The organism is Mycobacterium paragordonae, assembly GCF_003614435.1.
Taxonomy (GTDB): domain Bacteria; phylum Actinomycetota; class Actinomycetes; order Mycobacteriales; family Mycobacteriaceae; genus Mycobacterium; species Mycobacterium paragordonae.
In genome coordinates this window covers 4,645,774-4,703,444 of record NZ_CP025546.1, presented here as the reverse complement: position 1 = coordinate 4,703,444, position 57,671 = coordinate 4,645,774, and the positions used below count along the sequence as shown (strand labels likewise).

General features: G+C 66.8%; 49 protein-coding genes and 2 tRNA genes (2 of these 51 only partly in view). 42 read left to right on the top strand and 9 right to left on the bottom strand.

Annotated elements, in window-relative coordinates; translation table 11 throughout:
- The 4 genes from ettA to C0J29_RS21165 form a co-directional block, all read left to right on the top strand.
- Positions 1-253: the final stretch of an energy-dependent translational throttle protein EttA gene (gene ettA / locus C0J29_RS21180; RefSeq protein WP_065045113.1), read on the top strand. It extends 1,424 nt beyond the left edge of the window; only the last 253 of its 1,677 coding nucleotides appear in the window; the start codon falls outside the window, past its left edge; the stop codon is at positions 251-253.
- A 128-nt stretch (positions 254-381) separates the two neighbouring features.
- Positions 382-5,202 (top strand): NAD-glutamate dehydrogenase, encoded by a 4,821-nt coding sequence (locus C0J29_RS21175; protein WP_120793465.1) that lies wholly within the window; start codon positions 382-384, stop codon positions 5,200-5,202.
- Entirely contained in the window at positions 5,199-5,612 is a 414-nt protein-coding gene (locus C0J29_RS21170) for an acyl-CoA thioesterase (protein WP_120793464.1), read from the top strand. Before C0J29_RS21175 ends, C0J29_RS21170 begins: the two co-directional genes overlap by 4 nt.
- Positions 5,600-6,262 carry a DUF8010 domain-containing protein gene (locus C0J29_RS21165; protein ID WP_120793463.1) on the top strand — a complete coding sequence of 221 codons (663 nt, stop codon included), beginning with the start codon at positions 5,600-5,602 and terminating at the stop codon, positions 6,260-6,262. Before C0J29_RS21170 ends, C0J29_RS21165 begins: the two co-directional genes overlap by 13 nt.
- A gap of 32 nt (positions 6,263-6,294) precedes the next feature.
- On the opposite strand, the gene C0J29_RS21160 is transcribed toward C0J29_RS21165, so the two are convergent.
- The 3 genes from C0J29_RS21160 to C0J29_RS21150 form a co-directional block, all read right to left on the bottom strand.
- A complete protein-coding gene (locus C0J29_RS21160; RefSeq protein ID WP_065163764.1) occupies positions 6,295-7,311 on the bottom strand; it encodes an FAD/NAD(P)-binding protein in 1,017 nt (338 codons plus the stop codon).
- A gap of 65 nt (positions 7,312-7,376) precedes the next feature.
- Positions 7,377-8,948 carry a glycoside hydrolase family 13 protein gene (locus C0J29_RS21155; RefSeq protein WP_120793462.1) on the bottom strand — a complete coding sequence of 524 codons (1,572 nt, stop codon included), beginning with the start codon at positions 8,946-8,948 and terminating at the stop codon, positions 7,377-7,379.
- Positions 8,948-9,343 (bottom strand): globin, encoded by a 396-nt coding sequence (locus tag C0J29_RS21150; protein ID WP_065163735.1) that lies wholly within the window; start codon positions 9,341-9,343, stop codon positions 8,948-8,950. The genes C0J29_RS21155 and C0J29_RS21150 overlap by 1 nt, the downstream gene beginning before the upstream one ends.
- Positions 9,344-9,473: 130 nt before the next feature.
- On the opposite strand from C0J29_RS21150, the gene C0J29_RS21145 reads away from it, so the two are divergent.
- From C0J29_RS21145 to C0J29_RS21130, 4 genes are all read left to right on the top strand, one after another.
- Positions 9,474-10,121 carry an HNH endonuclease gene (locus tag C0J29_RS21145; protein ID WP_065045119.1) on the top strand — a complete coding sequence of 216 codons (648 nt, stop codon included), beginning with the start codon at positions 9,474-9,476 and terminating at the stop codon, positions 10,119-10,121.
- Positions 10,122-10,184: 63 nt separating this feature from the next.
- The gene (gene ctaJ, locus C0J29_RS21140; protein ID WP_065045120.1) at positions 10,185-10,409 is read left to right on the top strand and encodes an aa3-type cytochrome oxidase subunit CtaJ; all 225 of its coding nucleotides are present in this window, start codon (positions 10,185-10,187) and stop codon (positions 10,407-10,409) included.
- Complete coding sequence (locus tag C0J29_RS21135; RefSeq protein WP_065045121.1) at positions 10,396-10,863, top strand: DUF5130 domain-containing protein; 468 nt, start codon at positions 10,396-10,398, stop codon at positions 10,861-10,863. Before ctaJ ends, C0J29_RS21135 begins: the two co-directional genes overlap by 14 nt.
- Before the next feature lie 90 nt (positions 10,864-10,953).
- Positions 10,954-11,709 (top strand): hypothetical protein, encoded by a 756-nt coding sequence (locus C0J29_RS21130; RefSeq protein WP_242460504.1) that lies wholly within the window; start codon positions 10,954-10,956, stop codon positions 11,707-11,709.
- Between the two features lies 1 nt (position 11,710).
- Here the strand turns inward: C0J29_RS21130 and pepN are convergent, their stop codons facing one another.
- Positions 11,711-14,293: an aminopeptidase N gene (gene pepN, locus C0J29_RS21125; protein ID WP_120794872.1), complete on the bottom strand. Its 2,583-nt coding sequence runs from the start codon at positions 14,291-14,293 to the stop codon at positions 11,711-11,713.
- A 110-nt stretch (positions 14,294-14,403) separates the two neighbouring features.
- Between pepN and C0J29_RS21120 the strand changes: the two genes are divergently transcribed.
- From C0J29_RS21120 to C0J29_RS21110, 3 genes are all read left to right on the top strand, one after another.
- On the top strand, positions 14,404-15,027 hold the full coding sequence (locus C0J29_RS21120; RefSeq protein ID WP_120793460.1) for an Rv2466c family mycothiol-dependent reductase: 624 nt from the start codon (positions 14,404-14,406) through the stop codon (positions 15,025-15,027).
- Positions 15,028-15,190: 163 nt separating this feature from the next.
- Positions 15,191-15,670 carry a ribose-5-phosphate isomerase gene (locus C0J29_RS21115; protein WP_197748220.1) on the top strand — a complete coding sequence of 160 codons (480 nt, stop codon included), beginning with the start codon at positions 15,191-15,193 and terminating at the stop codon, positions 15,668-15,670.
- 6 nt (positions 15,671-15,676) lie between these two features.
- Positions 15,677-16,480, top strand: a complete 804-nt coding sequence (locus C0J29_RS21110; RefSeq protein ID WP_065048979.1) for an Fpg/Nei family DNA glycosylase — start codon at positions 15,677-15,679, stop codon at positions 16,478-16,480.
- Between the two features lie 79 nt (positions 16,481-16,559).
- Here the strand turns inward: C0J29_RS21110 and C0J29_RS21105 are convergent, their stop codons facing one another.
- Positions 16,560-17,753, bottom strand: a complete 1,194-nt coding sequence (locus C0J29_RS21105) for a serine hydrolase domain-containing protein (RefSeq protein ID WP_065163738.1) — start codon at positions 17,751-17,753, stop codon at positions 16,560-16,562.
- Between the two features lie 34 nt (positions 17,754-17,787).
- Positions 17,788-17,858: transfer RNA gene (locus C0J29_RS21100), tRNA-Gly, on the bottom strand.
- Between the two features lie 142 nt (positions 17,859-18,000).
- Here C0J29_RS21100 and C0J29_RS21095 point away from each other — a divergent pair.
- The 22 genes from C0J29_RS21095 (at position 18,001) to proB (ending at position 43,682) form a co-directional block, all read left to right on the top strand.
- Positions 18,001-18,077, top strand: a tRNA-Pro gene (locus C0J29_RS21095).
- Between the two features lie 51 nt (positions 18,078-18,128).
- Positions 18,129-19,727 carry a trigger factor gene (gene tig / locus C0J29_RS21090; RefSeq protein ID WP_120793458.1) on the top strand — a complete coding sequence of 533 codons (1,599 nt, stop codon included), beginning with the start codon at positions 18,129-18,131 and terminating at the stop codon, positions 19,725-19,727.
- A 107-nt stretch (positions 19,728-19,834) separates the two neighbouring features.
- Positions 19,835-20,425: an ATP-dependent Clp protease proteolytic subunit gene (locus C0J29_RS21085; RefSeq protein ID WP_065048975.1), complete on the top strand. Its 591-nt coding sequence runs from the start codon at positions 19,835-19,837 to the stop codon at positions 20,423-20,425.
- Positions 20,422-21,066 carry an ATP-dependent CLP protease proteolytic subunit ClpP2 gene (gene clpP2, locus C0J29_RS21080; RefSeq protein WP_120793457.1) on the top strand — a complete coding sequence of 215 codons (645 nt, stop codon included), beginning with the start codon at positions 20,422-20,424 and terminating at the stop codon, positions 21,064-21,066. The genes C0J29_RS21085 and clpP2 overlap by 4 nt, the downstream gene beginning before the upstream one ends.
- Before the next feature lie 363 nt (positions 21,067-21,429).
- Positions 21,430-22,710 (top strand): ATP-dependent Clp protease ATP-binding subunit ClpX, encoded by a 1,281-nt coding sequence (clpX, locus tag C0J29_RS21075; protein ID WP_120793456.1) that lies wholly within the window; start codon positions 21,430-21,432, stop codon positions 22,708-22,710.
- A gap of 56 nt (positions 22,711-22,766) precedes the next feature.
- The gene (locus C0J29_RS21070; protein ID WP_120793455.1) at positions 22,767-24,050 is read left to right on the top strand and encodes an MFS transporter; all 1,284 of its coding nucleotides are present in this window, start codon (positions 22,767-22,769) and stop codon (positions 24,048-24,050) included.
- Positions 24,051-24,278: 228 nt separating this feature from the next.
- Positions 24,279-26,225: a 2-oxoacid:acceptor oxidoreductase subunit alpha gene (locus tag C0J29_RS21065; RefSeq protein WP_120793454.1), complete on the top strand. Its 1,947-nt coding sequence runs from the start codon at positions 24,279-24,281 to the stop codon at positions 26,223-26,225.
- Positions 26,226-26,258: 33 nt separating this feature from the next.
- On the top strand, positions 26,259-27,347 hold the full coding sequence (locus C0J29_RS21060; RefSeq protein ID WP_065048967.1) for a 2-oxoacid:ferredoxin oxidoreductase subunit beta: 1,089 nt from the start codon (positions 26,259-26,261) through the stop codon (positions 27,345-27,347).
- A gap of 8 nt (positions 27,348-27,355) precedes the next feature.
- Positions 27,356-27,949: a molybdenum cofactor guanylyltransferase gene (gene mobA / locus C0J29_RS21055; RefSeq protein WP_371872424.1), complete on the top strand. Its 594-nt coding sequence runs from the start codon at positions 27,356-27,358 to the stop codon at positions 27,947-27,949.
- 691 nt (positions 27,950-28,640) lie between these two features.
- Positions 28,641-29,189, top strand: coding sequence for a transglycosylase family protein (locus tag C0J29_RS21045; protein ID WP_065163742.1), 549 nt, complete (start codon positions 28,641-28,643; stop codon positions 29,187-29,189).
- A 121-nt stretch (positions 29,190-29,310) separates the two neighbouring features.
- A complete protein-coding gene (locus C0J29_RS21040; protein WP_120793452.1) occupies positions 29,311-30,567 on the top strand; it encodes a saccharopine dehydrogenase family protein in 1,257 nt (418 codons plus the stop codon).
- Between the two features lie 103 nt (positions 30,568-30,670).
- Positions 30,671-31,258 carry a DUF937 domain-containing protein gene (locus C0J29_RS21035; RefSeq protein ID WP_065045609.1) on the top strand — a complete coding sequence of 196 codons (588 nt, stop codon included), beginning with the start codon at positions 30,671-30,673 and terminating at the stop codon, positions 31,256-31,258.
- A gap of 100 nt (positions 31,259-31,358) precedes the next feature.
- Complete coding sequence (locus C0J29_RS21030) at positions 31,359-32,006, top strand: LysM peptidoglycan-binding domain-containing protein (protein WP_065163744.1); 648 nt, start codon at positions 31,359-31,361, stop codon at positions 32,004-32,006.
- Positions 32,007-32,070: 64 nt separating this feature from the next.
- Positions 32,071-34,713 (top strand): valine--tRNA ligase, encoded by a 2,643-nt coding sequence (locus C0J29_RS21025; RefSeq protein ID WP_120793451.1) that lies wholly within the window; start codon positions 32,071-32,073, stop codon positions 34,711-34,713.
- Positions 34,713-36,146, top strand: coding sequence for a bifunctional tetrahydrofolate synthase/dihydrofolate synthase (gene folC, locus C0J29_RS21020; RefSeq protein ID WP_120793450.1), 1,434 nt, complete (start codon positions 34,713-34,715; stop codon positions 36,144-36,146). The genes C0J29_RS21025 and folC overlap by 1 nt, the downstream gene beginning before the upstream one ends.
- 50 nt (positions 36,147-36,196) lie before the next feature.
- Complete coding sequence (locus C0J29_RS21015; protein ID WP_120794871.1) at positions 36,197-36,523, top strand: DUF4233 domain-containing protein; 327 nt, start codon at positions 36,197-36,199, stop codon at positions 36,521-36,523.
- A gap of 47 nt (positions 36,524-36,570) precedes the next feature.
- On the top strand, positions 36,571-36,981 hold the full coding sequence (ndk, locus tag C0J29_RS21010) for a nucleoside-diphosphate kinase (protein WP_055577884.1): 411 nt from the start codon (positions 36,571-36,573) through the stop codon (positions 36,979-36,981).
- Positions 36,982-37,276: 295 nt separating this feature from the next.
- On the top strand, positions 37,277-40,285 hold the full coding sequence (gene rne / locus C0J29_RS21005) for a ribonuclease E (RefSeq protein ID WP_120793449.1): 3,009 nt from the start codon (positions 37,277-37,279) through the stop codon (positions 40,283-40,285).
- A 214-nt stretch (positions 40,286-40,499) separates the two neighbouring features.
- On the top strand, positions 40,500-40,811 hold the full coding sequence (gene rplU / locus C0J29_RS21000) for a 50S ribosomal protein L21 (RefSeq protein ID WP_055577886.1): 312 nt from the start codon (positions 40,500-40,502) through the stop codon (positions 40,809-40,811).
- A 15-nt stretch (positions 40,812-40,826) separates the two neighbouring features.
- Positions 40,827-41,093 (top strand): 50S ribosomal protein L27, encoded by a 267-nt coding sequence (rpmA, locus tag C0J29_RS20995; RefSeq protein ID WP_065045604.1) that lies wholly within the window; start codon positions 40,827-40,829, stop codon positions 41,091-41,093.
- A 52-nt stretch (positions 41,094-41,145) separates the two neighbouring features.
- A complete protein-coding gene (gene obgE, locus C0J29_RS20990; protein ID WP_120793448.1) occupies positions 41,146-42,582 on the top strand; it encodes a GTPase ObgE in 1,437 nt (478 codons plus the stop codon).
- Positions 42,582-43,682: a glutamate 5-kinase gene (gene proB / locus C0J29_RS20985; protein ID WP_120793447.1), complete on the top strand. Its 1,101-nt coding sequence runs from the start codon at positions 42,582-42,584 to the stop codon at positions 43,680-43,682. The genes obgE and proB overlap by 1 nt, the downstream gene beginning before the upstream one ends.
- 1 nt (position 43,683) lies before the next feature.
- Here proB and C0J29_RS20980 read toward each other — a convergent pair whose 3' ends face one another.
- A complete protein-coding gene (locus C0J29_RS20980) occupies positions 43,684-44,322 on the bottom strand; it encodes a TetR/AcrR family transcriptional regulator (protein WP_065045601.1) in 639 nt (212 codons plus the stop codon).
- Between the two features lie 94 nt (positions 44,323-44,416).
- On the opposite strand from C0J29_RS20980, the gene C0J29_RS20975 reads away from it, so the two are divergent.
- On the top strand, positions 44,417-45,676 hold the full coding sequence (locus C0J29_RS20975) for a cytochrome P450 (protein WP_120793446.1): 1,260 nt from the start codon (positions 44,417-44,419) through the stop codon (positions 45,674-45,676).
- Positions 45,677-45,853: 177 nt separating this feature from the next.
- Positions 45,854-46,018, top strand: coding sequence for a hypothetical protein (locus tag C0J29_RS32930; RefSeq protein ID WP_156297420.1), 165 nt, complete (start codon positions 45,854-45,856; stop codon positions 46,016-46,018).
- On the opposite strand, the gene C0J29_RS20970 is transcribed toward C0J29_RS32930, so the two are convergent.
- Positions 46,002-46,835, bottom strand: a complete 834-nt coding sequence (locus C0J29_RS20970) for an NAD-dependent protein deacetylase (protein WP_120793445.1) — start codon at positions 46,833-46,835, stop codon at positions 46,002-46,004. The genes C0J29_RS32930 and C0J29_RS20970 overlap by 17 nt on opposite strands.
- Positions 46,836-46,919: 84 nt before the next feature.
- Here C0J29_RS20970 and C0J29_RS20965 point away from each other — a divergent pair, with 84 nt between their 5' ends.
- Together C0J29_RS20965 and C0J29_RS20960 are read left to right on the top strand one after the other, a co-directional pair.
- Complete coding sequence (locus tag C0J29_RS20965; protein ID WP_065045598.1) at positions 46,920-48,962, top strand: NAD(+) synthase; 2,043 nt, start codon at positions 46,920-46,922, stop codon at positions 48,960-48,962.
- Between the two features lie 81 nt (positions 48,963-49,043).
- A complete protein-coding gene (locus C0J29_RS20960; RefSeq protein ID WP_065045597.1) occupies positions 49,044-50,252 on the top strand; it encodes a Fic family protein in 1,209 nt (402 codons plus the stop codon).
- A gap of 55 nt (positions 50,253-50,307) precedes the next feature.
- Here C0J29_RS20960 and C0J29_RS20955 read toward each other — a convergent pair whose 3' ends face one another.
- Entirely contained in the window at positions 50,308-51,183 is an 876-nt protein-coding gene (locus C0J29_RS20955; RefSeq protein WP_120793444.1) for a ribokinase, read from the bottom strand.
- A 69-nt stretch (positions 51,184-51,252) separates the two neighbouring features.
- Between C0J29_RS20955 and C0J29_RS20950 the strand changes: the two genes are divergently transcribed.
- From C0J29_RS20950 to C0J29_RS20930, 5 genes are all read left to right on the top strand, one after another.
- The gene (locus C0J29_RS20950) at positions 51,253-52,005 is read left to right on the top strand and encodes a hypothetical protein (RefSeq protein WP_120793443.1); all 753 of its coding nucleotides are present in this window, start codon (positions 51,253-51,255) and stop codon (positions 52,003-52,005) included.
- A 141-nt stretch (positions 52,006-52,146) separates the two neighbouring features.
- Positions 52,147-54,327: an adenylate/guanylate cyclase domain-containing protein gene (locus C0J29_RS20945; protein WP_120793442.1), complete on the top strand. Its 2,181-nt coding sequence runs from the start codon at positions 52,147-52,149 to the stop codon at positions 54,325-54,327.
- Positions 54,327-55,775, top strand: coding sequence for a mechanosensitive ion channel domain-containing protein (locus C0J29_RS20940; protein ID WP_065045594.1), 1,449 nt, complete (start codon positions 54,327-54,329; stop codon positions 55,773-55,775). The genes C0J29_RS20945 and C0J29_RS20940 overlap by 1 nt, the downstream gene beginning before the upstream one ends.
- On the top strand, positions 55,775-57,034 hold the full coding sequence (locus C0J29_RS20935) for a glutamate-5-semialdehyde dehydrogenase (protein ID WP_120793441.1): 1,260 nt from the start codon (positions 55,775-55,777) through the stop codon (positions 57,032-57,034). Before C0J29_RS20940 ends, C0J29_RS20935 begins: the two co-directional genes overlap by 1 nt.
- A 22-nt stretch (positions 57,035-57,056) precedes the next feature.
- On the top strand, positions 57,057-57,671 hold the 5' portion of the coding sequence (locus tag C0J29_RS20930; protein ID WP_065163752.1) for an AAA family ATPase. The gene runs 261 nt beyond the window's last position; 615 of the gene's 876 nt are visible here — the first part of the coding sequence; it begins with the start codon at positions 57,057-57,059; its stop codon lies off the right edge, out of view.

Sequence of the window (57,671 nt, the reverse complement as noted above, 5' to 3'; positions counted from 1 at the left end):
CGAGACCCTCAGTTCCCTGGAGAACGCACTGGTCAATTTCCCCGGCTGTGCGGTGGTGATCTCCCACGACCGGTGGTTCCTGGACCGGACCTGCACGCACATCCTGTCGTGGGAGGGCGACACCGACAACGAGGCCAAATGGTTCTGGTTCGAGGGCAACTTCGGCGCCTACGAGGAAAACAAAGTGGAACGACTCGGTGCCGACGCCGCGCGTCCGCACAGGGTGACCCACCGCAGGCTCACACGGGACTAGTGTCAGTCTCGCCACGGCCGTGCAGGAGTGGGCAGTCGGGCAGCACCCGCGACGATGCGGCCGGTAGAAACCGCTGAGGAGTGGGGCATCAACCGAGCGGTATCCGTCGCGAGTGGGGAGCAATCGGAATGACGATCGATCCCGGGGCCAGACAAGACGTCGCGGCGTGGACCACGTTCACGCACGGCGCCGAGATCCCTGACTGGGTTTCCCAGGCCTACCGAGACAGCTATCGGGGACCGCGCGACGACGGACCCCACCACTCGAGTGAGTCAGGCTCGGTCATGGCCGCCAGCGTGGTGGATGCCCACTGCCGGCTCGCTCAGCACCGCCCGGCCGGCGAAAGCGCGGTCGCCGTCTATCTGGCCGACGACGAGGCGGGCTTCGGACCCGCGCTGCAGGTGGTGACCGACCAGGGCAGCATGCTGATGGACTCGGTGACAGTGCTGTTGCACCGGCTCGGTCTGGCCTACACGGCGATCATGACGCCAGTGTTCGAGGTACGCCGCGACCCGTCCGGGGAGTTGCAGCGTGTCGAACCGAAAGCCGACGACGCGTCGCCCTATGTGGGAGAAGCCTGGATCCACGTCCAGCTGTCCGCCTCGGTCGACCGCAAAGCCCTCGCCGAGGTCGAGCGGTTGCTGCCCAAGGTTCTCGCCGATGTGCAACGCGTCGCCACCGACGCCGCCGCGATGATCGACACGCTGAGCGAGGTCGCCGCGGCCGTCGACGACGACCCCGAAGGCCGCTACGAAGCACCCGACCGCCAGGAGGTGGCGGCGCTGCTGCGCTGGCTGAACAGGGGGAATTTCCTGCTGCTGGGCTACCAGCGCACCCGGGTGCAGGACGGTCTGGTCGCCGGTGACGGCTCCAGCGGCCTCGGCGTGCTGCGGGCCCGGTCGGGCACCCGGCCGCGGCTCACCGACGAGTCCAAGCTGCTGGTGCTGGCGCAGGCCGCCGTCGGCAGCTACCTGCGCTACGGCGCCTACCCCTATGCCATCGCCATCCGCGAGTACGCCGGGGGCGGTGAGGTCTACGAGCACCGGTTCGTCGGACTGTTCACCGTCGCGGCCATGAACGCCGACGTGCTGGAGATCCCGACGATCTCGCACCGCGTCCGCGACGCGCTCACCCTGGCGGGCAGCGACCCGAGCCACCCGGGACAGCTGTTGCTCGACGTCATCCAGACCGTGCCGCGGCCGGAGTTGTTCACCCTCAGCGCCGAGCAGCTGCTGTCCATGGCGAAAGCCGTCGTGGACATGGGTTCGCAACGGCGGGCGCTGCTGTTCCTGCGCGCCGACCGGCTGCAGTTCTTCGTCTCCTGCCTGGTGTATCTGCCCCGCGACCGCTACACCACCCCGGTGCGCCTGCAGATCGAGGACATCCTGGTCCGCGAGTTCGGCGGCACCCGGCTGGAGTTCACCGCGCGGGTCAGTGAATCGCCTTGGGCGCTGATGCATTTCATGGTGCGGCTGCCGGAGGATTCGCAATCGGGCTCCGTCGACGTCTCCGAAGCCAACCGCAACCGCATCCAGGCGCTACTCAGCGAAGCCGCCCGGACGTGGGCCGACCGGCTCACCGCCGCGGCCCCTACTGCCGCGGTCAGCTACGCCGACGCCGAGCACTACGCGGCGGCCTTCTCCGAGGCCTACAAGCAGGCCGTCGCACCTGCCGAGGCGATCAACGACATCGCCGTCATCAAGGAACTCAGCGACGACTCGGTCAAGCTGGTCTTCTCCCAGGGCGACGAGCACGGGCTCGCCCAGCTCACCTGGTTCCTGGGCGGTCGCACCGCGTCACTGAGCCAGTTGCTGCCCATGCTGCAGAGCATGGGCGTCGTCGTTCTCGAAGAGCGACCGTTCACCGTCACCCGGCCCGACGGATTGCCGGTATGGATCTACCAGTTCAAGATCCAGCCGCACCCGACCATCCCGCTGGCGGCAACCGAGGAGGAACGCGAAGCGGGTGCTCAGCGCTTCGCCGATGCCGTCACCGCGATCTGGCAGGGCCGCGTCGAGGTCGACCGCTTCAACGAGTTGGTGATGCGCGCCGGACTGACCTGGCAGCAGGTGGTGCTGCTGCGCGCCTACGCAAAGTACTTGCGGCAGGCCAACTTCCCCTACAGCCAGTCCTACATCGAGTCGGTGCTCAATGAGCATCCCTCCACGGCGCGCTCGCTGGTCGCGTTGTTCGAAGCGCTGTTCCACCCGAAATCCGCGGGCAGCGGCCGCGATGCGCAGACGGCCGCCGCCGCCGTGGCCGCCGACATCGACGCGCTGGTGAGCCTGGATACCGACCGCATCCTGCGCGCCTTCGCCTCGTTGGTGCAGGCCACGCTGCGCACCAATTACTTTGTGACACGCGAAGGTTCGGCCCGCAGCCGGGATGTGCTGTCGGTCAAGCTCAATGCGCAGCTGCTCGACGAACTCCCATTGCCACGTCCCAAGTTCGAGATCTTCATCTACTCGCCCCGCGTGGAAGGTGTACACCTGCGCTTCGGCCCGGTGGCCCGCGGCGGCCTGCGCTGGTCCGACCGCCGCGACGATTTCCGCACCGAGATCCTGGGCCTGGTCAAGGCGCAGGCGGTGAAGAACGCCGTGATCGTCCCGGTCGGGGCGAAGGGTGGCTTCGTCGTCAAGCGACCACCGCTGCCCACCGGTGAAGCCGCCGCCGACCGCGACGCCGCCCGCGCCGAAGGCGTCGCCTGCTACCAGCTGTTCATCTCGGGACTGCTCGACGTCACCGACAACGTCGACCACGCCACCAAAGCCGTCCACCCGCCACCGCAGGTGGTCCGCCGGGACGGCGACGACGCCTACCTGGTGGTGGCGGCCGACAAAGGCACCGCGACGTTCTCCGACATCGCCAACGACGTCGCCAAGTCCTACGGCTTCTGGCTCGGGGACGCGTTCGCCTCCGGCGGCTCGGTGGGCTACGACCACAAGGCCATGGGCATCACTGCCAAGGGGGCCTGGGAGGCGGTCAAGCGGCACTTCCGGGAGATCGGCGTCGACACTCAGACCGAGGACTTCACCGTCGTCGGCGTCGGCGATATGAGCGGCGACGTCTTCGGCAACGGCATGTTGCTCAGCAAACACATCAGGCTGATCGCCGCCTTCGATCACCGGCACATCTTCCTGGACCCCAACCCCGACTCGGCGACGTCCTGGGTGGAACGGCAGCGGATGTTCGACCTGCCCCGCTCCAGCTGGGACGACTACGACAAGTCGCTGATCAGCGACGGCGGCGGCGTCTACAGCCGCGACCAGAAGGCGATCCCGGTCAGCGCGCAGGTGCGCGACGCCCTCGGCATCGACGGTGACGTCACCGAGATGGCACCGCCCAACCTGATGCGCGCGATCCTGCAGGCGCCGGTGGACCTGCTGTTCAACGGCGGCATCGGCACCTATATCAAGTCCGAGTCCGAGTCCGACGCCGACGTCGGTGACCGCGCCAACGACCCGGTCCGGGTCAACGGGCACCAGGTGCGGGCCAAGGTGATCGGCGAGGGCGGCAACCTGGGCGTGACGGCCCGGGGCCGGGTGGAATTCGACCTGTCGGGCGGCCGGATCAACACCGACGCGATGGACAACTCCGCCGGCGTCGACTGCTCTGACCACGAGGTCAACATCAAGATCCTGATCGACTCGCTGGTCACCGCCGGCAAAGTCCAGCCGGAGGAACGCACGGCGCTGCTCGAGTCCATGACCGACGAGGTCGGCACGCTGGTGCTGCACGACAACGAGGACCAGAACGACCTGATGGGCACCAGCCGCGCCAACGCGGCCAGTCTGCTGCCGGTGCACGCCGACCAGATCAAGTACCTGGTGGCCGAACGCGGGGTCAATCGCGAACTGGAGGCGCTGCCCTCGGAGAAGGAGATCGTCCGGCGCACCGAGGCGGGTCTCGGCCTCACCTCGCCCGAGCTGGCGACGCTGATGGCGCACGTCAAGCTGGCCCTCAAAGAGGACCTGCTGAACACCGAGCTGCCCGACCAGGACGTGTTCGCGTCCAGGCTGCCGGCCTACTTCCCCAAACCGCTGCGGGAACGGTTCACCCCGGAGATCCGGACGCACCAGCTGCGCCGCGAGATCGTCACCACCACGTTGATCAACGACATGGTCGACACGGCCGGCATCAGCTACGCCTTCCGGCTCGCCGAAGACGTCGGTGTCCCGCAGATCCACGCGGTGCGCACCTTTGCCGCCACCGACGCCATCTTCGGCATCGACCACATCTGGCACCGCATTCGCGCCGCCAACCTGCCCGTCGCACTCTCCGACCGGCTGACCCTGGACACCCGTCGGCTCATCGACCGGGCCGGGCGGTGGCTGCTCAACTACCGTCCGCAACCGCTGGCCGTCGGCGCCGAGATCAACCGGTTCGCCGCCAAGGTCAAGGCGCTGACGCCGCGGATGTCGGAGTGGCTGCGCGGGGACGACAAAGCCATCGTCGAGAAGGAGGCCGCGGAGTTCACCGCTCAGGGCGCGCCGCCGGATCTCGCCTACCGGGTCGCGGCCGGGCTGTACCGCTACAGCCTGCTCGACATCATCGATATCGCCGACATCACCGAAGTCGAGACGGCCGAGGTGGCCGACACCTACTTCGCGTTGATGGACCGCCTGGGCACCGACTCGCTGTTGACCGCGGTGTCGGAGCTGCCGCGCACCGACCGCTGGCATTCGTTGGCGCGGTTGGCTATTCGTGACGACATCTACGCGTCGGTGCGGTCGTTGTGTTTCGACGTACTGGCGGCGGGGGAGCCCGACGAAAGTGGTGAGCAGAAGATTGCCGAGTGGGAACACATCAGCGCGTCCCGGGTGGAGCGGGCCCGTCGCACGCTCAACGAGATCCGGGAAAGCGGCGCAACCGATCTCGCGACGCTGTCGGTGGCGGCGCGGCAGATCCGCCGCATGACACGCACCAGCGGACGGGCGTCCTCAGGGTGAGCGTCGGATACGTCGCGGCCGTTCCGGTGCGCTGGTCGGACATCGACATGTACCAGCACGTCAACCACGCCACCATGGTCACGATCCTGGAAGAGTCGCGGGTCCCGTTCCTGAAGGAACCGTTCGGCGCCGACATCACCACCATCGGCCTGCTGATCGCCGACGTCCGGGTCACCTACAAAGACCAACTGCGCCTGATGGATTCGCCGCTGCAGGTGACGATCTGGACCAAACGGCTGCGGGCGGTCGACTTCACGCTGGGCTACGAGGTGCGCTCGGTCAACGCCGACCCGGATTCCAAGCCGGCCGTCATCGCCGAGTCACAGCTGGCGGCTGTGCACATCGAGGAGCAGCGCCTGGTGCGCTTGTCGCCTCATCATCGGGAGTATCTGCAACGGTGGATTCGGTAGCCGAGCGCGGACTGTGGCTGGCCGACCCGGCGCACCGCGCGGACCTGGCCGCATTCGTCGACCACGCGCTGCGTCTCGACGAGGCCGCGGTCATCCGGATCCGAGCCCGGTCTCCGGGCCTGCTGACCGCTTGGGTGGCAACGGGTTTCGACGTGCTTGCCTCTCGCGTGGTGGTCGGCAGGGTGAAGCCCGACGACATGTCGGTGGCCGCCGACGCGTTGGCGCGCGGGCTGCTGGCGCCCTCCGGCGCGGGGTACGTCGACCCGGGTTTTGCGATGGATTCGGCGTGGCGGGGTGGCCTGCCGCCGGAATCCGGCTTCACCCACCTCGATGACATCCCCGCGAAGTTGCTGCTGGACCTGTCCCAACAGGGCGCGGAACTGGCCAAGGAGCACGGCGGAGCACACGGGCCGCCGGTGTCGTTGCTGGACCAGGAGGTTCTCGAGGTCAGCTCCGGCGACGCGCTGGTGGGCGTGCCGATGCGGTGCGTATTCGCTTTGACCGCAATGGGTTTCCTGCCGCAATCTGCTGAGGCCAGCAGCGACGACGAGGTGGTCCGGGTGCGCATCTCGCCCGCCTGGTTGCGTATCGATGCGCGGTTCGGGTCGGTGTACCGGCGGCGCACCCATGCGGCGCTGATGGTGCACTGATCTTCTGAAGACTTTTGGAATCAGGCCGAGTATTACGTGCTGTAAACCATCCACAACGGCAGTACGGAGTTCAGGTAATCCATGAACTTCTTCAGCCCGACGCGGTGCTGGCCGTAGCCGTACGGGTCTTCGGCGTATTCCGGGAATGCGATGCCCAGCCCGAACAGTCCGGGGGCGATGATCCCGTTCTGCGGGTTGTAGTGCAGCGGGCCCCATTGCGGCGTCGCGGGCAGCGTTCTGGGCTCGAAGCCGACCGTGTAGATGGCGCGGTCGCACTCCTGTAGCTTTGCTTCGAATTCGGGGCCTGAAACCCAGTACCGCTCCAGCCGGTCGGGGTACACGCCGTCGATGTTCTCCCGGGCCCACTCCGCCGCCCGGCCTTTGAGTCCGGTGTCGTCGAACAATATCCAATCATCCAGATACACCGCATATTTGAGAGGACTGCGGTAAAAGTTGAGCACCCTCGCGACGGGGAGCCGCAGGAGATGCGGCAACGCGATCATCGTCGAGTGCGAGGAGCCGAAGACCGCGACGGTGGCCCCTTCCAACTGTTGATCGGCGAGCCGTTCCGGGTCCAGCGCCACGTCGACCGGTATCTCCCTCAGGTGCGGATACGACAGGCTCTTCGGCACCGCGCCGACCGCGAGGACGACGTTCTGCGATTCCACCTCACCGAGTTCGGTCTCGATGCGCCAACGCCGTTGCGTCAACGTCAGCGTGGTCGCGGTGGACTGGACGACCTGGACCCGTTCCCGCAGATGCCCGGTGACCCACTGCAGCGGATCGGCTACCAGGGCCAGGGCGCACGTCTCCTCGGGATCGACCTCCTTGAGCGGCGACGGCGGCGCCTCGGCGAACCGAAATGCTTTGGAGCCGTTCAGATATTCCAGAAATGTTCCGGCAATGGTGTTGCTCGACACCGCCCGCCACTTAGCGCCCAGATCGCCCGCGGCGAAAGCTGGGTCAATCCAGGCGATCTTGTCCTCTGGGATTCCGTGGTCGAGCAGTCGTCCGACGGCCGCGATGCCCGCCGGTCCCGCTCCGATCACTGTCCATGCGTAGGGCGCCATGCATCACATATAGAGCAGCGAGTGCCGAAACGCGAAACGCCCGGCTACACCAGCCAGGCCGCGCTGTCGGCCGGCAACTCGCCACTCACCAACGGCGCGCTGGTCAAGATCACCTCTCCCGGCGGCAGTGCGACCGGCTCCTCGCCGGCGTTGAGGACGCACAGCAGTCCGCCGCTGCGCCGGAACACCACCGCCTGGTCGGCCGACGGCAGCCACTCGATCTCCGCGCCGCCGAATTCTGCACGGGATCTGCGTAATTCGAGCGCAGTCCGGAAGAACGACAACGTCGAACCCGGATCGGCGCGCTGCTTCGCCACCGTCAGCCGCGCCCAGTCCGCCGGCATCGGCAACCAGGTGTCGGGATTGCTGGAGAAGCCGAACGGAGGGGTCTCACCGGACCAGGGCAGTGGAACCCGGCACCGGTCGCGGCCGCGCTCGGTATGCCCCGAGCGTTCCCACGTCGGATCCTGGAGTACCTCGTCGGGCAGGTCCACGTCGGGCAGACCCAGCTCCTCACCGTTGTAGAGGAACACCGCGCCGGGTAGGGCGAGCATCAGCATCAGCATGGCCTTGGCCCGTCGCAACCCGACCTCGCCGCCGCCGTAGCGGGTGACCTCACGGCCGACATCGTGGTTGGCCAGGGTCCAGGTCGGGGTGGCGTCTTCCAGCGCCGCCGCTTCCAGCGAGTTCTGGACGGCCTCGCGGATCTCGGTGGCATCGAACTCGGTGCGGGTGAGCCGGAAGTTGAAGCCGAGGTGCAATTCGTCGTGGCGCACGTACTCGGCCCACTGCGCGTTGTCGTGCACCCACACCTCGCCGACGGTGACCGCGGCAGGGTAGTCATCCATGACCGCCCGGATGTCGCGGTGGATCGCGTGCACGTGCGGCCTGTTGAACCGCGGGTCGTCATCGGTGTGGCGCAGGATCTCGACACCCGCCTCCGGCGCGTCCGGTAGCCCCGGCGGCTTGGCCATGCCGTGTGCGACGTCGATGCGGAATCCGTCCACGCCGCGTTCCAGCCAGAACCGCAGCGTCTTCTCGAAGTCGTCGAAGATCTCCGGGTTGTCCCAGTTGAGGTCCGGCTGTTCGGTGTCGAACAGGTGCAGGTACCACTGGCCGGGTTTGCCGTCCGGCTCGGTCACCCGGGTCCACGCCGGCCCGCCGAACACCGATTCCCAGTTGTTGGGCGGCAGCTTGCCGCCCGGCCCGCGCCCGTCGCGGAAGTAGTAGCGATCGCGCTCAGCGCTGCCCGGCCCGGCGGCCAGCGCGTCCTGGAACCAGGGATGTTGCGAGCTGGAGTGGTTGGGCACCACGTCCATGGTGACCTTGATGCCCCGCGCGTGCGCCGCGGTGATCAGCCGCTCGAAAGCGGCGGTTCCGCCGAACAACGGGTCGATGTCGCGCGGGTCGGCGACGTCATAGCCGTGGTCGGCCATCGGGGAGACGGTGACCGGGTTGAGCCAGATCCCGTCCACACCAAGCTGCTCCAAATGGTCCAGCCGGTCGGCCAGGCCGTCGAGATCGCCGACGCCGTCGCCGTCGCTGTCGGCGAACGAGCGCGGATACACCTGGTAGAACACCGCGGACTGCCACCAGAGATCGTCCGGGTCGGCCATCAGAACGCCGAGTTGACCAGGGAGTGGGCGGCCATTTCCAGATACTGAAGCAACTGGCGACGGTGGTCTTCGTCGAGCGTCTGCGAGTCGACCGAGGCGACCGCGGTGTGCATGCACCGCAACCACGCGTCGCGCTCGATCGGGGTGATCCGGAAGGGCACGTGCCGCATCCGCAGCCGGGGATGTCCGCGCTGATCCGAGTAGGTTCGCGGGCCGCCCCAGTACTGCTCGAGGAACATCCGCAGCCGCTCCTCGGCGCCGGAGAGGTCCTCTTCGGGATACAGCGGCCGCAGTATCTCGTCCTCGGCGACCTGCTCATAGAACCGGGCAACGATCGCCTCGAAGGTCTTGGCGCCGCCGACGGCGTCGTAGAACGATTCAGGTGTTTGTTCCATCGCGCTCCATTGTGGGCCACCGCTGTCCGGGCCGCGATTGCTCCCGGTGTTCACCGGATCGACACGGCGCGGCTGACGCAATTGGCGTGCGATTGGCAGCAAATCGTGGTGGACTGTCGGCGGAGGATTTATGGCGCAGCGCAACAAACGCCGCAGCCACCGCAGTTCCGGTGCCGCGGCAAACGGACCCGGCCCTGCGACCGCTTCGTGCCTGCACAGCATTGACACCCATCCCCCTACCCGCTCCGAGACCGCATCAATCTGGAGTCGCCGGCGGGTCCTGCTGCTCAACTCCACCTACGAACCGCTCACCGCATTGCCGATGCGGCGCGCCATCGTGATGGTGATCTGCGGCAAGGCGGACGTGGTGCACGACGATCCGAGCGCGGCCGTCATCCACTCCGCGACCCGCTCGATCGTGGTGCCGTCAGTGATCCAGCTGCGCTCCTACGTTCGGGTGCCCTACCGGGCGCGGGTCCCGATGACGCGGGCCGCGCTCATGCACCGCGACCGCTTCTGCTGCGCCTACTGCGGGGCCAAGGCCGACACCGTCGACCACGTCGTCCCACGCAGCCGCGGCGGCGACCACTCCTGGGAGAACTGCGTCGCATGCTGCTCGACGTGCAACCACCGCAAGGGCGACAAGCTGCTCACCGAGCTGGGCTGGTCGCTGCGCCGCACCCCGCTGCCCCCCACTGGACAGCATTGGCGGCTGCTGTCCACGGTCAAGGAGCTCGACCCGTCGTGGGCGCGCTACCTCGGCGAGGGCGCGGCCTGAATTAGTGGGGTCTGATCTCGCCGGTCGAACCTTCGGTGGGATACGGTTTGCGTCGTGAGCGCAATGGAGATTCACCTCATCTTTATCGGCATCCCGTTCGGGTTGGCGATCGTCCTCGGGCTGATCTTCCTGACCCGCAAGAGCCCGCACCCCGCGACCTACGACCTGTCCCAGAAGTGGACCCACGACCCCATCCTGTGGGCCGCCACCGATGAGGCCGTCGGCGGTCACCACGGCGGGCACGGATCGGAGTTCACGGTTGGAGGTGGCGCAAGTGGCACATGGTGAAGTCGCAACGATCGACCCGGCAGACCTGCCCCGGGGGTGGGTTCTCACCACCAGCGGACGGGTCTCGGGGGTCACCGAGCCCGGCGAGCTCTCGTCGCACTACCCCTTCCCGATCAACGACCTGGTCGCCGTGGACGACGCTTTGAAGTACGCATCCCGGGCGTCCAAGGCGCGGTTCGCCGTCTACCTGGGCGACCTGGGCGGCGACACCGCGGCCCGGGCCCGGGAGATCCTGGCCAGGGTCCCGACGCCCAACAACGCCGTGCTGCTCGCTGTGTCGCCCGACCAGAGCGCCATCGAGGTGGTCTACGGCGCGGAGGTGCGGGGTCGCGGCGCCGAATCCGCGGCACCGCTCGGCGTCGCCGCCGCCTCGTCGGCGTTCGAGCAGGGCAACCTGATCGACGGCCTGGTCAGCGCGATCCGGGTGCTCAGCGCGGGGATCTCGCCGGCTTAGTGCGCGCGTCGAACGTGCAACCACGGTGAGATCCGGGGCAGATTTTCGCCCCGAGGTCACACTGGATGCGGCCCGGGTTTCGCGCGCTACGTGACTCCGTACGAGCGCGCGCTGCGCCAGGCGGATCTGCTGACCGGCCCGCCGTCGGCGGGATATCTGGGCAGATGGCTCGACAACGCCGCGCGCCGGTCGGTCGAGCCGGACGTCGTGGTCAGCGTCGCGCGCACGGGTCTCGTCGGCTCCCTGCACCTGCTGCAGGGATGTGAGGAGATCACCGACCGGCACGGCAAGTCGTACTTTCTCCTTCCGCAGGGTGCCACCGGGGCCGAGGCGCGGATGGCGGTGCTGCTGGCCTACGTCGTCAACGCGGGCACCGACTACGCAGGCGGCGACTTCGCCGAAACGCCGTACTCCGCCGCCGAGGTGCTGCGGATCATGGACCGTCAGCGTGCCAACAGCTGGACCTACGAGCGCGACGTCCGGTTCGTCCACCGCAACGGCGGCCGACTGGCCGCCACGCCGCACGGCATCCTGATGGGATTGGGCGGCAACTGGATTCAGCGGTTGTTCAGCCAGCGAGGTGGCACCACCTGGGGCGACATCTTCATGGTCAACACCCCCCGCGTCGAGGATCCCGCGCAACGGCTGCGAGAGGTCATCAGGTCACCGACGCTCGATCTGGACCGGCTGCTGCACCACGAGGAGGTGCACAGCGCACAGTGGGCCGCGCTGGGCTACGCCGGCATGCTCCGCGCCTACGGCTGGGAGTTGTTGCGCGAGTTGGTCTTCCGCAAGACCAACCGGCTGGAGCTGGCGGCCGGCCTGCGCGACGGTGGCTACCTGTGACCTAGTCCGCCTCGCCGGCATCGAACTTGCGGGCGCGCAGCGACCGCTTCGCCGCGGCCTGGCCCTCCAAGACGAGTCGACGCAGTGACGGCGGCACGTCGGGATCGGCCAGGAACGAGTCCGCGGCCTCGATCGCCTCTTCGCTGATGTCCCAGTACGGGTACAGGCCGATCACCACCGACTGCGCGACTTCGCTGGAGCGTCGCTCCCACACACCCGGGATCGCCTCGAAATAGCGCGCGGCGAAGGGCTTGAGCAGCTCACCCTGCCCCGGTGCTCCGATACCCCCGATGATGGCCCGTGCCGTCGCATTCGCCAGGGTGTCGTCCTCGACGACCGTGGTGAATGCCTTCTCCTTGACCTCGAGTTGCGGCCGGGCCGCCTTCGCCTGAGCGGCGTGCCGCCGGCCGGCTGCGGTGCGGTCCTGCTCCGCCTCGGCGTCGATGCGCGGCGACTCCGGCCCGTCGGCATCGATCGCGCCGGCGGTCGCCAGCGCGGTCACCACCCGCCAGCGCAGGTCGGTGTCGACGTCCAGGCCCGGCAGTCCCTGCCCGGCCGGGTCGCCGTCGAGCAACGCCGCCAGCACCTCGACGTGACGCGGCGACAGCACCGACGTGCACAGCGCGTTGACGAAGGCGAGCTGATGGTCGGACCCGGGCTCGGCGCCGCGGGCCAACTCCAGCAGCCGGTCGGCGAACTGCGGCCAGCCGTGTTCGCGCGCCCACTCCGGCTCGGCGTAAGACCCCACCGCCGTCTGCGCCTGCATCAGCAGCCGCTGCAGCACCGTGACCGCGGTTTCGGCATGGATGCCGCCCGACACCAGGGACACGAAGTCGCGGGCGCGCAGTTCGGCTTCGCGCGTCATCTCCCAGGCCGCCGACCATGCCAGCGAGCGGGGGAGTGGCTCGGCGATGTCGGCGATCCGCTCGAGCACGGTCCGCAGCGAGTCCGGGTCCAGCCGCAGCGAGCAGTACGTCAGGTCGTCGTCGTTGACCAGAATCAGCTTGCCGCGCGAAACACCAACCAGTGCAGGGACATCGGTGTTCGGGCCGTCGACGTCCAGCTCTTCGCGATGGACGCGGACCAGCTTGCCGGACTCGTCGTCATCGTAGATTCCGACGGCAATCCGGTGCACCCTGGTTTCGCCCTTACCCGGCGACGCACCGCTCTGCGTCACCGCGAACCTGGTGAACTTGCCTTCACCGTCGACATCGAAATCCGCGCGCAAGGTGTTGAGCCCAGTGGTTTTCAGCCACTGCTGGCCCCAGGTAGACAGGTCGCGCCCGGACGCGTTCTCCAGCGCGGAGAGCAGGTCGCTGAACGTGGCGTTCCCGAACGCGTGGGTGCGGAAGTAGTCCCGCAGCCCGGCCAGGAAGTGGTCCAAGCCCACGTAGGCGACCAGCTGCTTGAGCACGGAAGCGCCCTTGGCATAGGTGATTCCGTCGAAGTTCACCTCAACCGCGTGCAGGTCGGGGATGTCCGCGGCGATCGGGTGGGTCGACGGCATCTGGTCCTGCCGGTAGGCCCACGACTTCTCGACGGTCGCGAACGTCGTCCATGCCTCGGTGTATTCGGTCGACTCGGCCTGGCACAACACCGAGGCGAAGGTGGCGAAAGATTCGTTGAGCCACAGGTCATCCCACCACGTCATGGTGACCAGGTCGCCGAACCACATGTGCGCCATCTCGTGCAGCACCGTCTCGGCGCGCCGCTCATACGAGGCGCGGGTGACCTTGCTGCGGAACACGTAGTCCTCGAGGAATGTCACGGCGCCGGCGTTTTCCATTGCGCCCGCGTTGAATTCGGGGACGAACAGCTGGTCGTACTTGCCGAACGCATACGGCAGGCCGAAGTTGTTGTGGTAGAAGCCGAATCCCTGTTTGGTCTCGGTGAACAACCGCTCGGCGTCCATGTGGGGCGCCAGCGAACTGCGGCAGTAGATGCCCAGCGGGATCTCGCCGTGCTCGTCGGTGTAGGTGTCGTTCCACACGGCGTACGGGCCGGCGATGAGCGCCACCAGGTAGGTGCTCATCCGCGGCGTGGTGGCGAAGGTGTGGACGCCGTTTTCGACGCTGACCGGCGCGCCGTTGGACACCACCTTCCAGTGCGCCGGGGCGGTCACCGTGAGGTCGAAGGTGGCCTTGAGGTCAGGTTGATCGAAGCACGCGAACATCCGCTTGGCGTCGGCGGTTTCGAACTGTGAGTAGAGATACGTCTCGTCGTCGACCGGGTCGACGAAGCGGTGCAACCCTTCGCCGGTGTTGGAGTAGCGGCAGTCGGCGTCGACCACGACGACATTGCGGTCGGCCAGTCCCGGCAGGGCGATGCCGGTCGACTCGTCGTAGCCGGAGACGTCGAGATCCTGACCGTTGAGACTGGCGCTGTGGACGGTGTCCGCGGCGATGTCGATGACCGAGTCGGCACCGGCGAGCGCGTCGAACACCACGGTGGTGGTGGAGCGGAAGGTGCGCTCGCCCGGCGCGCCCGACCCGTCGGTGACGTCGAGGTTGATCTGGTAACTGTGCACGGTGATCAGTGCGGCGCGTTCGACCGCCTGATCCCGGGTGAGGTTGGGAAGGGCCACGCGCTCCAACATATCGGCCGTCGGGGAGCGCAGCGCGGCGGGAACAGTCTCGGCGGAGCTACGGTTGTGTCTGAGCGGTTACCCGAATTGTCTATGAGAGGACCGCAGCAATGGCCGAGAACGCCTCCTCGAAAAACAAAGCCGACTTCTGGTTCGACCCGCTGTGTCCGTGGTGCTGGATCACCTCGCGCTGGATTCTCGAAGTCGAGAAAGTCCGCGACATCGAAGTGAACTTTCACGTGATGAGCCTGGCGGTGCTCAACGAGAACCGCGAAGACCTTCCCGAGCAGTACAAGGAGATGATGGTCAGGGCGTGGGGGCCGGTGCGGGTGGCGATCGCCGCCGAGCAGGCCCACGGCGCCAAGGTGCTCGACCCGCTCTACACCGCGATGGGCACCCGGATTCACAACGAGGGCAATAAAGATCTCGACGAGGTGGTCAAACTCGCGCTGGCCGACGCCGGTCTCCCGGCCGAACTCGCTGCGGCCGCCACCAGTACTGAGTACGACGAAGCGCTGCGCAAGAGCCACCACGCCGGCATGGACGCGGTAGGCCCCGACGTCGGCACACCGACCATCCACGTGAACGGGGTGGCGTTCTTCGGACCCGTGATCTCGAAGATCCCGCGCGGCGAGGAAGCCGGCAAGCTGTGGGACGCCTCGGTGACGTTCGCGTCCTACCCGCACTTCTTCGAACTCAAGCGGACGCGCACCGAGCCGCCCCAGTTCGACTAGCCCGGCGATCGCAGCGCGGCGTAGCCGTGTGCAGCGGGTCGCCGCGGTCGGGACGACTCGACTGTGAACCGTGCGACGCGACACGCCGCGGTTGCGTCGCACGGTTCACTTTCGGCACGAGCCAGTGCGGGGACCGGGTCCCCGCTGATGCACAATGTCCGGCATGCGCGTCTACCTGGGTGCTGACCACGCCGGCTTCGAGCTCAAGCAACAGATCATCGAGCATCTGAAGAAGACCGGGCACGAGCCGATCGACTGCGGCGCCTTCGCCTACGACGCCGAGGACGACTACCCGGCGTTCTGCATCGCCGCGGCCGAGCGCACCGTCGCCGACCCGGACAGCCTGGGCATCGTGCTCGGTGGTTCGGGCAACGGCGAACAGATCGCGGCCAACAAGGTGCCCGGCGCGCGGTGCGCGCTGGCCTGGAGCGTGCAGACCGCTTCGCTGGCCCGCGAACACAACAACGCGCAGCTGATCGGCATCGGCGGTCGCATGCACACGCTCGACGAGGCACTGGCCATCGTCGACGCGTTCCTGGCCACGCCGTGGTCGAAAGCCGAACGCCACCAACGTCGTATCGACATCCTCGCCGAATACGAACGCACCCACCAGGCGCCGCCGGTGCCCGGCGCGCAGAACTGAGAGCCCGTGCCCGAAGGCCACACGCTGCACCGGCTGGCCCGGTTACATCAGAAGCGCTACGCCGGTGGCCCGGTGGCGGTATCCAGCCCGCAGGGCCGATTCACCGATGCGGCCGCCGTGGACGGAGCGGTACTGCGGCGCGCCAGCGCCTGGGGTAAGCACCTCTTTCACCACTACGCACACGGCCCGGTGGTGCACGTGCATCTCGGGCTCTACGGCGTCTTCACCGAGTGGGAACGGACCGAGGGCGAGCCGGTTCCGGAACCCGTCGGCCAGGTGCGGATGCGCATGGTCGGCGCCGAGTACGGCACCGATCTTCGTGGCGCGACGGTGTGCGAAGTGCTCGACGCGGGCCAGGTCGACGATGTGATCGCCCGCTTAGGGCCCGACCCGTTGCGCGCCGACGCCGACCCGGCGTGGCCGTGGGCGCGAATCTCCAAGTCGCGCAGGCCGATTGGTGCGCTGTTGATGGACCAGACGGTGATGGCCGGCGTCGGCAACGTCTACCGAAGCGAGCTGCTGTTCCGCCACCACATCGACCCGTACCGGCCCGGGCAGAAGATTTCGGAGGCGGAGTTCGCGGCCGCCTGGACCGACCTGGTGGCGCTGATGAAGGTCGGGTTGCGGCGGGGCAAAATCGTCGTCGTCCGTCCCGAACACGACCACGGTGCGCCGTCCTACGCGCCGGGACGTCCGCGCACCTACGTGTACCGGCGTGCCGGTGATCCGTGCCGGGTATGCGGCGAGACGGTACGTACCGCGGTGCTCGAAGGCCGAAACGTCTTCTGGTGCCCGAACTGTCAGTCCTGACGCCGAGTGTGAACGTCCCGACGGGACACGCCGCGACAGCGTCGGGAAATTCCCTTTCGACGCGAAGTATGGGGCGCGGTCAGCCGACCTCGACCCCGAGCGCGCGGTACACCTCGTTGCTCAGGGCGACACTGCGCGGGTCGGCGTTGGCCTTGCTGGCGTCGAAACGGTTGGACACGTAGCTGTAGCCGATCCGGTGCTCCAAGTCCACGAAAGCGAAGGAGCCACCCAGACCGCCGTGGCCGAACACGTGCGGGTTGGGTCCGTTGATGCAGCGCTGGTTGAGCATGTAGCCCAGGCCCCAGCCGTGATCGGCCACGCGCGGGCCCAGCACCAGGTCGGGTTCGAAACCGCCCTGGCACACGCGCACCCGATCCATGTGTTCGCGGCTGAGCAATTTCTCCTGAGCGAGCGCGTTGTAGAACGTGGCCATGCCGAGCGCGGACACCTGTGCGTTGGTGCCGGGGAACTCGAGCTGCCGCCACAGGTGCAGGTTCTCGGTGTCCAGGTCGTCATCGGCCAGGAACCCCATCGAAATCGACATCCCGGCCTTGGGGTGGTCGTCCAGGCTGGTCGGGTCACTCGGGGCCTGCAGTTCGGCCAGCAGCTGACGGCCGGTCGGCTTGTTCACCCGCTCGGCGCAGCGCAGTTGCTCGGACTGGGTCAAACCGATGTGGATTTCGGCGCCGATCGGTTGTGCGATCTCGGTCCGCAGATACTGCCCGATGGTCCGGCCGGTGACGCGCCGGAACACCTCGCCGAGGATGAACCCGAAGGTCGTCATGTGGTAGCCCTGCGCGGTGCCCGGCTTCCACCAGGGTTCGGCGACGGCAAGCTGCCCACAGACATAGTCCCAGTCGCAGAGTTGCTCGGTGGTCACCCGGGTGCGCGGGCCGATCACTCCCGACCGGTGGCTCATCACCATGGCCAGCGTGATGTCCTCCTTGCCGGCCTGCCCGAACTCCGGCCAGTACCGGGAGATCGGAGCGTGCAGGTCCAGCTCCCCGCGGTCGGCGAGTTGGTGGACGCAGGTGGACGTCAGGCCCTTGGTGCCGGACAGCACCGTGGTCAGAGTGTCTTCCTGCCAGGGGCGCCTGCCGGCGTTGTCGGCGTGTCCGCCCCACAGATTGACGACAAGAGTCCCGTCGACCCAGACGGCGACCGCTGCGCCCGCTTCTGCGCGCAGCACGAAATTCTGCTCGAACGCGTCGCGCACTCCGGCGAAGTCCGACGCGCACGAGCCGTGAACGCTGACGCTTTTGACGTCGCTCATGGCGCCTTTCTGGTCGAGCAGAGCGTGAGCTCAGAGCGGGCGACGGGAATCGAACCCGCGTAGCTAGTTTGGAAGACTAGGGCTCTACCATTGAGCTACGCCCGCAAGTATTAGTCGAGCGAGACTGTACGTGGTGGTGGAGATCAAATCTAATCGACGCAGTCATGTGACCGCTCCGTGAGCTGCCAGGTCCCCGGAGGTCTCTGCGGGCCCGGTGCTGCCGGGCCGTAGGATCGCGTGGTCAGCGCGGGGTGTAGCGCAGCTTGGTAGCGCATCCGCTTTGGGAGCGGAAGGCCGCAGGTTCAAATCCTGTCACCCCGACCAGATCGCCCGGCGCACCGCCGCACGCAAACACGACACACCGAGGAGCACGCCGTGAAGAGCACCGTGACGCAGTTGAGCCCTACCCGGGTTCGCATCAACGTGGAGGTGCCGTTCCCCGAACTCGAGCCCGATTTCCAGCGGGCCTACAAGGAGTTGGCCAAGCAGGTTCGGTTGCCGGGCTTCCGGCCCGGCAAGGCGCCGGCCCGGCTGCTCGAGGCGCGCTTCGGCCGCGAGGCCCTGCTCGACCAGGTCATCGAGGACGCCGTGCCCAGCCGCTACGGCCAGGCCCTCACCGAGTCCGACGTGCAGCCGATCGGCCGGCCCAACATCCAGGTGACCCACAAGGAATACGGAGAGCAACTGCAGTTCTTCGCCGAGGTCGACGTCCGCCCCAAGCTGGAGATTCCGGACCTGGACGCGCTGAGCGTCTCGGTCGAACCGGTCGAGGTCTCCGACGACGAGGTCGATGCCGAACTCCAGTCGCTGCGCGCCCGGTTCGGCACGCTGACCGGCGTGGACCGGCCCGTGCAGACCGGTGACTTCGTCTCGATCGACCTCTCCGCGACCGTGGACGGCGAAGACGTGCCCGGTGCCGCCGCCGAGGGGCTGTCGCACGAGGTCGGTTCCGGTCGCCTGATCGCGGGACTCGACGACGCGCTCGTCGGGCTCGCCGTGGACGAGTCCAAGGTCTTCACCGCCACGCTGGCGACCGGCGAACACGCCGGCCAGGAGGCCGAGGTCACCGTCACGGTCAAGTCGATCAAGGAACGCGAACTGCCCGAGCCGGACGACGAGTTCGCGCAGCTCGCCAGCGAGTTCGACACCATCGACGAGTTGCGGGAGAGCCTCGGCGAGCAGGTGCTGAAAACCAAGCGCGCGCAGCAGGCGGACCAGATCCGCAACGCTGCCCTGGACGCCCTGCTCGAGCAGGTGGACGTCCCGGTGCCGGACGCGATTGTGCGCTCCCAGATCGACGAGACCCTGCAGGCCGCCATGAGCGGTCTGAATCAGGACCAGGTGAAGTTCAACGAGGTGCTCGAACAGCAGGGGTCCTCGCGCGCCGAGTTCGACGCCGAAGCCCGTGCGGCCGCCGAGAACAACGTCAAGCGCCAGCTGCTGCTCGACGCCATCGCCGACGAGCTCGATGTCCAGGTCGGCCAGGAAGACCTGACCGAGCGACTGGTGCTGACGTCACGGCAGTACGGCATCGAGCCGCAGCAGCTGTTCGCCTACCTGCAGGAGAACAACCAGCTCGCCGCGATGTTCGCCGATGTGCGGCGCGGCCTGGCCGTCGCCGCGGTGATCGAGAAGGCCACCGTCACCGACACCGAGGGCAATGCCGTCGACACCAGCGAGTTCTTCGGCAAGCGGCACGCGGACCACGACCACGATCACGGTCATGACCATGACCACGACCACGATCACGACCACGACCACGACCACGGCGGGGACGACGAGGCGGCGGCTGCGGCTGAGCCGGCCGCCGAAGCCCCCGCTGCCGCGGGAGCAGTAGCCGAGGCTGACGCTGCCTCCGAAACTTCCTCAGCAGCTCCCGAAGCAGCCCCCGCCGAAGCCGAGGACAAGCCGAAGAAGAAGGCCAAGAAAGCCAAGAAAGCCGACGCCGACACGGCCGATGAACCGACCGCATGACGCTGTGAGCGAACGCGCCCGTTTCAGGGGGTCAAAGGGCGGGTCCGGTTGGTTAGTGTCGGTCCAACAAGCTATTCGAGAAAGCAGGTACTTCAGTCGTGACTGACATGCGTGGGAACTCGGTGGGTCTCAACCTCACGGACTCCGTCTATGAGCGCTTGCTGTCCGAGCGCATCATCTTCCTGGGGTCGGAGGTGAACGACGAGGTCGCCAACCGGCTGTGTGCGCAGATTCTGCTGCTCGCCGCCGAGGACGGCGACAAAGACATCAACCTCTACATCAACTCCCCGGGTGGATCGATCAGCGCCGGGATGGCCATCTACGACACCATGGTGCTGGCGCCCTGCGACATCGCCACCTATGCGATGGGAATGGCCGCCTCGATGGGCGAGTTCCTGCTGGCGGCGGGCACCAAGGGTAAGCGCTACGCGCTGCCGCACGCGCGCATCCTGATGCACCAGCCGTTGGGCGGGGTGACGGGCAGCGCGGCCGACATCGCCATCCAGGCCGAGCAGTTCGCCGTCATCAAGAAGGAGATGTTCCGGCTCAACGCCGAGTTCACCGGCCAGTCGATCGAGCGCATCGAGGCCGACTCCGACCGCGACCGCTGGTTCACCGCACCCGAAGCGCTGGAATACGGCTTCGTCGACCACATCATCACGCGCGCCGCCCACATCAGCAACGGAGAAGTCCAGTGAACCCTCTGAACCCGCAGACCCAGCCGCAGGCGCGCTACATCCTGCCGTCGTTCATCGAACACTCCAGCTTCGGCGTCAAAGAGTCCAACCCGTACAACAAGCTGTTCGAGGAACGCATCATCTTCCTCGGTGTCCAGGTCGACGACGCGTCGGCGAACGACATCATGGCGCAGTTGCTCGTGCTGGAGTCGCTGGACCCCGACCGCGACATCACCATGTACATCAACTCGCCGGGCGGTGGCTTCACCTCGCTGATGGCCATCTACGACACCATGCAGTACGTGCGCGCCGACATTCAGACGGTGTGCCTGGGTCAGGCCGCGTCGGCCGCCGCGGTCCTGCTGGCCGCCGGCACCCCGGGTAAGCGGATGGCGCTGCCGAACGCGCGGGTGCTGATCCACCAGCCGTCGCTCTCGGGTGTGATCCAGGGGCAGTTCTCCGACCTGGAGATCCAGGCCGCCGAGATCGAGCGGATGCGCACGCTGATGGAGACGACGCTGGCCCGCCACACGGGCAAGGACGCCGCGACGGTCCGCAAGGACACCGACCGGGACAAGATCCTGACCGCCGAAGACGCCAAGGAGTACGGGATCATCGACACCGTCCTCGAGTACCGCAAGCTGTCGGCGCAGAACACCTGACGGGCGAGCAGACGCGAAATCGCCCCGGGACGCGCGTTCCGGGGCGATTTTGCGTCTGCTGGCGGGACGGGGTCGCGGTAGGGTTGATGCCTGGTGGTCCGCTCCCGGAGGGCCCACCAGCGTCGGCGGGGTTACGACCGCGACACGCCAGGGACACGTATTGCGCGTCCCGGCGAGTGGCGGACCCCGTCGGAGGATATGTTGCACTCACACGAGAAGTACCCAGCGGAGTGAGCACCAGCAAATACCAAGGAAGCTATTCGGCGTTATCGGTCGCGACAGGCCGGAACAAACGGGTAGCGTCGTGGGATACACGCGGCAGGCAAGACGAACGGCGACACAGGAAGTAGGCCCTGAGGCATCATGGCGCGCATCGGAGACGGCGGTGACTTGCTGAAGTGCTCGTTCTGCGGGAAGAGCCAAAAGCAGGTCAAGAAACTCATTGCGGGTCCCGGTGTGTACATCTGCGATGAGTGCATCGACCTGTGCAACGAGATCATCGAAGAGGAGCTCGCCGACGCCGACGACGTGAAGCTCGACGAGCTGCCCAAGCCCATCGAGATCCGGGACTTCCTGGAGGGCTACGTCATCGGGCAGGACACCGCCAAGCGGACGCTGGCTGTCGCGGTCTACAACCACTACAAGCGTATCCAGGCCGGGGAGAAGGGTCGCGACTCCCGGTACGAGCCGGTCGAGTTGACCAAGTCCAACATCCTGATGCTCGGTCCCACCGGCTGCGGCAAGACCTACCTGGCCCAGACCCTGGCCAAGATGCTCAACGTGCCCTTCGCCATCGCCGACGCCACCGCGTTGACCGAGGCCGGTTACGTCGGTGAGGACGTCGAGAACATCCTGCTCAAGCTCATCCAGGCCGCGGACTACGACGTCAAGCGCGCCGAGACCGGCATCATCTACATCGACGAGGTCGACAAGATCGCCCGCAAGAGCGAGAACCCGTCGATCACTCGCGACGTCTCCGGTGAGGGCGTTCAGCAGGCGCTGCTGAAGATCCTGGAAGGCACCCAGGCGTCGGTGCCCCCGCAGGGCGGCCGCAAGCACCCCCACCAGGAATTCATCCAGATCGACACCACCAACGTGCTGTTCATCGTGGCGGGCGCGTTCGCCGGTCTGGAGAAGATCATCTACGAGCGGGTCGGCAAGCGGGGTCTGGGCTTCGGCGCCGAGGTGCGCTCGAAGGCCGAGATCGACACCACCGACCACTTCGCCGAAGTGATGCCCGAGGACCTGATCAAGTTCGGCTTGATCCCCGAGTTCATCGGACGCCTCCCGGTGGTCGCCTCGGTCACCAACCTCGACAAGGAGTCGTTGGTCAAGATCCTGTCGGAGCCGAAGAACGCTCTGGTGAAGCAGTACACCCGGCTGTTCGAGATGGACGGCGTGGAGTTGGAGTTCGCCGAAGACGCGCTGGACGCGATCGCCGACCAGGCCATTCACCGCGGCACCGGCGCTCGCGGTCTGCGCGCCATCATGGAGGAAGTCCTGCTGCCGGTGATGTACGACATCCCGAGCCGCGACGACGTCGCCAAGGTGGTCGTCACCAAGGAGACCGTGCAGGACAACGTGCTCCCGACGATCGTGCCGCGCAAGCCTTCCCGTTCCGAGCGCCGCGACAAGAGCGCCTGACCGCTGGCAGTTCCGCCTGCGAAGTCGGCATGACCGCAGGCGAACTTGGGTAACTACTGTGGGTGCCCGGTGACGCTGTTTCGCGGCGCCTGGCGCGCTCGCTGGACCTGCTGAACCTACTGCTCGCTGACGTTCGCGACGGCCTGGGTCCATACCTGTCGATCTATCTGTTGATCACCCACCACTGGGATCAGGAATCGATCGGTTTCGTGATGGCGATCGGTGGCATCGGTGCCATAGTCGCGCAGGCTCCGGTCGGCGCCCTGGTCGACACAACGACGGCCAAGCGCGGCCTGATCATCGTCGGCGCGCTGATCGTGACCGCCGGCTCCCTGGCAATGCCGCTGTTTCCGCGCCTGTATCCGATCTCCTTCCTTCAGGTCATCACCGGCATGGCCGGCTCGATCTTCGCGCCGGCACTGGCCGCCATCACGCTGGGTGTGGTCGGCCCGCGATTCTTCGCCCGCCGCATCGGGCGCAACGAGTCGTTCAACCACGCCGGCAACGCGGCGGCCGCGGCGGTCACCGGGGGACTGGCCTACTTCTTCGGTCCAGCCGTGGTGTTCTGGGTGCTGGCCGCGATGGCCGCCGGGAGCGTGGCCGCGACCTTGTGGATACCCGGTGACGTCATCGACCACGACGTCGCCCGCGGCATGGACCACCCGCCCGGCGGAGGTCACCGGCAGGTGCAACCGGTGACCGCGCTGCTGCGCAACCGCAGGCTCGTGACGTTCGCGGTGGCGGTGGTGGCATTCCACTTCGCCAACGCCGCAATGCTGCCCCTGGTCGGGCAACTGCTGGCGCTGCATAACAAAGACGTCGGTACCGCCCTGATGGCGGCGTGCATCGTCGCCGCGCAACTGGTGATGGTCCCGGTCGCCTACCTGGCCGGCGCCAGAGCCGACGCCTGGGGCCGCAAACCAATCTTCCTGATCGGCTTCGCGGTGCTCACCGCGCGCGGCTTTCTGTACACGCTGTCGGACAACTCGTACTGGCTGGTGGGCGTGCAGTTGCTGGACGGAGTCGGCGCCGGAGTTTTCGGTGCGCTGTTCCCACTGGTGGTCCAGGACGTGACGCACGGGACGGGCCGGTTCAACGTGAGCCTGGGCGGCGTCACCGCGGCGATGGGGATCGGGGCCGCGGTCTCCAACTACGTGGCCGGCTCGATCGTCGTCGCCGCCGGATATCACACGGCGTTCCTGTCGCTTGGGGCTATCGCGGGCGCGGGATTCGTCCTGTATCTGATAGCCATGCCGGAGACGGGACCGAAAACAGGCTCGAAAACAGGCACCGAAACGCGATCGGAAACCCGGCCGGACACCGCCACGCCGATAAAGTGACCAATACCACAGTTTTGTTCCTGCCCGCACCCGGCGTCAGCCTGACATCGGCTTTTACCTGCATACTCGCCGGTAACAAGCTTAAGAGTACGGCTGTACACCCTTAGAGAAGTGTCATAATTGGTACCGCCAGTGACATAAAACGTGACAGCGGAGACGGCACTTCAGCGCGCGTAATCTGGACTGCAGCGGAGTGCCTGTCCGGATACCAAGTTGGAAGGCGGAGACGTGAATCCGAACGGCAACGGCGCCGGGGAAGAGTCTCAGAATGGGTCCAGTCGACAGCGACTGGAGAATGTCGTCATCCGATTCGCGGGAGACTCCGGCGACGGCATGCAGTTGACCGGTGACCGATTCACCTCGGAGGCCGCTCTTTTCGGCAACGACTTGGCCACGCAGCCTAACTATCCGGCCGAGATTCGCGCTCCGGCAGGCACATTGCCCGGCGTCTCGTCTTTCCAGATCCAGATCGCCGACTATGACATCCTGACCGCCGGGGACCGTCCCGACGTTCTGGTGGCCATGAATCCAGCCGCGCTAAAGGCCAACATCGGCGACCTGCCGCGCGGGGGAATGGTGATCGCCAATTCCGACGAATTCACCAAGCGCAATCTCACCAAAGTCGGTTATGTGACCAATCCTTTGGAGTCCGACGAGCTCGAGGAATACGTGGTGCACTCCGTGCCGATGACCACGCTGACCCTCGGGGCCGTCGAAGCGATCGGCGCCACCAAGAAGGACGGCCAGCGCGCCAAGAACATGTTCGCCCTCGGCCTGCTGTCGTGGATGTACGGGCGGCCGGTCCAGACCAGCGAAACCTTCATCAGGGAGAAGTTCGCCCGCAAGCCCGACATCGCCGAGGCCAACGTGCTGGCGCTGAAGGCCGGCTGGAACTACGGCGAAACCACCGAGGCGTTCGGGACCACCTACGAGGTGTCCAAGGCCTCGTTGCCGCCCGGCGAGTACCGGCAGATCTCCGGCAATACCGCACTGGCCTACGGCATTGTCGCCGCCGGCCACCTGGCCAACAAGCAGGTGATGCTCGGCAGCTACCCGATCACCCCGGCGTCGGACATCCTGCACGAGCTGTCCAAGCACAAGAACTTCAACGTCATCACCTTCCAGGCCGAGGACGAGATCGGTGGCATCTGTGCCGCGATCGGCGCCTCCTACGGTGGGGCGCTCGGCGTCACCAGCACCTCGGGACCGGGAATCTCGCTGAAATCCGAAGCCATGGGCCTGGCCGTGATGACCGAGCTGCCGTTGATCGTCATCGACGTCCAGCGCGGCGGACCGTCCACCGGTCTGCCCACCAAGACCGAGCAGGCCGACCTGCTGCAGGCGTTGTTCGGCCGCAACGGCGAGTCACCGGTGGCGGTGGTGGCTCCGCGGTCGCCCTCCGATTGCTTCGAGACCGCGGTGGAGGCGGTGCGGATCGCGGTGTCGTACCACACCCCGGTGATCCTGTTGTCCGACGGCGCGATCGCCAACGGCTCTGAGCCCTGGGCGATTCCGGACGTGACCTCGTTCGAGCCGATCAAGCACATCTTCGCCAAACCGGGTGAGCCCTTCGAGCCGTACGCCCGGCACCGCGACACCCTCGCCCGCCAGTTCGCGGTGCCCGGCACCCCCGGGCTCGAGCATCGGATCGGGGGGCTAGAAGCGGCCAACGGATCAGGGGACATCTCTTACGACCCCACCAACCACGACCTGATGGTCCGGATCCGCAAGGCCAAGATCGACGGCATCCGGGTTCCGGACCTCGAGGTCGACGACCCCACCGGTGACGCAGAGCTGCTGCTGCTCGGCTGGGGGAGTTCCTACGGTCCGATCGGTGAAGCCTGCCGGCGCGCGCGCCGCCGGGGCAAGAAGGTGGCGCACGCCCACCTTCGGTACCTGAACCCGTTCCCGGCGAACCTGGGCGACGTGTTGCACCGATACCCCAAAGTGGTGTGCCCCGAGATGAACATGGGCCAGCTCGCAATGTTGTTGCGTGCCAAGTATTTGGTCGACGTGAAATCGGTGACCAAGGTCAAGGGCGTCTCGTTCCTGGCCGACGAGATAGGCCGGTTCATCCGGGCCGCGCTGGCCGGAAGACTGACCGAGCTCGAGCAGGACAAGACCATAATCGCCAGATTGTCGGCGGCCCACGTTGAAGCGGGGGTCAGCGCGTGAGGTCAGGCGAAGCGATGAGGAGGAGCGGCGCCCGTGACTAGCCTGATCGGCACCAATCTGGGTGTGACCCCGAGAGTGACCAAGAACGACGGGGTGCCTCGGCTGTCTGAAGAAGACCCGCCGCAGAAGGGCAAGGACTTCACCAGCGAGCAGGAGGTGCGCTGGTGTCCGGGGTGCGGTGACTACGTCATCCTCAACACCATCCGCAACTTCCTGCCCGAGCTCGGGTTGCGCCGCGAGAACATCGTTTTCATCAGTGGTATCGGCTGCTCGAGCCGGTTCCCGTATTACCTGGAGACCTACGGTTTCCACTCGATCCACGGCCGCGCGCCGGCCATCGCCACGGGGTTGGCGCTCGCGCGCGAGGACCTGTCCGTCTGGGTGGTCACCGGCGACGGTGACGCGTTGTCGATCGGCGGCAACCACCTCATCCACGCGCTGCGCCGCAACGTCAACCTCACCATTCTGTTGTTCAACAACCGCATCTACGGCCTGACCAAGGGCCAGTACTCGCCGACCTCGGAGGTTGGCAAGGTCACCAAGTCGACGCCGATGGGTTCGCTGGACCACCCGTTCAACCCGGTGTCGCTGGCGTTGGGGGCCGAAGCGACTTTCGTTGGGCGCGCACTGGATTCGGATCGTGCCGGCCTGACGGAGGTGCTTCGGGCCGCGGCCCAGCACCGTGGGGCCGCGCTGGTCGAGATCATGCAGGACTGCCCGATCTTCAATGACGGCTCGTTCGACGCGCTGCGCAAGGAAGGCGCCGAGGAGCGGGTGATCAAGGTCCGCCACGGAGAGCCGATCGTGTTCGGCGCCAATGGCGAGTACTGCGTGGTGAAGTCGGGCTTCGGTCTCGACGTGGCCAAGACCGCCGACGTCGCTCAAGAGGAAATCGTGGTGCACGACGCGCACGGCGATGATTCGGCGTACGCATTCGCGTTGTCGCGCTTGTCGGATCAGAACCTCGACCACATGGTGATGGGCATCTTCCGCGACATCAGCCGACCCACCTATGACGACGCCGCCCGCTCGCAGGTAGAGTCCGCCCAGAATTCGATCCCATCGGATGAAGCCGCCCTGCAGTCGCTGCTGCGCGGGCGTGATACCTGGACCGTGGACTGAGGTGGCGAGTGGCTGAAGACGTTGCACTGGCCGGCGTCGTCGTCGCCGGCGGCGAATCGCGCCGGATGGGCCGTGACAAGGCCACCCTGCCGCTGCCCGGCGGGACGGGCACGATGGTGGAGCGTGTGGTTGACGTTGTGTCGCAACGCTGTTCGCCGGTCTACGTGATGGCGGCGCCGGGACAACCGCTGCCCGCGCTGTCGGTGCAGATCTTGCGCGACGAGGTGCGCGGGCTGGGCCCACTGCCGGCGACCGGACGCGGACTGCGGGCCGCCGCGGCGGCCGGGGCGCGCTACGCGTTTGTCGCTGCGGTCGACATGCCTTCTCTGACAGTCGATTTGATCGAAGAACTGTTCCGCCTCGCCGTCGAGACCAACGCCGAGGTGGTAATGCCGTGGGACGGTCGCAGCCACTACCTCGCCGCGATCTACCGCACGGACCTCGCCGACCGCATCGACGCGTTGGTCGCCGCCGGCGCGCGCAAAATGAGCGACCTCATCGACGCGTCGGATGCTCAGCAGATCGTGCTGACGGAATCCGAAGCGCTGACCAACGTGAACACGGTGGACGATTTGCGGACCCCGGTGCGTCAGGGACGTTGACGGTTCCCTTGCGCCGGTGACGGCGTTGCGCCACAACATCTTTGAAGCGGGCTCACGTCGTGCTCCGAGACATGGTGAATTCAAAGAACATTCACATGAACCCTGGTTTTCGCTGGATACCGATGTCCGTGAAAGCTTTTGTGACAGACGCCAATTGAAATGGTGAGTTGTGTGCCACGTCACCCTGCCATCGTTATCTTCACGTGTTGTTGGTCGCGCGTCGGATAGCGAAATCCGGTGGCCCAGCTCACAATATCGGCGTGATTCGGCTCACGAAGAAGGGGTAGTCCGGAGCGGCCGACGGGCGCCGGAATCCGTCGTCTGACCTGCACAGACCATTCCTGTACCGATCCGTGATCGACTCGTTATCGGTATGGGATACCCAACTTTGCCGAAGTGACGAATCCAAATCGTTATCGTACGGTCCTTTTAGCCCAAAAATGGGCACCAAAAATAATTGGAAAATTGAATCCACGGACCCGCGTGTGAGCGGAGTGGGAGACGGCACTCGATAGGGGTGCCGCCCCGCAGGCGTCGGCCAGCGGCCGCGCCGGGCAGACCATGTCCTCCGCTGTCGTGCCGAAACGAGACGGCACGCCCTGAAGCGTTCTCAGCGTCATTGACGCACTAAGCAACACCCGCCCCACTTCTGTGGGCTGTCTTCAGCGCGCGCGCAACGAAAGGAAGATTGTTGAAGAACGTCCGCAAGACGCTCATTGTCGCCGCGATTACCGGAACCCTCGTGACCGTGCCGACCACCGGCATCGCTCATGCGGATGTCCAGGGCGTGGACCCCAATGTCGCTCCCGGCTTCGACCCGGGCCTGCCGGCGCCTGACGCGCCGCCGGCCCCGGAGAACGTGGGCTTCGACCCGAACCTGCCGGCCCCGGACGCCCCCCCGGCGCCTGACGCCCCGCCGGCACCGGAGAACGTGGGCTTCGACCCGAACCTCCCGGCTCCGGACGCCCCGCCCGTCGACGAGGTCCCCGCACCGGCTCCGGTCAAGGCGTACAGCGTCAACTGGGACGCGATCGCACAGTGCGAGTCCGGTGGCAACTGGGCGATCAGCACCGGCAACGGCTACTCCGGTGGCCTGCAGTTCACCTCCAGCACCTGGCATGCCAACGGTGGCTCGGGCTCGGCAGCCGGCGCCAGCCGTGAAGAGCAGATCCGCGTGGCCGAGAACGTGCTGCATTCGCAGGGCATCGGCGCGTGGCCGGTCTGCGGCCGCCGCGGCTGATCAAAACCGAGAACTGAATACGCGCTAACGCGCACGGCGAGTGCCGGGCCTTCGGGCCCGGCATTCGTCGTCTGCGGGCCACCATCCGGGTCATCACCCGTCCGGGGGTAGCGTCAACCGGGTGACCGAGACGCCACGCGAATTCGACATCATCGTCTATGGGGCAACGGGCTTCGTGGGGAAGCTGACCGCCGAATACCTCGCCCGGGCGGGGGGAGACGCGCGAATCGCGCTGGCCGGCAGGTCTCGAGAACGACTGGAAGCCGTCCGTAAGACGTTGGGACCCGGCGCCCAGGACTGGGCGCTGATCTCTGCCGACGCCACCTCCGAGTCCTCGCTCAAAGAAATGGCCGCCCGCACCCGGGTCGTCATCACCACGGTGGGTCCCTACACCCGCTATGGGCTGCCCCTGGTGGCGGCGTGTGCCGCGGCCGGCACCGACTACGCCGACCTGACCGGCGAGGCGAACTTCATGCGCGAAAGCATCGACCTCTATCACAAGCAGGCTGCCGACACCGGCGCGCGGATCGTGCACGCGTGCGGATTCGACTCCGTCCCGTCAGACCTGACCGTGTTCGCACTCTACCGTGCCGCGCACGACGATGGTGCGGGCGAGCTGGGCGAGACCAACTTCGTGGTGCGTTCGATGCGGGGTGGAGCATCGGGAGGAACCATCGCCTCGGGCGTCGAGATCATGAGAGCCGCCGCGCGGGACTCCGATGTGCGACGGCAAATGTCCGATCCGTACACGCTGAGCACAGATCGCGCGGCCGAGCCGGAGCTGGGCACGCAGCCGGACCTGACCTTGCGCCGGGGTAGCCGGATCGCACCGGAACTGGCCGGACTGTGGACAGCTGCATTCCCGATGGCGCCCAGCAACACCCGTATCGTGCGACGCAGCAACGCACTGATGAAGTGGGCCTACGGCCGCACGTTCCGCTACACCGAAACCATGAGCGTGGGCTCGTCCCCGGTCGCGCCCGTCGCGTCGGCGGTCATGACCGGGTTCACCAGTGCGTTCTTCGGGTTGGGCAGTCGCGTTCTGGACCGGGTCCCGGCGAAGCTGTTGGAGCGCGTCCTGCCCAAGTCGGGAAGCGGCCCCAGTGACAAGGCCCGCGAACGCGGCTTCTACAAGGTCGAGACGTACACCACCACGACGTCCGGCGCCCGCTACGTGGCGCGCATGGAACAGCGCGGCGACCCCGGGTACAAGGCCACCTCGGTGATGTTGGGAGAGTGCGGTCTTGCCTTGGCCAAGGACCGCGACAAGCTCCCCGACCTGCATGGCGTGCTGACCCCGGCGGCGGCCATGGGCGACGCGTTGTTGGCCCGGTTCCCACACGCAGGTATCGAGCTGCGGACCGAACGGTTAAATTGACGCACTAGTTGAAATCCGCCTGATCCAAGGGTGTTGATCCAGATCGGGTGCGTCTAGTGTCGAAGCTGCTCACCTCCCATCCCAGCGACGAAGGTGGATCACGATGGCCGCTCTCGACGATCTCTACTCGCAGATTCCCACCTCGGACATCGCGACGAAGCTGGGGGCCGACCAGGGCGAGGTCGACAAGGCGGTGCACACCCTGGTGCCGGTGCTGCTCAGCGGCCTGCAGCACACGTCGCAAGACCCCGAGCACGCCAGCAAGATCGAGGATGCCGCCAGCGGGCACGCCGCCCGCGGGCTACTCGACGCCGGCGGCGGCGTCGACCACGTCGACGAGAACGATGGGCACCAGGCGGTCGCGACGCTCTTCGGCGGCAAGGACACCAACGAAGTCGCCACGGCACTGGCCGGCGGTGGCGCCGGCAACAGCGAACTGCTCAAGCAACTGCTGCCCATCATCTTGCCAATCGTGTTGGCGTACATCGGAAAACAACTCAATTCCGGTGGCGCCGCCGAGACCCCCGCCTCGCAGCAACGCAGCTCCGGTGGCGGGCTGGGCGACATCCTGGGCAGTATCCTGGGCGGCGGTAACGACAAGTCGCTGGGCGGCATTCTCGGCAGCGTGCTGGGCGGTAAGGGCGGTGGCCTCGGCGACATTCTCGGCGGCCTGCTCGGTGGTAAGAAATAATCTGCGCCACAACAGGACTGAGCTGAGGCGCGCTGTTTCGGTCGCGTTGGCGACCAATGGTTTTCAGGTCCCGTAACGATAGGTATGGAGAGGAAAGCTCATGGCAGACAGGCTCACCGAAGGTCAGAAGCTGGTAAAGGGCGAGTCCCTGACGTCGAACAACGGTGCCTACACGCTGACCCTGCAGGACGACGGCAACCTGGTGCTGGCCGTATGGGGCAAGCCGATCTGGTCAACCTCGACCAATGGCCAGGACGTGGTGCGCGCCGAGGTGCAGACCGACGGCAACTTCGTGCTCTACACCGCCGACAAGCCGGTGTGGCACAGCGACACCAAGGGCAAGAAGCAGGTCCAGCTCGTTCTGCAGGACGACCGGAACCTGGTGCTGTACGCGGCCGACGGGCCTGCCTGGTCCACCAAGACCGAGACCGACGGGCCGCCGCCGCCCGAGCCTGTGGCCGAGGCGCAGAAGTCCGGCTCGGGCTCGGGTCAATCCGGCTGGTGGGGATCGGATGAGCCGGCGGAGAACGCTGTCGCCGAAGCGCCCGCCGAACCCGCGGCCGAAGCCCCGCCGGCCGAACCCGAACCCGAACCCGCACGCACCTACACCGTCGAGTCCGGCGACACCCTGTGGGCGATCGCGGAGCGGTTCTACGGCGACGGCAGCAAGTATCAGGTCATCGCCGACGCCAGCGGGATCCCGAACCCCGACCTGATCCACCCCGGGCAGGTGCTCACCATCCCGTAGTCGGGATTCACCTGGGGTTTCAGGCCCTTACACGGGAGCGGCTGGCGGTTCCTAGAATTGACCGGTGACCGCCAGCCCCCGCCCCGCCGATGACCAGCTGCCCAAGTCCTGGGATCCGGCCGCGATGGAGGGCGCGATCTACCAGAAATGGGTGGACGCCGGCTACTTCACCGCCGACCCGGAGAGCACCAAGCCCGCGTACTCGATCGTGCTTCCACCGCCGAATGTGACCGGCAGCCTGCACATGGGCCACGCGCTGGAACACACGATGATGGACGCGCTGACCCGGCGTAAGCGCATGCAGGGCTACGAGGTGCTGTGGCAGCCGGGCATGGACCACGCCGGCATCGCCACCCAGAGCGTGGTGGAAAAGCAGCTGGCGGTCGACGGCAAGACCAAAGAGGACTTCGGCCGCGAGTTGTTCGTCGACAAGGTCTGGGATTGGAAGCGCGAGTCCGGCGGCGCGATCGGCGGCCAGATGCGCCGGCTCGGCGACGGCGTGGACTGGAGCCGGGACCGCTTCACGATGGACGAGGGCCTGTCGCGGGCGGTGCGGACGATCTTCAAACGCCTCTACGACGACGGCCTGATCTATCAGGCCGAACGGCTGGTCAACTGGTCGCCGGTGCTCGAGACGGCGATCTCGGACCTCGAGGTCAACTACCAGGACGTCGAAGGCGAGCTGGTGTCGTTCCGCTACGGCTCGCTCGACGATTCACAACCCCACATCGTGGTCGCGACCACCCGGGTGGAGACCATGCTGGGCGACACCGCCATTGCGGTGCACCCCGACGACGACCGTTACCGCCATCTGGTCGGTACTCGCCTGCCGCACCCGTTCGTCGATCGCGAAATGATTGTGGTCGCAGACGAGCATGTCGATCCCGAATTCGGCACCGGCGCAGTGAAAGTCACCCCCGCCCACGATCCCAATGACTTCGAGATCGGGATGCGTCATCAGCTCCCGATGCCCTCGATCATGGACACCAAGGGCCGGATCGCCGACACCGGAACGCAATTCGACGGCATGGACCGGTTCGAAGCCCGGGTCAAAGTGCGCGAGGCACTTGCCGCCCAGGGCCGGGTCGTCGAGGAGAAGCGGCCCTACCTGCACAGCGTTGGGCATTCCGAGCGTAGTGGTGAGCCGATCGAACCCCGGCTGTCCCTGCAGTGGTGGGTCCGGGTGGAGTCGATGGCCAAGGCTGCCGGTGACGCGGTTCGCAATGGCGACACCGTGATTCACCCGGCAAGCCTGGAGCCGCGGTGGTTCGCGTGGGTGGACGACATGCACGATTGGTGCATCTCTCGGCAGCTGTGGTGGGGCCACCGTATCCCGATCTGGTACGGGCCCAACGGGGAAATGGTGTGCGTCGGTCCCGACGACACCCCGCCGGACGGGTGGGAGCAGGACAGCGACGTGCTGGACACCTGGTTCTCCTCGGCGTTGTGGCCGTTCTCCACCCTGGGCTGGCCGTTGAAGACCGCGGCGCTGGAAAAGTTCTATCCGACAAGTGTTCTGGTCACCGGCTACGACATCCTGTTCTTCTGGGTGGCCCGGATGATGATGTTCGGCACCTACGTCGGCGGCGACGACGTCATCACCCTCGACGGTCGTCGCGGCCCGCAGGTGCCGTTCACCGACGTGTTCCTGCACGGGTTGATCCGCGACGAGTTCGGCCGGAAAATGAGCAAGTCCAAGGGCAACGTCATCGACCCGCTCGAGTGGATGGACAAGTTCGGGGCCGACGCCCTGCGGTTCACCCTGGCGCGCGGCGCCAGTCCGGGCGGCGACCTCGCAATCGGCGAGGACGCGGTGCGGGCGTCCCGCAACTTCGGCACCAAACTGTTCAACGCCACCAGGTATGCGCTGATGAACGGCGCCGCCCTGGCGCCGCTGCCCGACGAACTCACCGATGCCGACCGCTGGGTGCTGGGCCGGCTGGAAGAGGTTCGCGCGGAAGTCGATGCGGCCTTCGACAGTTACGAGTTCAGCCGCGCCTGCGAGGCGCTCTACCACTTCGCCTGGGACGAATTCTGCGACTGGTATCTCGAGCTCGCCAAAACGCAGCTGGCGCAGGGGCTTTCGGGTACCACCGCGGTGCTGGCCGCCGGCCTGGACACCCTGCTGCGACTGCTGCATCCGGTGATTCCCTTCATCAGCGAAGCCCTCTGGCAGGCGCTCACCGGTCAGGAGTCGCTGGTGATCGCGGATTGGCCCAAGCCTTCCGGCATCACGCTGGATCCGGTTGCCGCGCAACGGATCACCGACATGCAGAAGTTGGTGACCGAGGTGCGCCGGTTCCGTAGCGATCAGGGCCTGGCCGACCGGCAGAAGGTGCCGGCCCGGTTGGTCGGTGTCGATGACGCCGGTCTGAGTAATCAGGTTCCCGCCGTGACGTCGCTGGCCTGGCTGACCGAACCGGGTGGCGGCTTCGCTGCGTCGGCCTCCCTCGAGGTCCGCCTGAGCACGGCAACGGTCGTCGTCGAACTGGACACCTCGGGCACCATCGACGTGGCCGCCGAGCGTCGACGCCTGGAAAAGGACCTGGCCGCAGCGCAAAAGGAGCTGGCATCCACCGCGGCCAAACTCGGCAACGCCGACTTCCTGGCCAAGGCGCCGGAGGCCGTCGTGGACAAGATTCGCGCGCGCCAGCAGGTGGCCCAGGAGGAGACCGACCGGATCACCGCCAAATTGGCGGCGCTGTAATGAGTTCCGAATCGGAGGACTGGGAGTCCGGCACCCGGCTGGTTCCCACCCCGGATGAGATCGCCTCCCTGCTGCAGGTCGAACATCTACTTGACCAGCGCTGGCCGGAGACCCGCATCGAGCCGAGCCTGACCCGGATCAGCGCCCTGATGGACCTGCTCGGGTCACCGCAGTTGAGCTACCCGTCGATTCACATCGCCGGCACCAACGGCAAGACGTCGGTCGCGCGGATGATCGACGCGCTGATCACCGCGCTGCAGCAGCGCACCGGCCGCACCACCAGCCCACACCTGCAGTCGGCGGTCGAACGCATCTCGATCGACGGCGAGCCGATCACGCCGGCGCAGTACGTGGACACCTACCGGGAGATCGAGCCGTTCGTGCACATGGTCGACCAGCAGTCGCAGGCTGACGGGGGACCGGCGATGAGCAAGTTCGAGGTGCTTACCGCGATGGCGTTCGCGGCGTTCGCCGATGCGCCCGTCGACGTCGCTGTCGTCGAGGTCGGTATGGGTGGCAGCTGGGACGCCACCAACGTGCTGAACGCGCCGGTGGCCGTCATCACCCCGATCAGCGTCGACCACGTCGACTATCTGGGCGCCGACATCGCGGGGATCGCCAAGGAGAAGGCGGGCATCATCACCCGAGCGCCCGAAGGGTCGCCGGACACCGTCGCGGTGATCGGGCGCCAGGTGCCCGAGGTGATGGACGTGCTGCTCGCTCAGACGGTGCGCGCCGACGCCGCGGTCGCCCGGCAGGACTCGGAGTTCGCCGTGCTGGGCCGGCAGGTGGCCATCGGCGGGCAGCTGCTGCAGTTGCAGGGCCTGGGCGGGGTGTACCCGGACATCTTCCTGCCCCTGCACGGTGAGCATCAGGCGCACAACGCGTCGCTGGCGCTGGCGGCGGTGGAGGCGTTCTTCGGTGCCGGCGCGCAGCGCCAGCTGGATGTGGACGCGGTGCGGGCCGGTTTCGCCGCGGTCACCAGTCCCGGACGGCTGGAGCGCATGCGCAGCGCCCCCACGGTGTTCATCGACGCCGCGCACAACCCGGCCGGTGCGGCCGCGCTCGCGCAGACCCTCGCCGACGAGTTCGACTTCCGCACGCTGGTGGGGGTGGTCGCGGTGCTGGCCGACAAGGATGTGGACGGCATCCTCGCCGCGCTGGAACCGGTGTTCGACTCCGTCGTCGTCACCCACAACGGTTCGCCGCGGGCACTCGACGTCGAGACACTGGCAACCGCGGCGCAGGAGCGGTTCGGGCCTGACCGGGTGATCCCGGCCGACAACCTGCGCGACGCCATCGACGCCGCGACCGCGCTGGTCGACGCGGCCGATCAGGAGGATGAGATGTACTCCGGCACAGGCATTGTCATTACCGGTTCGGTCGTCACCGCCGGCGCCGCCCGCACGCTGTTCGGTCGTGATCCGCAGTGACCGACGACGCGCAGCCGCCGCCCGACCCGTGGAAGAGCTTCGCCGGTGTGATGGCCGGGACACTCATCCTCGAGGTCATCGTGGTGCTGCTGGCGATCCCGGTGGTGGGCGTCGTCGGAGGCGGCTTGAGCGGTGCATCGCTGGGCTATCTGATCGGATTCGCGGTGCTGCTGGTCGTGCTGACCGGGGTGCAACGCCGGCCCTGGGCGATCTGGGTCAACCTCGGCGCCCAGCTGATCCTGATCGCCGGTTTCCTGGTGTACCCGGCTGTCGGTGTCATGGGGCTGCTGTTCGCCGCGGTGTGGGGGCTGCTCGCGTATCTGCGGGCCGAGGTCCGGCGGCGCCAGGCGCGCTGGACACCGCCGCCCTCGGTGTGACGCATCCAGGTTTGGGGACCGCGGTCTCGACCTCTACTCTGTGCACCGTGACCGAACGGACTCTCGTATTGATCAAGCCCGACGGCGTGGAGCGCCAGTTGATTGGCGAGATACTCAGCCGCATCGAGCGCAAAGGCCTCACCATCGCGGCGCTGGAGCTCAGGACCGTCGGTGAGGACCTGGCACGGCGCCATTACGCCGAGCATGACGGCAAGCCCTTCTTCGGTTCGTTGCTGGAGTTCATCACCTCGGGACCGGTGGTCGCGGCCGTCGTGGTCGGAACCCGCGCGATTGCCGCGTTTCGGCAGCTCGCCGGTGGTACCGACCCGGTGGAGAAGGCCACCCCCGGAACGATCCGCGGTGATTTCGGCCTGGAAACCCAGTTCAACCTGGTGCACGGGTCGGACTCCGCCGAGTCGGCGCAGCGCGAGATCGAGCTCTGGTTTCCCGGCATCTGACCGGGCCGCTCGAAGGGGAGCGTGATCCCCGGAAGTGATGTGGGATACTGACTGCGGGTGAACGTCGTCGAACTGGCGCCGGACACCCGAATGAAGACTTGGGCAAGCGCGACCACCGCCGGTCCGCGGTGCGGCGCAGCATGTCGAGCCGTCATTCAGTACGGCACCGAGTGGGCTCACCATGGGCTGCTCGGGGCGAGACCATCACAAGTCCGGGAGAAGTGACCCGGACCCATAGCGAAGCCCTCGAGTGGCCGCGTCGATTAGGACGCGCCCGGGGGCTTGAGGAGAATTCGTGGTAGACGATGCCCCAACTTCAGACTCAACAAGCGAGCCGACCGAGCGTGAGGACCTGCCTGACCGCTTGAGAGTGCATTCGCTCGCGCGGACCCTGGGCACCACCAGCAAGCGGGTGCTGGACGCGCTGGCGGCCCTGGACGGGCGCATCCGCAGCGCGCATTCGAGCGTCGACCATGTCGACGCGGTCCGGGTCCGGGATCTGCTGGCGGCCCAGCCCGACGCTCCGGAAGCCGACGCGCCGGAAGCCGACGCTCTGGAAGCCGAGGTGTCGGCCGGCGCCGAAGCGGAGTCGCCGGCCGAACCCGAATCCCGGCTGATGCTGGAAACGGTGGAGGTCCGCGAGACTCGCGAGACGGTCATCGAGCGCCCGCACTACATGCCGTTGTTCGTCGCGCCCCAGCCGCCGCCCGAGCGGGTCGAAACCGACGACGAAGTCGCTGACGAGAGCGCTTCCGACGACTCCGACTACGGCGACGATTCCGACGGCCAGGGCGCCGGGGCCGACGACGACGATGACCAGTCGGACCGTCCCGCCAACAAGCGCCGGCGCCGCGGACGCCGGGGCCGCGGTCGCGGGCGCGGTGAGCAGAACGGTGCCGAGGGCGACAACCAGCCCGGCGACAGCGCAGGGGAACCGACCGACGAGTCCGACGAGGCTCAGGATTCCGACGACTCCGACGACGGCGAGAACGGGGACGAGGAGACTTCGGGCGAAGGCGCTACCCGTCGTCGCCGCCGGCGCAGACGCCGTAAGTCCGGGTCGGGCGACGACAACGACGACAGCCCGTCACCCGACGACCCGCCCAACACCGTCGTGCACGAGCGCGCGCCGCGCAGCGGCGGCGGCAAGTCCGGGTCCGACGACTCCGGTCCCAGCGAGATCAAGGGGATCGACGGGTCGACGCGGCTGGAGGCCAAGCGTCAGCGCCGCCGGGACGGGCGTGACGCCGGCCGGCGCCGCCCGCCGGTGCTGACCGAGGCCGAATTCCTGGCCCGGCGCGAGGCCGTGGAGCGGGTGATGGTGGTCCGCGACCGGGTGCGCACCGAACCGCCACACCCCGGCGCCCGCTACACCCAGATCGCCGTCCTGGAAGACGGCATCGTGGTCGAGCATTTCGTCACCTCGGCGGCCTCGGCGTCGCTGGTGGGCAATATCTACCTGGGCATCGTGCAGAACGTGCTGCCCTCGATGGAGGCCGCTTTCGTCGACATCGGTCGCGGCCGCAACGGCGTGCTCTACGCCGGTGAGGTCAACTGGGAGGCCGCCGGTCTGGGCGGAGCCGACCGCAAGATCGAGCAGGCCCTCAAACCCGGCGACTACGTCGTCGTGCAGGTGAGCAAGGACCCGGTCGGCCACAAGGGCGCCCGGCTGACCACGCAGGTGTCGCTGGCCGGCCGGTATCTGGTGTACGTACCGGGCGCGTCGTCGACCGGCATCAGCCGCAAGCTGCCCGACACCGAGCGTCAGCGCCTCAAGGAGATCCTGCGTGAGGTGGTGCCGTCCGACGCGGGCGTGATCATCCGCACCGCGTCCGAGGGCGTCAAAGAGGAAGACATCCGTGGCGACGTCACCCGGTTGCAGGAGCGCTGGAACCAGATCGACGCCAAGGCCGCCGAGATCAAGCAGAAGGCCGCGGGCGCCGCGGTGGCGCTCTACGAAGAGCCCGACGTCCTGGTCAAGGTCATCCGGGACCTGTTCAACGAGGATTTCTCGGGACTGATCGTGTCCGGTGACGATGCCTGGACCACGATCAACGAATACGTGAATTCTGTTGCGCCGGACTTGGTTTCGAAACTCAACAAGTACGAGCCGGCCGGCCAGGAGGGTCAGCCCGGTCCGGATGTGTTCGCGGTGCACCGCATCGATGAGCAGTTGGCCAAGGCGATGGACCGCAAGGTGTGGCTGCCGTCGGGCGGGACGCTGGTGATCGACCGGACCGAGGCCATGACGGTGGTCGACGTCAACACCGGCAAGTTCACCGGGTCGGGCGGCAATCTGGAGCAGACGGTCACCAAGAACAACCTCGAGGCTGCCGAGGAGATCGTGCGGCAACTGCGGTTGCGCGACATCGGCGGCATCGTCGTCATCGACTTCATCGACATGGTGCTCGAGTCCAACCGCGACCTGGTGCTGCGCCGGCTGACCGAGGCGCTGGCCCGCGACCGCACCCGTCACCAGGTTTCCGAGGTGACCTCGCTGGGCCTGGTGCAGTTGACCCGCAAACGGCTGGGCACCGGCCTGATCGAGGCGTTCTCCACATCGTGTCCGCACTGCGCCGGCCGCGGCATCGTGATGCACGCCGATCCGGTCGACTCGGCGCCGGCCACGGGCCGCAAGACGGAGTCCGGCGGACGCCGCAGCAGGCGGTCGAAGAAGCCGCGGTCCGAACAGCCGACCGACAACGGTGTGGTGGCCAAGGTTCCGACTCATGCCCCGGGTGAGCACCCGATGTTCAAGGCGATGGCCGCGTCGTCGCGGGATGACGAGGAGAACGGCGAGTCCGATCTCGAGTCCGATGACGAATTGACCGCCGAGACCGACGAGCAGACCGAATCGCTGGTGGCGCCGGACGTGGCGGAGTTCGAGGACGCCGAGGACGAAGACGTTGAGGACGAGGACGTCGAGGACGAGGACGAGGACGAGGACGTCGAGGTTGAGGACGAGGATGAGGACGTCGAGGACGTCGACGAACTCGATGACGAAGATCTCGACGAAGACGACGAAGACGACGAAGACGAAGACGATGACGAAGACGAAGACGTGGACGAACTTGACGACGAAGACCTCAACGACGAGGACGAAGACGAGGACGACAGCGACGACGTCTTGAATGACACCGACGACCTGGATGACGGCGACGACGATTCCGACGATTCCGACTCCGACGATTCTGAAACCGCCATCGAGGTCCCGCCGGTGGTGATCGCAGAGGTTTCGGCAGTTCCGTCGCGCCGCCGGCGCGCGGCGGGACGCCCGGCCGGACCGCCCATCCACGCCGACTGAAAGCCTCCGACTGGAACATCAAGCACCCGGTTTGACCCTGTAGGTGCTGGTCACGTACCCTTGGACAGTTGTCGTCAGGGCTCTAGGCAAACGGATGTGACCGACGACAGCGGGCCGGTACCGAGCCCGCACCCAAGACCATCACCCGCGCCGGGTTGGCCCGCGCGCGAGTGCGACGCAAGACAGACGACCAGAAGAACAGGCAGGAGCAACGATGGCGACCTACGCAATCGTCAAGACCGGCGGTAAGCAGTACAAGGTTGCCGTCGGCGACGTGGTCAAGGTCGAGAAGCTGGAGTCGGAGCCGGGCGCGAACGTGTCGCTGCCGGTCGCTCTGGTCGTCGACGGCGCCAACGTCACCACCGACGCCCAGGCGCTGGCCAAGGTCGCCGTCACCGGCGAGGTGCTCGAGCACACCAAGGGCCCGAAGATCCGCATCCACAAGTTCAAGAACAAGACCGGCTACCACAAGCGGCAGGGACACCGTCAGCAGCTGACGGTCCTCAAGGTCACCGGTATCAAGTAGTAGGGGCGAGCAGACATGGCACACAAGAAGGGCGCGTCCAGCTCCCGTAACGGTCGCGATTCCGCAGCTCAGCGGCTCGGCGTGAAGCGCTTCGGCGGCCAGGTGGTCAAGGCCGGCGAGATCCTGGTCCGCCAGCGCGGCACCAAGTTCCACCCCGGTGTCGACGTCGGTCGCGGTGGTGACGACACGTTGTTCGCCAAGGCGGCCGGTGCGGTCCAGTTCGGTGTCAAGGGCGGCCGCAAGACCGTCAGCATCGTTCCCGCCGGGCAAACCGCCGACTGAGTGCTACGGATGTGCCTGGCAGCACGTCCGTAGCCGATTGAGGGGAAGCCCGATGCCTCGATTCGTCGATCGGGTGGTCATTCACACACGCGCGGGATCCGGCGGCAACGGCTGCGCATCGGTCCACCGCGAGAAGTTCAAGCCGCTGGGCGGTCCGGACGGCGGTAACGGCGGCCGCGGCGGCAGCATCGTCTTCGTGGTCGACCCGCAGGTGCACACCCTGCTCGACTTCCATTTCCGCCCGCACGTCACAGCGCCGTCCGGCAAGCAGGGAATGGGCAACAACCGGGACGGCGCTGCCGGCACGGACCTGGAAGTCAAGGTCCCCGACGGCACCGTGGTCCTCGATGAAAACGGCCGGATGCTGGCCGACCTGATCGGCGCCGGCACCCGGTTCGAAGCGGCCGCCGGCGGCCGCGGCGGACTGGGCAACGCGGCGCTGGCCTCCCGCGCCCGCAAGGCTCCCGGCTTCGCGCTGCTCGGGGAGCCGGGACAGGAACGCGACCTCACCCTCGAACTCAAGACCGTCGCCGACGTCGGCCTGGTCGGATTTCCGTCGGCCGGAAAGTCGTCGCTGGTGTCGGTCATCTCGGCGGCCAAACCCAAGATCGCCGACTACCCGTTCACCACGCTGGTTCCCAACCTCGGTGTGGTCTCGGCCGGCGAGCATGCCTTCACCGTCGCCGACGTGCCCGGCCTGATCCCCGGCGCCTCCGAAGGCCGCGGTCTGGGCCTGGACTTCCTGCGGCACATCGAGCGCTGCGCGGTACTGGTCCACGTGGTGGACTGTGCCACTGCGGAACCCGGACGCGACCCTATCTCCGACATCGACGCGCTGGAAGCCGAACTCGCGGCCTACACACCCACCCTGCAGGGCGACGCCATATTGGGTGACCTGGCCGAGCGGCCACGAGCAGTGGTGCTCAACAAGATTGACGTGCCCGAGGCCCGCGAGCTGGCCGAGTTCGTCCGCGAGGAGGTCGCCCAGCGCGGCTGGCCGGTGTATCTGGTGTCGACGGCGACCCGGGAAGGCTTGCAGCCGTTGATCTTCGGGCTGTGGCAGATGGTCTCGGAGTACAACGCCGCCCGCCCCGCGGTGGTGCCGCGCCGTCCGGTGATCCGTCCGGTTCCGGTGGACGAGAGCGGTTTCTCGGTCGAACCCGACGGCGAGGGCGGCTTCGTGGTGACCGGTGCGCGCCCCGAACGCTGGATAGGACAGACGAACTTCGACAACGACGAGGCCGTCGGCTACCTCGCCGACCGGTTGGCCCGCCTGGGCGTGGAGGACGAACTGCTGCGGCAGGGCGCCCGGCCCGGCTGCGCGGTGACCATCGGCGACATGACCTTCGACTGGGAACCGCAAACCCCTGCGGGAGGCCAGGTTCCGCTGACCGGCCGGGGCACCGACGTACGCCTGGAACGCTCCGACCGGGTGGGTGCCGCTGAGCGAAAGGCCGCCCGGCGGCAACGCCGCGAGCGCGACAGCTGATGACGCATCGGGAGAGCATCCGGACCGCGCGCAGCATCGTCGTCAAGGTGGGCACCACCGCGCTCACCACGGAGTCGGGCATGTTCGACGCCGGCCGGCTGGCCGAACTGGCCGACGCGATCGAGACGCGGATGCAAGCGGGCTCCGACGTCGTCATCGTCTCGTCGGGAGCCATTGCCGCGGGACTGGAGCCGCTCGGATTAGCCCGGAAGCCAAAGGATCTGGCCACCAAGCAGGCCGCGGCCAGCGTCGGGCAGGTTGCCCTGGTGAACTCCTGGAGCGCGGCCTTCGCCCGGTACGGCCGCACCGTGGGACAGGTGCTGTTGACCGCGCACGACATCGCGATGCGGGTGCAGCACAACAACGCCCAGCGCACGCTGGACCGGTTGCGGGCGCTGCGCGCCGTGGCGATCGTGAACGAGAACGACACCGTGGCCACCAACGAGATCCGTTTCGGCGACAACGACCGGCTCTCGGCGTTGGTGGCGCATCTGGTAGGCGCCGATGCCCTGGTACTACTGTCGGACATCGACGGCCTTTACGACGCCGATCCGCGAAAGTGCAAGGGCGCCAAATTCATTCCGGAAGTGACCGGACCGGCGGATCTGGACGGAGTGGTCGCGGGTCAGAGTAGCCATCTGGGCACCGGCGGCATGGCGTCGAAAATGTCATCGGCGCTGCTGGCCGCCGACGCCGGAGTGCCGGTGTTGCTGGCCCCGGCTTCTGATGCCGCGACGGCACTCGCCGACGCCTCGGTGGGTACGGTGTTCGCGCCGCGGGCCGAGCGGATGTCGGCGCGCCGATTCTGGGTCCGCTACGCCGCCGAGTCCACCGGTTCGCTGACGCTGGACGAGGGGGCGGTACGGGCCGTCCTCAGGCAGCGCCGGTCGTTGCTGCCCGCGGGCATCGTCGCGGTGTCAGGGAAATTCTTCGGTGGCGACGTCGTCGAACTGTGCGGACCGGACGCCACCGTGGTGGCGCGCGGCGTCGTTGCTTACGATGCCGCTGAACTCGCGACGGTGATGGGCCGCTCCACCTCGGATCTGCCGGGCGAGATGCGCCGGCCCGCGGTCCATGCTGACGACCTGGTGGCCGTGTAACTTACCGCGCGGGCTTGAGATACAGTGCGGCCCAAATTATTTCGACCAATGTGTCGACGAGTGGGGCGTCGTGGTCCGGTGATTGCACCGGCAGATTCATCTGGCAGGCCCGTTCCACCATCAAAGTCAGCGCGCTGGCCGTGGCGGCTGCCGGGATGCCGGGCCGGATCGAACCGTCGGCCTGGCCGGCGTCGATTACGCGGTGCACGCGCTGGGAGATGGCGGTCAGCAGGTCGCGGTAGGTCTGGGCGGTCGATTGGTCGTAGCCGGCCATTTCGCTGAGCGCGGTGAGCACCGGCTGGTGGCGCCGGTAGCTGGCTACGATCCCGGTGATCGAGGCGCGCAGGTCCTCGGGGTCGCGCCGGTCGGCCACCGACCACCACCGATTGCCGGACACGGCAAGGTCATCGAACACCGCGGCGGCCAGCCGGCGCAGCAGGTGGCCCTTGTCCTCGAAGTAGATGTAGAAGCTGGCCCGGGAGATGCCGGCCTCACCGGCCAGGCGATCGACGCTGAGTTCGGTGAAGCTGGCGCCGTCGCGCATCAACCGTTCGGTGGCGTCGAGCAGCCGGCTCTCCATGTGTTCGCGCCGCTGCTGGCGCCCCTGGCGGGCCTGCGGCTTGCGGGTGACCGACGGCATTCGTCGAGCATAACCGCACCCGGAACATCTTGACTAGACAATATGTCTAGTCATAAAGTCAGGTCCGTCAGCTCAGGTGGCGATGGAGGCTTATATGACAGCGACGTACGCGAGCGGCCGCACCTACGACGCGATCGACCTGTCCTCGCCTGGGTTCTGGTCGACCACTGCCGAGGATCGGGAACGCTCGTTCGCGGTGCTGCGCGCCGAACGTCCGGTGAGCTGGCATTCCCCGGTCAAAGACACCCTGATGGACGACCCGGACGACCCCGGCTATTGGGCGGTCACCCGACGCGCCGACATCGTCGCGGTCAGCCGCAACAACGACGTCTTCCGGTCCGGCAAGGGGGTGATGTTCGCCAATATCCCCGAGGAACTGCTCGAGGCGTCCCAGTCTTTCCTCGCGATGGACCCGCCGCGGCACACCAAGCTGCGCAAGCTGGTCAGCGCGGCGTTCACGCCCCGACAGGTCCGGCGTATCGAGCAGTCGATCCAGGACAACGCCAAGGCCATCGTCGAGGAGTTGCGGGAAGCCGGCAGTGGTGTCGATTTCGTCGAGTACTGCGCCAAGGAACTGCCGATTCGGACCCTGTCGGACATGGTCGGTATTCCGGAGTCCGAGCGGCAACAGGTGGCGCACGCGGCGGATGCGCTGGTGTCGTGGGCGGACCCGGAGTACCTCGCCGGCCGCGAACCGCTGCAGGTGGTGTTCGAGAACCAGGTGTACCTGCACCAGGTCGCCGGCCAGCTGGCCGCCGAGCGCCGGGAGAACCCGGGCGAAGATCTGTTCAGCGCCCTGGTGAACGCCGAGGTGGACGGCGACCGGCTCTCCGATGCCGACGTCTCCGCGTTCTTCGTGCTGCTTGCCGTGGCGGGCAATGACACCACCCGGCAGACCACCAGCCACGCCCTCAAGGCGCTCACCGACTTCCCAGGTCAAAGGGCTTGGCTGACAGCGGCTTTCGAGGACCGTATCGGCACGGCGGTCGAGGAGTTCGTCCGGTGGGCCACCCCGGTGATGACCTTCCGTCGCACTGCCGCAACTGATTTCGAGCTCGGCGGTCAGCAGATCCGGGCCGGGGACAAGGTGGTGATGTTCTACGCCTCCGGCAACCGGGACGAAGACGCGTTCAACGAGCCTGGCCGTTTCGACCTGAGCCGCAGCCCCAATCCGCACCTGGGGTTCGGCGGCGGAGGCGTACACTTCTGCCTCGGCGCGCACGTCGCCCGGGCCCAGTTGCGTGCCATCTTCGGTGAACTGCTCAGCCAGCTGCCCGACATTGCGGCGGGCGAACCGGTTTACGTACCGGGCAATTTCATTCATGCGATCCGCAGCATGCCCTGCACTTTCTGACGGTTGGGGCTCAGAGGACTACAGTCGCGAACGCTCGTGGCGCCCTGTGCGCCGGCGGTCGCTTCAGATCTCCGCTTCTAGAAATCGTTGAGGATTCCACGAGGATCCGCACAGGCGCCTCCGAAAAGCTCTTCGTACCAGCGAAGTCAGCCAGAATCGGAGAGAACAATGTGGGCTTTGACGACATCTCACGGCATGCGCGTCGACAACATCGAGCGGGAGCAGGACGCCCGGCAGGCCGTCTACATGCTCGGTCATCCCCGGATGATCGGCCCCTCCTCGTGGCAGGTGGTCGACAACCGGGGACGCCAGTTCGTCGCCGAGGTCAGAAGGGCGCGCTGAGCACCAGCTCGCCCGCCAGCAGCGTCAGCATCTCCGAACAGCCACCGTCGACCGTCACGCTGGCCAGCTCGTCACCCCGGGTGCGGCCGCGGTTGACGATCGCCACCGGGATGTTGTTGGCCGCGGCGTGGCGCACGAACCGGTAACCGGAGAACACCGTCAGCGACGAGCCGGCCACCAGCAGCGCCTGCGCCTGATCGACGAGGGAATATGCCTGATCGACAATGTCTTTGGGAACGCTCTCGCCGAAGTAGACGATGTCGGGCTTGAGCATGCCGCCGCAGCGTGGGCAGTCGACGTAGCGGAAGGAAGCGGTATCGGCGACGACGGCGTCCGCGTCCGGCGCCACCGCCAGGCCGCCGACAGCCTCGGAACGCTCGATGAATCCTGGGTTGAGCGCCTCGAGTTGTTCGGCCAGCGCGGCGCGACTCATGCGGTGGCCGCAACTCAGGCAGGCCACGCGGGCGTAGGTGCCATGCAGATTGATGACATTGGCACTGCCGGCCTTGGTGTGCAGCAGGTCGACGTTCTGGGTGATCACCCCGTTCACCACCCCGGCCCGTTCCAGCGCCGCCAGCGCGCGGTGCCCCGCATTGGGTTGCGTGTTGTCCATGTGCCGCCAGCCCAGATGGTTGCGCGCCCAGTAACGCTGCCGGAATTCCGGGTCGGACGTGAACTGGCGGATTGTCATCGGGTTGCTGGGCGGGGAGTCAGGTCCCCGGTAATCGGGTATGCCGGAGTCCGTGGAAAGGCCCGCGCCCGTCAGCACTGCGATCCGCCGGCCGGACAGCAGTGCGATGAGTTCGGGAGATTCCACTCCATCGAGCTTAGGCACACGTCGGAACCCCGTCAGCCGACCTCGGCTTCACCAGCTTCTGAGGTCACGCGAGAATGGAGGGCGATGAGCTTCTACTCCGCATACCGGCACGGGTTCGTGCGCGTCGCTGCGTGCACGCACCACACCTCGATAGCCGACCCGGCGGCCAACGCCGCGTCGGTTCTCGGGTTGGCGCGCGAGTGCCACGACGACGGCGTGGCCCTGGCGGTTTTCCCGGAACTCACGTTGTGTGGATATTCCATTGAGGACATCCTGCTGCAGGATGCCCTGCTCGACGCCGTGGAAGAGGCGCTACAGGAAGTCGTGACGGCGTCTGCCGACCTGCTTCCGGTGCTGGTGATCGGCGCCCCGCTGCGGCACCTGCACCGCATCTACAACACCGCCGTCGTCATCCATCGCGGTGTGGTGCTCGGCGTGGTGCCCAAGTCCTACCTGCCGACCTATCGGGAGTTCTACGAGTACCGGCAGATTGCACCGGGCGATGGTGAGCGCGGCAGCATCCGGATCGGCGACGCGGACGTTCCGTTCGGCCCCGACCTGTTGTTCACCGCATCGGACCTGACGGACTTCGTGTTGCACGTCGAGATCTGCGAGGACATGTTCGTGCCGGTGCCGCCCAGCGCCGAGGCCGCTCTGGCGGGTGCGACCGTGCTGGCGAACCTTTCCGGCAGCCCGATCACCATCGGCAGGGCCGAAGACCGCTGCCTGCTCGCCCGCTCGGCGTCGGCACGGTGTCTGGCCGCCTATGTGTATGCCGCGGCCGGGGAGGGCGAGTCGACGACCGACCTGGCGTGGGACGGCCAGACCATGATCTGGGAGAACGGCACCGAGTTGGCGTCGTCGGAACGCTTTCCGAAGGGAGAGCGCCGTTCGGTCGCCGACGTGGACACCGGCCGGCTGCGTTCCGAGCGGCTGCGGATGGGCACTTTCGACGACAATCGGCGCCACCACCGCGCGGTCACGGACACCTTCCGGCGCATCGAATTCCGTGTCGACCCGCCCGACGGCGACATCGGTCTGCTGCGCAATATCGAACGCTTCCCCTTCGTGCCGTCCAATCGCGAACGGCTGGAACAGGATTGCTACGAGGCCTACAACATCCAGGTCGCCGGGCTGGAGCAGCGACTGCGGGCGCTGGACTATCCGAAGGTGGTCATCGGTGTCTCCGGGGGTCTGGATTCGACCCACGCACTGATCGTCGCGGCCAAGGCGATGGACCGGGAGGGCCGGCCGCGCAGCGACATCCTGGGTTTCACCTTGCCGGGTTTCGCGACCGGAGACCACACCAAGAGCAATGCCGTCAAGTTGGGTGAGGCACTGGGCATCACATTCGAGGAAATCGACATCACCGAGACCGCCAAGCGAATGTTCGAAGAGATCGGTCATCCCTTCGCGCGTGGCGAGAAGGTCTACGACGTCACCTTCGAGAATGTGCAGGCCGGCCTGCGCACCGATTACCTGTTCCGGTTGGCGAACCAGCGCGGCGGCATCGTGCTGGGGACCGGTGACCTCTCGGAGCTCGCGCTGGGCTGGTCGACATACGGTGTCGGCGACCAGATGTCGCATTACAACGTCAACGGCGGCGTGCCCAAGACACTCATTCAGCATCTGATTCGGTGGGTCATATCCTCGGACCAGTTCGAGGAGAATGTCACCGACGTGCTGCAGTCGGTGGTGGACACCGAGATCACCCCGGAACTGGTCCCGGCCGGAGAGGAAGAAGAACTGCAGAGCAGTGAGGCCAAGGTCGGTCCCTATGCGCTGCAGGACTTTTCGCTCTACCAGGTGCTGCGGCACGGCTTTGTGCCGTCCAAGATCGCGTTCCTCGCGTGGCATGCCTGGAGCGACCCGGATCGCGGCGACTGGCCGCCCGGTTTCCCGGAAAGCAACCGACCGACGTATTCGTTGTCGGAGATCCGGCACTGGCTGCAGGTCTTCGTGCAGCGCTTCTACTCGTTCAGCCAGTTCAAGCGCTCGGCATTGCCCAACGGCCCCAAGGTTTCTCACGGCGGCTCGCTCTCGCCGCGCGGGGATTGGCGCGCACCATCGGACATGTCCGCGCAGATATGGCTCGATGAAATCGAGCGGGAGGTGCCCGAAGGCTGAGTCGCCTTCTGGGGACTGGAAGTGATAACAACCGACGCTCTTATTATCAGTTAGCAAGTTAAGTGATGATAAGATCGATTCGTGTCATCAGTTAACTCAGGCACCAGAGTGGGATACGAGACCCTGACATGGGAGACCCCAGTCGAGGCCGGCCACGGGCGCTCCGACCTGCGTGCGGCACTTCGTCAGTCCGGTCGGTACCAAGCCGCCATTCCGGCCGAGATCGCGGACCTGGATGTCAGCCTGCCTTCCGGCGTTCTCGCTGACGCGGAGGAAGCCGCCCAGGAGATCGCGCGGTTCGATACAGAACTTGGTGGTGAAATCGCCCCCTTCGCTTCGGTGTTGCTACGCACAGAATCGGCGGCCAGCTCCAAAATTGAGAACCTGACCGCCACCGCGCGCGCAATCGCCGAAGCCGAAACGCTCGGGACCAGCAAGCGTCTGAACGCCTCGATGATCGTCGCGAATACCAGAGCGATGCAAGCAGCTGTCGACCTGGCCGACCAGATCAGCGGCGGTGCAATTTTAGCCATGCATGAGGCACTGATGCGCGAGAGCGAGCCAGATATCGCCGGTAAATGGCGCTCGGTGCAGGTATGGATCGGCGGAGGTAACTTCGGCCCGCGCGGCGCCGATTTCATTGCACCGCACCAGGATCGAGTTCCAGCAGCCATTGATGACCTAATTCAATTTGCCAAACGCGGTAACATAGCGGTCCTTCCGCAGATCGCGATTGCGCACGCACAATTCGAAACCATCCACCCGTTCCCCGACGGCAACGGGCGCACCGGCCGAGCGATGATCCAATCGATGTTGCGCACCAAGCGGCTGGCCCGTCAGGTCACCGTCCCCGTCTCAGCAGGACTGCTGACCGACACCACTGCATACTTCGATGCACTGACCGCCTATCGCGACGGTGACCCGGCTCCGATAGTTGAACGACTAGCGATGGCTTCGATGCTGGCAGTCGTCAACGGTCGAGAACTAGTTGCCGACCTGCGAACGGTACGAGGCGGATGGGGGTCGAAAATCAAAGCCCGCCGCGACTCGGCCATTTATCGCGTGGCGGATCTCCTTTTGAAACGCCCTGTGGTCAATGCCCAACTGATCAGCGATGAACTCGGGATACCCGTGACCAACGTGTACCGGTACTTGGACCCGCTCGTTGGGTACGGGATCATCGTCGAGTTCACCGACCAGAGCCGTAATCGAGCGTGGCGCGCGCCGGAGGTTCTGCGTGCGCTGGACGCCTTCGCAGAACGCGCCGGTCGGCGCGCGCTGCCCGCCTGATACTCAGCAGTCGAGCAGGTCGGCCAGTCGAATACTTGCTGTCACGTTCCACGGCCTACTGTGACGACGCCCCCGAAACAGCCGCGTCAATAGCTGCGGCATCCGGCGCGCAATCACCCGCACCACGCACCAGCGTCGCCAACGCACCCGCGGCACACGCCCTCCGCAACGCCGCGCGCCGTCCGTCGGCAGACCCCGCACCACCCGGCCAACTGGCGGCCAGCACGCCGGCGAACACGTCGCCCGCACCTGTGGTGTCGACCGCCGCCACTGCCGGGGCGGGTACCTCGAATTCGCCGTCGACGCCCAGGTACCGAGCACCCCGCGCACCCAGCGTCGTCACGAAATGCGCAGGGCGCCAGGGCCAAGAACGGGCCTCGTGCTCGTTCGCGATCACCACGTCGGCTACGCCGGCCAGTTCGGCCAGCGCGTCGCCGTCCTGTCCGGCAGGCGACGCATTGACCATCACGACAGCACCGACCGACCGTGCCTGCCGCGCGGCCGTCAGAGCCGTCGGCACCGGAATCTCCAACTGGGTCAACAACACATCGCAGCCGGCTATCGATCCCGGCGACACCGACAACGCAGTGTTGGCGCCCGGAGCCACCACGATGGTGTTCTCGCCACCGCTGTCGACCACGATGATCGCTGTCCCACTCGGTCCGTGCCGACGGATGACGGCGTCCACTCCGACACCGGTCGCCCGCAGGTGGTCCACCAACCGGTCACCGGCCGGATCGTCGCCGACCGCTCCGATGAACCGCACCTCCGCGCCGGCACGCGCCGCCGCCACCGCCTGATTGCCGCCTTTGCCGCCGGGCGCGTAAACCAGGGACGACGCCAGCACCGTCTCGCCTGGACGCGGCAGATCCGCGACATCGAGCGTCACATCCCAGTTGATGCTGCCCACCACGCACACCCGCGCAGACATGTCACCGAGACTAGAGCCGAACGAGAAACTTGGGCACGGTAGCCGCCCGGCCCCGGTTACCGTCCCGCCATGGAAATCTTGCCCACACTGCTGAGCTGGGGCATCCCGGCCCTGGTGATGTTGTTCGTCGGCGTCAGCCTGTATCGGATCAGGAAGCCCCGGTTCACCGGCCCGGCGCTGACGGGAGTCGCGCGGATCCTGTCGGTGCAATCGACCGGCACCGTGATCAATGACCGGTACGTCTGCAAGATCAGCCTCAGCGTCGAGGTTCCGGGCCGCGAACCCTACGAGGCCACGGTGCGCCAAGCGGTGCACCCGATCCAGATGGCCTCCGTGCAACCGGGGTTGGTGGTCCCGGTGCAGGTCGACTCCGCGAACCCTAGCAAGGTGCGGATCGAGCCCGGCAATGCGGTACGCAGGACGACGGTCGCGCAGCCGAGTGCCGCGGACCTGGCGACGGCATACAACGAGCACAAGCAGCGCCATGGCAGTGCGTCGGGCCAGTGGGCGTCGGCAGCGCAGCTGCTCGCGTCGGGTCAGCGCGTGCCGGGTGTGCTCAGGTCGTTTGCACCGACCGGAAACACGTTGCGCAGCTTGGGCAGAGAGGCGACCGCGATGCCTGAACTGCTCGACGCCCCGCAGTACGTCGTCGAGATGGAGCTTCGCTTCCCGAATCTGGCACCGATCGTCGGCCGCAGCGTCCAATCGATTCCGGACGATCACGTGCCATACCTCGCGGTCGGGCTCGAACTTCCTTGTGCGGTCGACCCTTCGGACCCCGCGCATCGGTTCGTCGTGGATTGGCAGCGCGCCATCCACTGAAAGCCCGGCGTCACCAAACGGTGAATTCTCGGACACGCGCCGACGTCACTTTTCGGCAAAACGCCGATATCCACCGGTCAGAGAGCTAGTCTGCAGCGTGATCGGGGACCCGAGACAGACCGGTGGCAGAAGGGAAGCCGATTGACGTCGGGTGAGCTAACAGAATTAGACGCGGAGGCGCAGCGCGCTCCGGGGAAGAAGCGCGTCCGCCGCCTCTTGCCCCGCATCCGTTTCAAAATCAGCATCCAGTCCAAGATTCTGGTCGCGCTCCTGCTGTCGAGCATCCTGTCCATCGCTGTCATCGGCTACATCGGTGCCATCTCCGGGCGCAATGCCTTGCGTGAAGTCGAGTCGGAGCGACTCATCGAGTTGCGCGAGTCCCAGAAACGGCAGATCGAGGCGTTGTTCCGCGAGGTGACGAACTCACTGATCGTCTACAGCGGCGGTTTCAGCATCGACCAGGCCGTCCTTGCGCTGACCGCCGGATTCAATCAACTGAACAACGCGACGATCAGCGGCCCACAACAGCAGGCACTCGCCAACTACTACCAAGACCAGATGATCAAGCCCATTGAACGGGTGACGGGTGAAGAGCTCGATCTCAACGCGCTGCTACCGAAAACCAACGCCGAGAAATACCTTCAGGCCAACTACACCGCCACGACGAGGCCCAATACCGACCCGCCGGTGGATCCGGGTGACGGCAGCGCCTGGTCGGCCGCCAATGTTCGCTTCGATTTCTATATGCGCAGCATCGTCAGCCGTTTCAACTACCGGGACGCCCTACTGTTCGACATGGACGGCAACGTCGTCTACACCGTGGACAAGGGGCCCGACCTCGGCACCAACATCCTGAGCGGACCGTATCGCGAGTCGAATCTGCGCGAGGCGTACCTGAAGGCGTTGCGCTCCAACGACGTTGAGTTCGTCTGGATCACCGACTTCGAGCCGTACCAGCCGCAGCTCGACGTGCCGACCGCGTGGGTGGTGTCGCCGATCGGCCTGGACGGCAGATTCGACGGCGTCATGGCACTGCCCGTGCCGATCGCCAAGATCAACTACATCATGACCGCCAACAAGCAGTGGCAGGCCGCCGGTATGGGGGCGGCAACCGAAACCTACCTCGCCGGCCCCGACGGTTTGATGCGTTCTGACTCAAGGCTTTTCCTCGAAGACCCAAAGGAATACCGGCGTGAGGTGATCGCCGCCGGCACCGCACCCGATGTGGCTGACCGGGCCATACGGCTCGGCGGTACGACGCTGGTGCAGCCGGTGCGCAGCGCCGGCCTGAAAGCGGCGCAGCGTGGCGAGACCGGCGTGACGAGTGGCACCGACTACACCGGTAACAGAGAACTGGAGGCCTACGCGCCGCTGAGTATCCCGAATTCCGATCTGCAGTGGTCGGTTCTGGCCACCCGGGACGACTCGGACGCTTTCGCGCGGATCGGGCGGTTCACCAAAGCGCTTGCGGTCGCCGTCGCGGCGATGGTCTTCGCGATCTCCGTGGCTGCCATGGTCATCGCCCAGGCGGCGGTGCGACCGCTGCGCCGCCTCGAGAAAGGCGCGCAGAAGATCAGCAGCGGCGACTACGAGGTCAACATCCCGATCACGTCACGTGATGAAATCGGTGATCTCACCGGTGCTTTCAACGAGATGAGCCGGAACCTGGCGATCAAGGAAGAGCTGCTCAACGAGCAGCGGCGGGAGAACGACCGACTCCTGCTGGCGTTGATGCCGGAGCCGGTGGCGCAGCGGTACCGCGAGGGTGAGGGCACCATCTCGCAGCAGCACCAGGATGTCGCCATCATCTACGCCGACATCGTCGGACTCGACGAGATATCGAGCGAAGTCGCGGGCGACGAACTGGTCGGCATCGTCGACGACCTGTTCCGCCAGTTCGATTCGGCCGCCGAAGCCCTTGGGGTGGAACGGATTCGCACTTTCCACAACGGCTACCTGGCCAGCTGCGGGGTCGTCACACCGCGCCTGGACAGCATTCACCGCAGCGTGGAGTTCGCTCTGGAGATACGCCGCATCATCGAGCGGTTCAACAACCAGAGCCGGCATGTGCTGCGTCTGCGGGTCGGTATCAACACCGGCAACGTGATCAGTGGGCTGGTGGGCAAGTCCGGACTCGTCTTCGACATGTGGGGTGCCGCGGTCAGCCTGGCTTACCAGATGCAAAGTGGCACACCGCAACCCGGCATCTACGTCGCATCCCAGGTGTATGAGGCGATGCGCGACACGCGCCAGTTCACTCCGGCCGGCACGATTTCCGTCGGCGGCGCCGAGCAGGCCATTTACCGGTTGTCGGAGCGGTAGTGAACTTCTTCGACTCGGATTGGTTCTACTGGGCGATCGGTGTGGCGATCGGATTTCCGGTCTGCTTGATCCTGCTGACCGAGCTGCAGCAGATCCTCAACCGCCGGGGTAATCGGCTGGCCCGTCAGGTCGGGGTGATCCGCAACTGGCTGTTACCGCTCGGGGCGCTGTTACTGATCCTGGTGAAAGCCTCGCAGATTCCGGCGGGCGAGGTCCCGGTCCGCATTCTCACCACGGTGTTCGGCTTCCTGGTGCTGGTACTGCTGCTGTCCGGGCTGAACGCGACGGTGTTCGAAGGCGCGCCCGAGGACAGTTGGCGCAAGCGACTTCCGACCATCTTCCTGGACGTCGGCCGGTTCGCCCTGATCGGGCTCGGGCTCGCGGTCATCTTGTCCGTCATCTGGGGAGTGCGGGTCGGCGGGGTGTTCACCGCCCTGGGCATCACGTCGGTGGTGATCGGCCTGATGCTGCAGAACTCCGTCGGCCAGATCGTGTCCGGCCTGTTCATGCTCTTCGAGCAGCCGTTCCGGATCAACGATTGGCTGGATACCCAGACCGCCCGGGGGCGGGTCATCGAGGTGAACTGGCGGGCCGTGCACATCCAGACCGGCGGCGGACTGCGGATCATGCCGAACTCGATGCTGGCGACCACCGCGTTCACCAATCTCAGCCGGCCGGCCGGCCCGCACAAGTGCTCGATCAACACCACGTTCGCGACGTCGGACCCGCCGGACAAGGTATGCGAGATGCTGACCCTGGTGGCCGGCGCACTGCCGCTGATGATGCCGGGAACCTCGCCAACCTCGGTCGCACTGGGCGCCGGGGAGTACCGCACCACCGTCCGGGTCCACTCTCCGGCCGACGAGGGCGCCACCCAATCCACGTTCGTGCGCTGGGTCTGGTACGCCGCGCGTCGTTGGGAACTGCATCTGGACGGCGAGGACGACGACTTCTCGACGCCGGAGCGAGTCATGAAAGCACTACGCACCGTCGTCGCGTCCGAACTCCGGCTGACGCTGGCCGACCAGCAGTTTCTGGCCCCGTACGCCAGGATCCTGCGGTACGGCACCGACGAGATCGTGCAGTATGCGGGCACGGTGCCCACCGCGATGGCCTTCATCGTGGCCGGCAGCGTGCAACTGACGGTGACCGACGGGGACGGCGCCGTGCTGCCCTTCGCCACCCTGACCGAAGGTTCGTTCATCGGGATCACGGCCCTGACCAGGCAGCCCAACCTGGCCGGCGCCTATGCCCTCGAGGAAGTGACCGCGCTGGAGATCGAGCGCGAACATCTCGAGAAAATCGTGATGGACAAGCCGATGCTGCTGCAGGATCTGGGGCGGCTGATCGACGAGCGGCAGAACAAGGCGCGAGTGACCCGCCGCGAACGCGGAAAAGCAACGACCGCGGTCGCGCCCGGTCTGCGAAAGCCCGATACCCTGGGGTAATGAGTCTGCAAGCACCGGCGCTGCCTGACTTGCGCCAAGAGGTGCACGATGCCGCCCGCCGCGCCCGGGTGGCCGCCCGGATCCTGGCCTCGACCCCGACCGCGGTCAAAGACCGCGCGCTGCATGCCGCCGCCGACGCACTGCTGGCCCACGCCGATGAGATCCTGGCCGCCAACGCCGAAGACCTGGACACGGCGCGGGCCGCCGGCACCCCCGCCGCGATGCTCGACCGGTTGGCGCTGAACTCACAGCGGGTCGACGGCATCGCCGCTGGTCTGCGCCAGGTCGCCGGATTGGCCGACCCGGTCGGTGAGGTGTTGCGCGGTTCCACCCTGCCCAACGGGCTGCAGTTGCGACAGCAGCGCGTTCCGCTCGGCGTGGTCGGAATGATCTACGAGGGCCGCCCCAATGTCACCGTCGACGCGTTCGGACTGACGCTCAAGTCCGGCAACGCGGCGCTGCTGCGCGGCAGTTCGTCGGCGGCGAAGTCGAATGAAGCGCTGGTCGCGGTGCTGCGCGGCGCCCTGGTCAGCGAGGGCCTGCCCGCCGACGCCGTCCAGCTGCTCTCGTCGGCCGACCGCGCCACCGTCACCCACCTGATCCAGGCCCGCGGCCTGGTCGATGTGGCGATCCCGCGCGGGGGTGCCGGCTTGATCGAAGCTGTGGTGCGCGATGCGCAGATACCCACCATCGAGACCGGTGTCGGCAACTGCCATGTCTACGTGCACGAGGCCGCCGACCTCTACGTCGCCGAGCGCATCCTGCTCAACTCCAAGACCCGCCGGCCCAGCGTCTGCAATGCCGCCGAGACGCTGCTGGTCGACACGGCGATCGCCGGGGAGGCGCTGCCACGGTTGCTGAACGCGCTGGAGACGGCGGGCGTCACCGTGCATGGCGGAGCCGAAGGCGATGCCGAAGACGCAGACCTGCGCCGCGAGTACCTGGCGATGGACATCGCGGTCGCGGTGGTCGACGGGGTGGATGCCGCGATCGCCCACGTCAACGAGTACGGCACCGGCCACACCGAAGCCATCGTGACTACCAATCTCGCTGCGGCGCAACGTTTTACCGCGCAGGTGGATGCGGCAGCGGTGATGGTCAACGCGTCCACCGCGTTCACCGACGGCGAGCAGTTCGGCTTCGGCGCAGAGATCGGCATCTCCACCCAGAAACTGCACGCCCGCGGCCCGATGGGGCTGCCGGAACTGACCTCAACCAAGTGGATCGTGTGGGGTGACGGCCACACCCGTCCGGCCTGATTTCCGCAATCGAAGGAGCCCTATGAGCGTGCCCGCACGGCCTGTGCCGCTGTTCGCCGACATCGCCGACGTTTCGCGCCGGCTCGCCGAGACGGGCTACCTGCCCGACACCGCCACCGCGACCGCCGTCTTCCTCGCCGATCGGCTCGGCAAGCCACTGCTGGTGGAAGGGCCGGCCGGGGTCGGCAAGACCGAACTCGCCCGCGCCGTCGCCCAGGCGACCGGGTCGGGTCTGGTCCGCTTGCAGTGCTACGAGGGCGTCGACGAGGCGCGGGCCCTCTACGAGTGGAACCACGCCAAGCAGATCTTGCGCATCCAGGCCGGCTCCGGCGACTGGCAGTCGACCAAAGATGATGTGTTCAGCGAGGAGTTTCTGCTGCAGCGCCCGTTGTTGACCGCGATCCGGCGCACCGACCCGACCGTGCTGCTGATCGACGAAACCGACAAGGCCGACATCGAGATCGAGGGCCTGCTGCTGGAGGTGCTCTCCGACTTCGCGGTGACCGTCCCGGAACTGGGCACCATCACCGCCACCCGGACACCGCTGGTCGTGTTGACCTCCAACGCCACCCGTGAACTGTCGGAAGCCCTCAAACGTCGCTGCCTGTTCCTGCACATCGACTTCCCGACCCCCGAG

What these genes read in the sequence shown, in the direction of transcription:
- C0J29_RS20980 (WP_065045601.1), bottom strand. Translation starts at nt 44,322, where the DNA reads ATGCCGTCGGTCACCCGCAAGCCGCAGGCCCGCCAGGGGCGCCAGCAG.
- folC (WP_120793450.1), top strand. Translation starts at nt 34,713, where the DNA reads ATGAGTTCCGAATCGGAGGACTGGGAGTCCGGCACCCGGCTGGTTCCC.
- clpX (WP_120793456.1), top strand. Translation starts at nt 21,430, where the DNA reads ATGGCGCGCATCGGAGACGGCGGTGACTTGCTGAAGTGCTCGTTCTGC.
- C0J29_RS21035 (WP_065045609.1), top strand. Translation starts at nt 30,671, where the DNA reads ATGGCCGCTCTCGACGATCTCTACTCGCAGATTCCCACCTCGGACATC.
- C0J29_RS21115 (WP_197748220.1), top strand. Translation starts at nt 15,191, where the DNA reads ATGCGCGTCTACCTGGGTGCTGACCACGCCGGCTTCGAGCTCAAGCAA.
- C0J29_RS20975 (WP_120793446.1), top strand. Translation starts at nt 44,417, where the DNA reads ATGACAGCGACGTACGCGAGCGGCCGCACCTACGACGCGATCGACCTG.
- C0J29_RS21175 (WP_120793465.1), top strand. Translation starts at nt 382, where the DNA reads ATGACGATCGATCCCGGGGCCAGACAAGACGTCGCGGCGTGGACCACG.
- proB (WP_120793447.1), top strand. Translation starts at nt 42,582, where the DNA reads ATGACGCATCGGGAGAGCATCCGGACCGCGCGCAGCATCGTCGTCAAG.
- C0J29_RS20935 (WP_120793441.1), top strand. Translation starts at nt 55,775, where the DNA reads ATGAGTCTGCAAGCACCGGCGCTGCCTGACTTGCGCCAAGAGGTGCAC.
- C0J29_RS21085 (WP_065048975.1), top strand. Translation starts at nt 19,835, where the DNA reads ATGCGTGGGAACTCGGTGGGTCTCAACCTCACGGACTCCGTCTATGAG.
- rpmA (WP_065045604.1), top strand. Translation starts at nt 40,827, where the DNA reads ATGGCACACAAGAAGGGCGCGTCCAGCTCCCGTAACGGTCGCGATTCC.
- obgE (WP_120793448.1), top strand. Translation starts at nt 41,146, where the DNA reads ATGCCTCGATTCGTCGATCGGGTGGTCATTCACACACGCGCGGGATCC.
- C0J29_RS20965 (WP_065045598.1), top strand. Translation starts at nt 46,920, where the DNA reads ATGAGCTTCTACTCCGCATACCGGCACGGGTTCGTGCGCGTCGCTGCG.
- C0J29_RS21030 (WP_065163744.1), top strand. Translation starts at nt 31,359, where the DNA reads ATGGCAGACAGGCTCACCGAAGGTCAGAAGCTGGTAAAGGGCGAGTCC.
- C0J29_RS21145 (WP_065045119.1), top strand. Translation starts at nt 9,474, where the DNA reads ATGGCGCAGCGCAACAAACGCCGCAGCCACCGCAGTTCCGGTGCCGCG.
- C0J29_RS21015 (WP_120794871.1), top strand. Translation starts at nt 36,197, where the DNA reads ATGGCCGGGACACTCATCCTCGAGGTCATCGTGGTGCTGCTGGCGATC.
- C0J29_RS21105 (WP_065163738.1), bottom strand. Translation starts at nt 17,753, where the DNA reads ATGAGCGACGTCAAAAGCGTCAGCGTTCACGGCTCGTGCGCGTCGGAC.
- ctaJ (WP_065045120.1), top strand. Translation starts at nt 10,185, where the DNA reads ATGGAGATTCACCTCATCTTTATCGGCATCCCGTTCGGGTTGGCGATC.
- C0J29_RS21155 (WP_120793462.1), bottom strand. Translation starts at nt 8,948, where the DNA reads ATGGCCGACCCGGACGATCTCTGGTGGCAGTCCGCGGTGTTCTACCAG.
- rplU (WP_055577886.1), top strand. Translation starts at nt 40,500, where the DNA reads ATGGCGACCTACGCAATCGTCAAGACCGGCGGTAAGCAGTACAAGGTT.
- C0J29_RS21120 (WP_120793460.1), top strand. Translation starts at nt 14,404, where the DNA reads ATGGCCGAGAACGCCTCCTCGAAAAACAAAGCCGACTTCTGGTTCGAC.
- C0J29_RS20950 (WP_120793443.1), top strand. Translation starts at nt 51,253, where the DNA reads ATGGAAATCTTGCCCACACTGCTGAGCTGGGGCATCCCGGCCCTGGTG.
- C0J29_RS21150 (WP_065163735.1), bottom strand. Translation starts at nt 9,343, where the DNA reads ATGGAACAAACACCTGAATCGTTCTACGACGCCGTCGGCGGCGCCAAG.
- C0J29_RS20955 (WP_120793444.1), bottom strand. Translation starts at nt 51,183, where the DNA reads ATGTCTGCGCGGGTGTGCGTGGTGGGCAGCATCAACTGGGATGTGACG.